Annotated in this window: 38 protein-coding genes and 3 tRNA genes (1 of these 41 running past the window's edge); 14 read left to right on the top strand and 27 right to left on the bottom strand. The window is 56.9% G+C overall.

The genetic code is table 11. From position 1 onward, the window contains the following. The 3 genes in view from nadD to H6650_09155 are tightly spaced (at most 5 nt apart) and all read right to left on the bottom strand, a layout consistent with a single transcriptional unit that may run on beyond the window. A protein-coding gene (nadD, locus tag H6650_09165) for a nicotinate (nicotinamide) nucleotide adenylyltransferase (protein ID MCB8952165.1) crosses the window boundary here: on the bottom strand, window positions 1-314 show its 5' portion. The gene continues 289 nt to the left of window position 1, outside the view; 314 of the gene's 603 nt are visible here — the first part of the coding sequence; its start codon is at window positions 312-314; the stop codon falls past the left edge of the window. Next, entirely contained in the window at window positions 302-1,567 is a 1,266-nt protein-coding gene (gene obgE, locus H6650_09160) for a GTPase ObgE (protein MCB8952164.1), read from the bottom strand. Before obgE ends, nadD begins: the two co-directional genes overlap by 13 nt. Before the next feature lie 5 nt (window positions 1,568-1,572). Then, window positions 1,573-2,100, bottom strand: a complete 528-nt coding sequence (locus tag H6650_09155) for a DUF177 domain-containing protein (GenBank protein ID MCB8952163.1) — start codon at window positions 2,098-2,100, stop codon at window positions 1,573-1,575. A gap of 288 nt (window positions 2,101-2,388) precedes the next feature. Here H6650_09155 and rdgB point away from each other — a divergent pair, with 288 nt between their 5' ends. The 7 genes from rdgB (at window position 2,389) to H6650_09120 (ending at window position 12,310) form a co-directional block, all read left to right on the top strand. Beyond that, window positions 2,389-2,988, top strand: a complete 600-nt coding sequence (gene rdgB / locus H6650_09150; protein ID MCB8952162.1) for an RdgB/HAM1 family non-canonical purine NTP pyrophosphatase — start codon at window positions 2,389-2,391, stop codon at window positions 2,986-2,988. Window positions 2,989-3,099: 111 nt separating this feature from the next. Further along, a complete protein-coding gene (locus H6650_09145) occupies window positions 3,100-6,288 on the top strand; it encodes a helicase (GenBank protein ID MCB8952161.1) in 3,189 nt (1,062 codons plus the stop codon). A gap of 42 nt (window positions 6,289-6,330) precedes the next feature. Then, entirely contained in the window at window positions 6,331-6,555 is a 225-nt protein-coding gene (locus H6650_09140; protein MCB8952160.1) for a DUF2281 domain-containing protein, read from the top strand. After that, window positions 6,552-6,914, top strand: coding sequence for a type II toxin-antitoxin system VapC family toxin (locus H6650_09135; GenBank protein MCB8952159.1), 363 nt, complete (start codon window positions 6,552-6,554; stop codon window positions 6,912-6,914). Before H6650_09140 ends, H6650_09135 begins: the two co-directional genes overlap by 4 nt. Window positions 6,915-6,962: 48 nt before the next feature. Then, window positions 6,963-10,307 carry an Eco57I restriction-modification methylase domain-containing protein gene (locus tag H6650_09130; protein MCB8952158.1) on the top strand — a complete coding sequence of 1,115 codons (3,345 nt, stop codon included), beginning with the start codon at window positions 6,963-6,965 and terminating at the stop codon, window positions 10,305-10,307. Window positions 10,308-10,579: 272 nt separating this feature from the next. Continuing rightward, window positions 10,580-11,215: a YIP1 family protein gene (locus tag H6650_09125; GenBank protein ID MCB8952157.1), complete on the top strand. Its 636-nt coding sequence runs from the start codon at window positions 10,580-10,582 to the stop codon at window positions 11,213-11,215. A 654-nt stretch (window positions 11,216-11,869) separates the two neighbouring features. Next, a complete protein-coding gene (locus H6650_09120) occupies window positions 11,870-12,310 on the top strand; it encodes a hypothetical protein (protein ID MCB8952156.1) in 441 nt (146 codons plus the stop codon). A 70-nt stretch (window positions 12,311-12,380) separates the two neighbouring features. Here H6650_09120 and H6650_09115 read toward each other — a convergent pair whose 3' ends face one another. Then, window positions 12,381-13,160: an alpha/beta hydrolase gene (locus H6650_09115; GenBank protein ID MCB8952155.1), complete on the bottom strand. Its 780-nt coding sequence runs from the start codon at window positions 13,158-13,160 to the stop codon at window positions 12,381-12,383. An 87-nt stretch (window positions 13,161-13,247) separates the two neighbouring features. Beyond that, on the bottom strand, window positions 13,248-13,466 hold the full coding sequence (locus H6650_09110) for a hypothetical protein (protein ID MCB8952154.1): 219 nt from the start codon (window positions 13,464-13,466) through the stop codon (window positions 13,248-13,250). A 30-nt stretch (window positions 13,467-13,496) separates the two neighbouring features. Between H6650_09110 and murA the strand changes: the two genes are divergently transcribed. The 4 genes from murA (at window position 13,497) to H6650_09090 (ending at window position 15,187) form a co-directional block, all read left to right on the top strand. Next, a complete protein-coding gene (murA, locus tag H6650_09105) occupies window positions 13,497-14,795 on the top strand; it encodes a UDP-N-acetylglucosamine 1-carboxyvinyltransferase (protein ID MCB8952153.1) in 1,299 nt (432 codons plus the stop codon). Between the two features lie 118 nt (window positions 14,796-14,913). Then, window positions 14,914-14,986, top strand: a tRNA-Phe gene (locus tag H6650_09100). Between the two features lie 14 nt (window positions 14,987-15,000). After that, window positions 15,001-15,075: transfer RNA gene (locus H6650_09095), tRNA-Gly, on the top strand. A gap of 41 nt (window positions 15,076-15,116) precedes the next feature. After that, window positions 15,117-15,187 (top strand) — tRNA-Cys (locus H6650_09090). A gap of 111 nt (window positions 15,188-15,298) precedes the next feature. Here the strand turns inward: H6650_09090 and H6650_09085 are convergent. After that, window positions 15,299-18,802: a VCBS repeat-containing protein gene (locus H6650_09085; GenBank protein MCB8952152.1), complete on the bottom strand. Its 3,504-nt coding sequence runs from the start codon at window positions 18,800-18,802 to the stop codon at window positions 15,299-15,301. A 461-nt stretch (window positions 18,803-19,263) separates the two neighbouring features. Between H6650_09085 and H6650_09080 the strand changes: the two genes are divergently transcribed. Continuing rightward, entirely contained in the window at window positions 19,264-20,994 is a 1,731-nt protein-coding gene (locus tag H6650_09080; protein MCB8952151.1) for a M3 family oligoendopeptidase, read from the top strand. A gap of 135 nt (window positions 20,995-21,129) precedes the next feature. Next, window positions 21,130-21,798 (top strand): metal-dependent transcriptional regulator, encoded by a 669-nt coding sequence (locus tag H6650_09075; GenBank protein ID MCB8952150.1) that lies wholly within the window; start codon window positions 21,130-21,132, stop codon window positions 21,796-21,798. Between the two features lie 15 nt (window positions 21,799-21,813). On the opposite strand, the gene H6650_09070 is transcribed toward H6650_09075, so the two are convergent. The 15 genes from H6650_09070 to H6650_09000 form a co-directional block, all read right to left on the bottom strand. Then, the gene (locus H6650_09070; GenBank protein ID MCB8952149.1) at window positions 21,814-22,521 is read right to left on the bottom strand and encodes an NUDIX hydrolase; all 708 of its coding nucleotides are present in this window, start codon (window positions 22,519-22,521) and stop codon (window positions 21,814-21,816) included. 110 nt (window positions 22,522-22,631) lie between these two features. After that, window positions 22,632-23,810: a hypothetical protein gene (locus H6650_09065; protein ID MCB8952148.1), complete on the bottom strand. Its 1,179-nt coding sequence runs from the start codon at window positions 23,808-23,810 to the stop codon at window positions 22,632-22,634. A gap of 168 nt (window positions 23,811-23,978) precedes the next feature. Next, window positions 23,979-25,160, bottom strand: coding sequence for a hypothetical protein (locus H6650_09060; protein MCB8952147.1), 1,182 nt, complete (start codon window positions 25,158-25,160; stop codon window positions 23,979-23,981). A gap of 440 nt (window positions 25,161-25,600) precedes the next feature. Further along, a complete protein-coding gene (locus H6650_09055; protein MCB8952146.1) occupies window positions 25,601-26,017 on the bottom strand; it encodes a hypothetical protein in 417 nt (138 codons plus the stop codon). Then, on the bottom strand, window positions 26,014-29,097 hold the full coding sequence (locus tag H6650_09050; GenBank protein MCB8952145.1) for a PKD domain-containing protein: 3,084 nt from the start codon (window positions 29,095-29,097) through the stop codon (window positions 26,014-26,016). The genes H6650_09055 and H6650_09050 overlap by 4 nt, the downstream gene beginning before the upstream one ends. Window positions 29,098-29,099: 2 nt before the next feature. Then, window positions 29,100-33,086 (bottom strand): hypothetical protein, encoded by a 3,987-nt coding sequence (locus tag H6650_09045; GenBank protein MCB8952144.1) that lies wholly within the window; start codon window positions 33,084-33,086, stop codon window positions 29,100-29,102. A 299-nt stretch (window positions 33,087-33,385) separates the two neighbouring features. Next, window positions 33,386-37,237, bottom strand: coding sequence for a PKD domain-containing protein (locus H6650_09040; protein MCB8952143.1), 3,852 nt, complete (start codon window positions 37,235-37,237; stop codon window positions 33,386-33,388). Continuing rightward, on the bottom strand, window positions 37,215-38,693 hold the full coding sequence (locus H6650_09035) for an MFS transporter (protein ID MCB8952142.1): 1,479 nt from the start codon (window positions 38,691-38,693) through the stop codon (window positions 37,215-37,217). The genes H6650_09040 and H6650_09035 overlap by 23 nt, the downstream gene beginning before the upstream one ends. A 371-nt stretch (window positions 38,694-39,064) precedes the next feature. Continuing rightward, window positions 39,065-39,466, bottom strand: coding sequence for a nuclear transport factor 2 family protein (locus H6650_09030; protein ID MCB8952141.1), 402 nt, complete (start codon window positions 39,464-39,466; stop codon window positions 39,065-39,067). 230 nt (window positions 39,467-39,696) lie between these two features. Next, complete coding sequence (locus H6650_09025; GenBank protein ID MCB8952140.1) at window positions 39,697-41,865, bottom strand: hypothetical protein; 2,169 nt, start codon at window positions 41,863-41,865, stop codon at window positions 39,697-39,699. A 682-nt stretch (window positions 41,866-42,547) separates the two neighbouring features. Continuing rightward, window positions 42,548-47,452: a PKD domain-containing protein gene (locus tag H6650_09020; protein MCB8952139.1), complete on the bottom strand. Its 4,905-nt coding sequence runs from the start codon at window positions 47,450-47,452 to the stop codon at window positions 42,548-42,550. Window positions 47,453-48,015: 563 nt separating this feature from the next. Next, complete coding sequence (locus tag H6650_09015; protein ID MCB8952138.1) at window positions 48,016-48,351, bottom strand: hypothetical protein; 336 nt, start codon at window positions 48,349-48,351, stop codon at window positions 48,016-48,018. A 61-nt stretch (window positions 48,352-48,412) separates the two neighbouring features. Continuing rightward, on the bottom strand, window positions 48,413-49,180 hold the full coding sequence (locus H6650_09010; GenBank protein ID MCB8952137.1) for an ATP-binding protein: 768 nt from the start codon (window positions 49,178-49,180) through the stop codon (window positions 48,413-48,415). After that, a complete protein-coding gene (locus H6650_09005) occupies window positions 49,171-50,211 on the bottom strand; it encodes a transposase (protein ID MCB8952136.1) in 1,041 nt (346 codons plus the stop codon). The genes H6650_09010 and H6650_09005 overlap by 10 nt, the downstream gene beginning before the upstream one ends. Further along, window positions 50,096-50,656, bottom strand: coding sequence for a transposase (locus tag H6650_09000; GenBank protein ID MCB8952135.1), 561 nt, complete (start codon window positions 50,654-50,656; stop codon window positions 50,096-50,098). The genes H6650_09005 and H6650_09000 overlap by 116 nt, the downstream gene beginning before the upstream one ends. Before the next feature lie 260 nt (window positions 50,657-50,916). Here H6650_09000 and H6650_08995 point away from each other — a divergent pair, with 260 nt between their 5' ends. Further along, window positions 50,917-51,159, top strand: coding sequence for a hypothetical protein (locus H6650_08995; protein ID MCB8952134.1), 243 nt, complete (start codon window positions 50,917-50,919; stop codon window positions 51,157-51,159). A 149-nt stretch (window positions 51,160-51,308) separates the two neighbouring features. On the opposite strand, the gene H6650_08990 is transcribed toward H6650_08995, so the two are convergent. From H6650_08990 to H6650_08965, 6 genes are all read right to left on the bottom strand, one after another. Beyond that, window positions 51,309-51,644, bottom strand: a complete 336-nt coding sequence (locus H6650_08990; GenBank protein MCB8952133.1) for a hypothetical protein — start codon at window positions 51,642-51,644, stop codon at window positions 51,309-51,311. A gap of 17 nt (window positions 51,645-51,661) precedes the next feature. Next, on the bottom strand, window positions 51,662-52,915 hold the full coding sequence (locus H6650_08985; protein MCB8952132.1) for an RHS repeat-associated core domain-containing protein: 1,254 nt from the start codon (window positions 52,913-52,915) through the stop codon (window positions 51,662-51,664). A 94-nt stretch (window positions 52,916-53,009) separates the two neighbouring features. After that, window positions 53,010-54,386 carry a PD40 domain-containing protein gene (locus H6650_08980; protein ID MCB8952131.1) on the bottom strand — a complete coding sequence of 459 codons (1,377 nt, stop codon included), beginning with the start codon at window positions 54,384-54,386 and terminating at the stop codon, window positions 53,010-53,012. 326 nt (window positions 54,387-54,712) lie between these two features. Beyond that, window positions 54,713-54,973 (bottom strand): helix-turn-helix domain-containing protein, encoded by a 261-nt coding sequence (locus tag H6650_08975; GenBank protein ID MCB8952130.1) that lies wholly within the window; start codon window positions 54,971-54,973, stop codon window positions 54,713-54,715. Between the two features lie 569 nt (window positions 54,974-55,542). Then, on the bottom strand, window positions 55,543-56,574 hold the full coding sequence (locus H6650_08970) for a hypothetical protein (protein ID MCB8952129.1): 1,032 nt from the start codon (window positions 56,572-56,574) through the stop codon (window positions 55,543-55,545). Window positions 56,575-56,882: 308 nt separating this feature from the next. After that, the coding region (locus H6650_08965) for a hypothetical protein (GenBank protein ID MCB8952128.1) at window positions 56,883-57,671 on the bottom strand (789 nt) is incomplete at its 5' end.

Below are 57,671 nucleotides of genomic sequence, written 5' to 3'. Positions count from 1 at the left end.
ATGAGCAGCCAGAAACGGGCGGCGGGCATGGCTTGCGCCAGCAGCGGCAGCAAGGTGGCGGTGCGGTGGGGTGTGGGGCGGGTGATGTCGGTGTCGTCGAGGCAGAAGTTGGCGTTGTCGGCGATGGCCAGGCGCACCATGGCCAGCCGGTGGGAAATGGGGGAGATGGTGCGATCTTGTTTGTGGGGGGGGTGTCCTGCCGGCATAAACAACACCTGATCCAGCCGCAAACTCTCCCGCGCACTTTCCGCCAGCACCAGATGCCCCAGGTGCGGCGGGTCGAATGTGCCGCCAAAGATGCCTATTCGCTCCATTCCAGCGCCTCGTCCCCGATGAAGACCATATCGCCGGATTGAATGCCGGCATCCTCCAACGCCTCCGTAATCCCCATACTCTCCAGAATGCGCTGGAAACGCAGCACCGTGGCGTCAAACTCCCAATACGTCATTGCCGCCACGCGCTCAATGCGCGCCCCGCGCACGCGCCACCCCTCTGCCTCGCGGGAAATGGTGAACGCTTCCTCGTCCTGGCGCGGGCGAATGATGACCATTTCTTCGTCGGCGCGGGGTGGTCGGAATGCCGGCACGGCATCCAGCATATGGCGCACGCGATACAACATCTCGCGCACATTTTGCCCCGTGACGGCGGAGATAGACATGAACGGGAAGCCGGCGGCTTCGATATGCTCCGCCACCAGCGGCTCCCAGGCCACGGCGTCGGGCAAGTCCATCTTGTTCAGCACCACCAACTGTGGCTTTCTGTCCAGATCGGCATCGTATAGGGCCAGTTCCTGGTTGATCATGGCCCAATCTTCCACCGGATTGACGCCCGCGCCGTCCAGCAGGTGGATCAGAACGCGCGTGCGCTCAATGTGGCGCAAGAAGTCGTGCCCCAGTCCCACGCCGTGCGATGCGCCTTCGATGAGGCCGGGGATGTCCGCCAGGACCATGGTGTCGAAGTCGTCGAGCTGGGCCACGCCCAGGTTGGGTTCGAGGGTGGTGAAGGGGTAGCTGGCGATTTTGGGGCGGGCAGCGGAAATGGCGGCGAGGAGGGTGGATTTGCCGGCATTGGGCACGCCCAAAATCCCCACATCCGCAATCAACTTCAACTCCAGCGTCAGCCACATCTCCTGACCCGGCTCCCCGCGTTCGGCGATGCGTGGCGCCTGGTTTGTGCTGGAGGCAAAACGGGCGTTGCCGCGTCCGCCCTTGCCCCCCGCCAGGATCACGGCTTCCTGTCCTGCTTCGGTGAGGTCGGCCAGGAGAGTATTGTTGGTGTCGCGGATCACGGTTCCTGCCGGCACTTCCAGCCGCAGCGTCTCCCCACCGGCCCCACTTTTGTTGCTTGTTCCCCCGTGTCTGCCGTGCCCCGCCTTAAAATGCACCTGGCGATGAAACCGCACCAACGTCGTCAGCTTCTCGTTCACCACGAACACAATATCACCCCCCTTGCCGCCATCCCCACCGCTGGGGCCGCCCAGGGGCACAAACTTCTCGCGGCGGAAGCTGATCATCCCGTCGCCGCCATTGCCGCTGCACACGTATATTTTTGCCTGATCGTAAAACATAAGCGTTAATTCTCATCCGTGGCGCCGGGCAACAACGCGCGCAGCGCCGCCAACCGGGGATCGATGTCGTCCGTCTCGCAGTTGCACGTCCCCTCATTCAAATTTTGGCCACAGGTGACGCACAGACCGCGACAATCGGGGCGGCAGATGGGCTGCATGGGCACTTCCAGCAGGCTCACTTCCCGCACCAGGGGGGCCAGGTCCAAAATCCCGTTCTCCCCGATGCGATACTCGCCCGTGGGCACGGGACCCTGGGAGTAGTACAGATCATCCAGGTGAATGGTGATCGGCAACATCGTCTCCGTCAGGCAGCGCGCGCACTCCACGGCAATATGGCTGTGCAGATTGCCCTGAATGTAGATGCCCCTTGACGTGCGCGTGGCTTGAAACACCCCCTGCAACGGGCTGAGGGTCACGTCCGCGGCGATGCGGATAACGGGATAGTCTAGTTCGATCTCGCGGCTGGTCCCCAGGTCGGCTTCCAGCAAGAACCCGAAATTGAACCGCAAGGGAGAGAGTTTTTTTGCGCCCATAGCTGTCTCCTCCGAAAAAAGGACGCGGATGAACACGGAAATACGCGAATCTGTGTCATCTGCGCAATCTGTGATTGTTTTCATCCTTCGTGGTGTGCCCCGCGCATGGGGAACTCCTCCATAATACAAAAACGCCAGGCATTGGTAGGTGGCCCGGCTGAAATGGAGTATAACATACGCCCCTGGCAGCGCCAACGCGGATGACCTGCGATGGACGGTCAGCGGCATGATGTTCAGGATTGTCTCAGGTGCGGCGGGTAAATGCCGGCACGCAAACAAGGAAAACGCATGAAGCAGCAGTTATTGGTGGCATCCCATAATCAAGGAAAAGTAGCTGAGTTTGCCGATATGTTGGGAGAACTGGACGTGGCGTGGTTGGGGCTGGCGGACGTGGGCGTCTCATTTTCCGTGGAGGAGTCGGGAACGACGCTGGCGGAAAATGCCATCCTCAAGGCGGCGGCCTACGCCCGTGCCAGTGGGCTGCTCACGCTGGCGGACGATACGGGGCTGTTTGTGGATGCGCTCGATGGGGAGCCGGGTATCTATCCTGCGCGTTATGGCGGACCTGATCTGACGCCGAGGCAGCGGTATGAGCGGTTGCTGCGCGCGCTGGCGGACGTGCCCTGGGAGGCGCGCACGGCCCGTTTCCGCTGCGTGATTGCCCTCGCGCGTCCTACAGGCGTAGTCGGCACGGTTGAGGGCGTCTGCGAGGGGTTTATTGCCACGACCCCGGCGGGCACGCACGGGTTCGGCTATGACCCGGTGTTTTATGTTTCTGCTTTGGGGCGGACGTTGGCGGAGATGATGCCGGCACAAAAACACCAGATCAGCCACCGCGGCAAAGCCATCCACGCCCTCATCCCCCTCCTGCGCGGCACCCTGCCATGACCACCCACCGCAACCATTTTTCCGTACCGCCACCATGCGCCGCGCCAGAGTCGTTACGTTTGAGACCATCCCATTTTCCCCGAACTTCAGATTTGCGGGTAAAATCTGGCCATGACCACAGACCTTACGTTTATCACCAACGAAAATAGTCGGACTCTAAGAGATAGATTTAACGTTCTGATCAAAGATGCGCGCTTCTTTGATTGCCTGGTTGGGTACTTTTACACCAGCGGTTTTTATGCTATCCATCATGCGTTAGCCGCAACCGAGAAGATTAGAATCCTTATTGGTATTAGTACCGATCAGCGCACATATGACCTGATCACCAATGCCCAACGGGAGCAGCAGCTAGAATTCCATCTCCCTCCGGCTGAGGCCAAACAAGCATACGCCGAATTAGTGGAAAAAGAGTTGGAGGAATCGCCCGACAACGCTGACACGGAAGATGGTGTGGCCCGTTTTATCGCCTGGATCAGAAGTGGTAAGCTGGAAATCAAGGTTTATCCTTCGCGGAAAATCCACGCCAAATTATATATCGTCACTTTTCCTGAAGGAGGTCGGGATGTTGGTCGGGTCATTACCGGCTCCAGCAATCTCACCCAGTCCGGGTTAGTGGAGAATCTGGAATTTAACGTTGAATTGAAGAACAGCGCCGATTACTACTTTGCCAGACAGAAATTTGAGGAACTTTGGGCCGACGCCGTAGACATCAGCGAAAAATACATCGAAACTATCCAAACCAGAACCTGGCTCAATCAGGACATTACACCCTATCAACTCTTTTTGAAGTTCTTGTATGAGTATTTCAAAGGGGAATTGAGTCGTTCTGATGAACTGTTTACGAACTACCTGCCGGACAAGTTTATGAAACTGGAATATCAGGAACAGGCCGTCCTGAACGCCAGGAAGATTTTGGAAGAGTATGGCGGCGTGTTTGTTTCTGATGTGGTGGGCCTGGGCAAAACGTATATTGCGACCTTGTTGGCCGGGCAATTGGACGGGCGAACGCTGATCATTGCGCCGCCTGCTTTGCTAGATCGAGACAATCCCGGCTCCTGGCCCAACGCTTTCTCCGATTTCAAAATACCGGCCGATTATCAATCGGTGGGCAAACTGGACGATATTCTGGCGAATGGTACACAAAGATATACCAATATCATCATTGATGAAGCCCATCGCTTTCGCACGGAAACCAATGTGACTTATGAGAAACTGGCGGAAATCTGCCGCGGTAAACGGGTCATTCTGGTTACGGCGACCCCCTATAACAATTCACCTAAAGACATTCTGAGCCAGATTAAACTATTCCAGAACGCGCGAAAAAGCAGTATCCCCAATTTGCCCGATCTGGAATCCTTCTTTGGCAAGCTGCAAAGAAAGCTAGATGGGCTAGATCGGCAAAGAGACAACACCGAGTACCTGCGGGTGGTGCGCGAAAATGCCCGTGAGATACGGGAAAAGGTGTTGAAGTATCTCATGGTACGGCGCACGAGAGCCGAAATCGTGCGTTATTTTGGTAAGGACCTGGCCACGCAGAATCTCAAATTCCCGGAAGTGAATAACCCGGAGCCTCTTTTTTATGAACTAGACGAGCAAGAAGACGCCATTTTTAACCGCACCATTGCCCTGATCTCGCAGCAGTTTACCTATGCCCGCTATACCCCTTTGTTGTATTACAAGGGCAAGGTCGATCAATTGGAAGCGCAGTCGCAGCGGAATATGGGGCGGTTTATGAAAATTTTGCTGGTCAAACGATTGGAAAGTAGCTTTTTTGCTTTTCGTAAATCGGTTGACCGGTTTATTCGTTCCTACGAGCTGTTTATTGCCGGGTTTGAAAAGGGACACGTTTATCTGAGCAAAAAACATACCCAGAAAATTTTCGAATTGCTGGAACAGGATGATGATGAAGCCGTACAACAATTGTTAGATGAAGGCAAGGCGGAACGGTTGAACAGCGAGGATTTTCGGGACCATTTCTTGTCAGATTTACGCCATGATTTAGCCATTTTGCAGGAAGTTCAGGCGTTATGGCGACAGGTTAGGCGCGATCCCAAGTTGGTGGCTTTACTGGAGAAACTGAAGCGGAATCAACTACTGCGCGAAAACAAGCTGATCCTTTTTACGGAATCGAAGGAAACGGCTGAATATCTCACTGAATACGTCAACCAAGCTAATTCCAACCAGGCGCTCTGCTTTACTGGCGGCTCCGGCGAAGCGACGCAGCGGATTGTGATCGAAAATTTCGATGCCAAAGCCCGCCATCCTAAGGATGATTACCGCATCCTCATCACCACTGAGGTTCTCTCGGAAGGGGTGAATCTGCATCGCGCCAATGTGGTCATCAATTACGACATTCCCTGGAACCCCACCCGCCTGATGCAACGCGTGGGGCGCATTAACCGTGTCGATACGCCGTTTGATGCCATTTATACCTTTAACTTTTTTCCCACGCGCCAGGCTAACGATGAAATCAAACTCAAAGAGGCAGCCGAAGCCAAGATTAACGCTTTTCTGACTTTATTGGGCGGGGATGCGGCCTTGCTCACGGAGGGAGAGCCGGTTGGCTCGCACGAGTTGTTCAACCGATTGGTCTCGAAAGAGACGGTGACGGGCGAGGATGAGGAAGAGGTGTCGGAGCTAAAATACCTGACACTGATTAAGGAGATTCGGGATAATGATCCAGACACGTTTGCCAAAATTAAACGACTGCCGAAAAAGGCCCGTTCTGGTAAACAGAGCGACCATTACCCGCATTCGCTGGTAACGTATTTCCGTCGTGGCAAGGTGCAAAAGTTCTTTATGGCGACCGGCGAGTTGGAAAGTGTGGAACTGGATTTCGTGACGGCGGCCGGCTTGTTGGCATGCATGGTCACGGACAAGCGAAAGAGACTTCCCCAAACCTATTTTGACTTGCTAGACAGGAACAAAGAGGCGTTTGTTTATGCCACCACCGAAGAGATGGTCGAACCGGCTACGCGACGGAGGCAGGACAGTACACGGCAACTTCTCCGTATTTTGAAGACGGTTTTTAGGCAAACGGAGCAACTAACTGATGAGCAGGAACTGTACGCAAAGATGGTGGTTGCCCGGTTGGAAGCAGGCGGGCTGCCCAAGCAGACGGTGAAAACGGCCCTGAATCAGGTGAAAAAGATAAGCGTGGCGACGATCAGCCCGCTAAAGGTGTTGGCTGTCTTGCAAACGACTGTGCCGGCACGTTTACTCGAGAGCCACTATGCGGAACAGAATCCCCGCGCTGCCGGCAAGCGCGAAGTCATATTATCTATGTATCTGGCGGAGTAGTTGGTTTATAATCGGTAAAAACGAGTAGATTGCGAGGGAATCATGACTCTGATTGAGCAAATTGAAAAACAGTTACAGGGTTTGCCAATGGAAAAACAGACAGAGGTGCTGGATTTCATCCTCTTTTTGCAACAGCGCGTAGCGATGACATCTCCGTCAAAGCGACGTTCCTTAAAAAAACATCCGGCTTTTGGCGCATGGCAAGAGCGGCACATTGACGCGCTGGCATATCAACAGGAGATCCGCGCCGAATGGGGGTCTGAATGATCGCTGTTTTTGACACCAATATCGTGATTGATGCCTTGAATGGTGTGGAAGCAGCCGATGTAGAATATGGCCGATATGAACGTGTTCTCATCAGCCGCATCACCTGGATGGAAGTTCTTGTTGGAGCGCAAGGTAATGATGCCGATTTACGTGATTTTTTAGAGAGCTACTTCGAGGTTATGTCGCTGGATTTGATTGTAGCTGAGGCGGCCATACAAATTCGCCGGACGCAACGCATCCGTTTACCCGATGCCATTATTTGGGCGACAGCCCGTACCAACAACGCCATTCTGGTGACGCGCAATACCAGAGATTTCCCACCTGATCAGCCAGGGATCCACCTGCCTTACACCCTGTAATCGGGAAGGAAGGAACGTGTCGCAATATGCCCTTACAGGAAACCTATTATGAACAAACAACACGCCATTGACCTCGTTCGTGACACGTTTGAATCCCCCTTTCGCCGCGACCATTTTGCTAATTTCATCGGCCGTTTGCTCAACCAGATAGAGCTTGATCCCTTCACTTACACCGGCTCATTCATCCCCGACGCTTTCCACAATTATGTGAGCAAATATGAACGGTTGGGCAAATATACCGATGACCAAGGCCGCCGGGTCGATGTGCTGGTTGTTTACTTAAAGCGGGACACGGCTGTTGAACGCGCTCGCGCTACCCAACGCCGCTTCATTGCCGGGTATCTGCAAGGCAAATATGGCTCCGATGTGGATAAGGATGCGGCTCTGGTGGCTTTTGTGTCCGCCGAGAACATGGATGACTGGCGGTTTTCCCTGGTCAAATTGGAAACGCGCCTGGTAGCCACGGCAAAAGGGGTCACCAAGGCGGTGGACGAGTTTACCCCGGCTCGCCGTTGGTCGTTTCTGGTGGGGGCGAATGAAAAAAGCCACACGGCCCAAACCCGGTTTGTGCCCATCATGCAGGAAACGGAGCGCAACCCGACGCTGGCACAGTTGGAAGAGGCGTTTAATATCGAAAAAGTCACCAGGGAGTTTTTCGAGAAGTACCGTGATCTGTTTATTCGCACCAAAGCGGAGTTGGATAAGGCGGTGGCGGCCAACCCCAAAGCGCGGGCGGATTTAGCCGCCAAAGGGGTGGATACGGTCAATCTGGCGAAGAAGTTGTTGGGGCAGATTGTCTTTTTGTATTACTTGCAAAAGAAGGGGTGGTTTGGCGTGCCACGGGATGGGGCGTGGGGCGAAGGCTCGAAGCAGTTTTTGCGCGAACTGTTCAATGGCGCACATGGCCCTTACGTTAACTTCTTCAACGACATTCTCGAACCCCTCTTTTACGAAGCCCTGCGTATTGACCGCGGTCACGACGATCATTACTACAGCCGCTTTAACTGCCGCATTCCCTTCCTCAACGGCGGACTGTTTGACCCCATGGGCAATTATGATTGGGTACACGCGGATATTTTGCTGCCCAATGACCTCTTTTCTAACCAGAATAAGACGAAGGAAGGGGACACGGGTAACGGCATTTTGGACATCTTCGACCGCTACAACTTTACGGTGCGCGAAGACGAGCCGTTTGAAAAAGAAGTCGCTATTGACCCGGAACTGTTGGGGAAGGCGTATGAAAAGTTTAATGCCATTCGCCCGGACAATTACGCCGAATTTGTGCGCGTGCTGGGCAGCGGCAGGAAGGGGGAAGAGAGTAAATTCAACAAGCAGTATGGGGTTTATTATACGCCGCGGGAGATTGTGCATTATATGTGCCGGCATTCTCTCATCCACTACCTGGCAACATCCCTCGACGGCCAGGCAAGCCAGGCGGACATAACCGCCTTGATTGAGCGCGGTGAAGATTGGCGCGAAAACGATGCGCGCGTAATTAAAGAAGGGCGCGAGACCGACACATACCCCTTCGCCGCCCCGCCCGCCATCCGGGCAAACGCCGCCTTGCTGGATGAGAAACTGGCGGCCATCACCGTTTGCGACCCGGCAGTGGGCAGCGGCGCTTTTCCCGTGGGCATGATGAGCGAGATTGTGCGCGCGCGGGGGACGCTGACCACCTACCTCCCAGACCTGCGATCTGACCGGTCCCCCTACGCCTTTAAGCGAGCGTGCATTGAACACGCCCTGTACGGGGTGGACATTGACCCCGGCGCGGTGGAGATTGCCAAACTGCGCCTCTGGCTTTCCTTGATTGTAGAGGAGGAGGACATCCGGCGGATCAAGCCGCTGCCCAACCTCGATTACAAAATTGTGTGCGGCAATTCGTTGATTGGCTTCCCGGACAGCTACCAGACGGCCATTGGGCAAGAGATCAGCGATCTGATGCGTCAACATTTCAACGAGACGAACGTCACGCGCAAAAATGAACTGAAAGCGGCGATTGACGCTAAAATTGAGAGCCGCTATGCCAACTCCCGGCGCGTCCTGGGCTATATGGTGAACTTCGACTTCAAAACGGTCTTTGCCGACGTATTCCAGCAAAATGGGGGCTTTGATCTGGTCATCGCCAACCCGCCTTACGTGCGCCAAGAAGAGATCAAGACGCTAAAGCCGACGCTGCAAAAGCAGTTTGCGTGCTACACCGGCACTGCGGACCTCTTTGTCTACTTTTTTGAAAAAGGGGTACGCCTGCTGCGCGACAACGGCCTGCTAACTTTTATTTGCTCTAACAAATATTTTCGCTCCGGCTATGGCCAGAAATTGCGCCGATTTTTAGGGAGTCAGACCAGAGTGCGCCAAATTATAGATTTTGGCGACGCGCCCATTTTTGAGGCGATTGCTTACCCCAGTATCTTGCTTACGCAAAAGGCTGAACCCGATGACAACGCTTTCAAAGCGTTGACCTGGGCGAGGGGGGAACCGCTGGAACGATTCGACGAAGTGTTGGCAACCAGATTCTTCACCATGCGTCAACGTGATTTAGGGGCTGATGGCTGGCGGCTGGAGCAAAAAGAGGTGCTGGCATTATTGGCAAAATTGCGCCGGGCGGGAACGCCCTTGGGGGAGTACGTCCGGGGACGATTTTACTACGGCATTAAAACCGGGCTGAATGAAGCGTTCGTGGTAGACCGTGCCACCCGCGACCGGCTGATTGCCGCACATCCCTCCTCGGTGGAAATTTTGAAACCATTCCTGCGCGGCCGGGACGTTAAGCGGTGGCAGGTGTTTTCCCAAGATTTGTGGCTTATTTTCACCCGTCGTGGAATCAAAATTGATGAATATCCAAGTATTAAAAAACACCTGCTGCAATACAAAGAACAACTGATGCCCAAACCCAAAAATTGGCGAGGTCCATGGCCAGGGCGTAAAGTCGGTAGCTACGAATGGTTTGAGATTCAGGACAACATCGCCTACTGGCAAGAGTTTGAACAACCGAAGATCATCATTCCTGCCATCACCCAAAACGCCGAATACGCACTTGATATGAGGAGTTTTTATGGCAATGACAAGACATCCATTTGTGTTTCTGACGATGTTCACTATTTGAGCGGCCTTCTCAATTCAAAACTACTCTGGTGGTACATTCAGCAAGTAGCCGCTTCGCGGCAGGGTGGTTTTTATGAGTTCAAGCCGATGTATGTGACTGCAATCCCTATTGCAGAAACAAACGACAAATGTCCTGTTGAGACCCTCGTCAGGCAAATCCTGTCCGCCAGACAGGCCAACCCACAGGCGGACGTGAGCGCGTGGGAAGCGGAGATTGACCGCCTCGTCTACGCCCTTTACGGCCTCACGGAAGCGGAAATCGCCATTGTCGAAAGGCGGGGCCATTGATGCAGTTGCCGGTTTTGTGGCATCAGCCGCCAACGCCATCGAGTTTGGCGCAATTGGGTGTCTTACGTTTTCGTGTGGGGCGGGGGGTACTGGGGGAAATGCCGGCACTCCCTTTATCGAGACCAGGCAAAGCGAACGCGATGGTGGTCGGATAAGTATTTTATGACAAGTTTATGATGGTCATAAATGAGAACATCTTCCCGGAAGCTGTTACCCAGGACCATCATCCGTGACCTTGCTTCCGGGAAGATCATTTACAGAGGAGACAAAATATGGATATGGAAACCGCGGTTAAATCATTAAATCCCTGGGTGAGCATCTGGACAAAGCCTCGTGAGACCATTCGATGGATTGTCGATACCGATCCAACGAGACACGTTATCTTGCTTGCCGCACTGACCGGTATTGCTCAATCCCTGAACAGGGCCGCAAATAGGAATATGGGAGATTCCTTAACGGTGCTGGCGCTCCTTGGTATTGCCGTTTTCATCGGGCCGATTGGTGGCGTCATTTCTATCCACATTATGGGCGCCCTCCTCCGCTGGAGCGGCAGTCTGTTGGGAGGGCAGGCTACATCAGAGGAAGTTAGGGCCGCGATAGCCTGGTCATCCGTGCCGATTATTTGGGCGCTTCTGCTGTGGATACCAGAATATGCCCTTTTTAGGAAAGAGTTATTCACATCGGCAACACCTCGAATTGATGCAAACCCGTTGCTCGCACTCCTTCTCCTCGGTTTTGCCCTCATAGAAACGATCATTGCTATTTGGGCATTGGTTGTGCTTATGCAGTGTGTCGGTGAAGTTCATGGTTTTTCCGCATGGAAAGCATCAGGGGCAACCCTAATTCTCGCTCTGCTTGTAGGAGGCGTCGTTTTTGCTTGTGCTTTTGGTCTATCGCTTTTCAGTTAAGAGGCAAGCGATAGTCACCATCAATTGATAGGTATTTCTCGAAATGACGTGACGGCTAACCCGGACCTGGCAGGTTTCTGCGAAAGCGCGTCATGTAAACACACATTTTGTCATGTTATGTTGAGTTGCGCACTGTTTGGGCCGCTTGACCTTTTTCGGTAGAGTCAAATAACTTCACTGAAAAAACCGGGTTTTTCGAGTGTCCGGCCGAATTACCAGAGTGGTTCATGTGTAAAAACCCGGTTTTTGGCCTTTTTTCAGTAGAGTCATTCTTGGAGAATGAACCAATCTTGGAGGGATCTAAACTCTGGCCGCTCACAAAGTGGCTTTCCGCGGAAAATTGAGCGGAAACGTGCGGACAGCTTGTCAGTAGCAGCCTGCTAGCGTATGAAGTTGTTTTCGGACGGTTACTACCAAGGGCGCGTCCGTTAATAGATTTGGAAATGACGGATGCGCTGGAAGGGTGCTTACTTGTGGGAAAATCCAAAGTAATTCTCGAACGAACCTAAGGTGATTGATCATGAATTTTGACCAAATAACTGACCGGAACGAATATACACGCCCTTTGCCTGCATTTCAGACGAACTGGCGCAAATGTCAGTTAGTTGCCTGTCCCCGGCCAAAACATTCAACATTGCCGGAATGGTAGACGCGATGGTTGTGATTGCCAATGAAGCGTACCGGGAGCCGTTTCACGATTTCGCGCACCGGTATCAAATCAACAAAACGAATGTATTCGCTTCGGCGGCCATTGAGACGGCATATAGCCAGGGGGAGGGATGGTTAGATGAATTGCTGGCGTATTTGCAGGGAAACATTGGCTTTCTTCGCTCCTATCTTCATGATCATCTGCCACAAGTCAAATTGATCGAACCCGAGGGAACGTATTTGGTCTGGCTCAATTTTGAGGCGTTGGGCCTGGATGCCAAAGCATTAGAAGAATTCCTGGCGCAAGAAGCTCAACTGGCGCTCAATTCCGGTTATTGGTTTGGTAGAGAAGGAGCGGGGTATGCCAGAATGAACATAGCCTGTCCGCGCGGCATTTTGCAGGAGGCTTTGTTACGACTCACCCAGGCTGTTCGTAGTCGCTTGTGAGACGGTGGGGGTCCGGGGAATGCCGGCACTGCCTTATCAGATCGGAGCCAGATACATAGGGTAGCAGGGACTAATCATTCCCCAGTTCCTCCAGAAACGCCCTCACCGCCGTCGCCGCCTCATCCGGGCGCGCCAACAGCAGCATATGTCCCGTGCCCGCCAGCGTCACCAGGCGCGCTTGCGGGATTTCCTGCGCCAGGTATTGGCTGTATTTCAGCGGCGTCAGCGGATCAGTGTCGCCGCCGATGACCAGCGTTGGTTGGCGAATTTGCCCTAACTGCCCGCGCACGTCGAAGCTATCGCAAGCGCGGAAATCCCCCAGCGTGATAGCCGCGTCCGTGGCCAGCAGCCGCTCCTTGCTTTGCTCGCGGATGGCGGCGGGCGTATCCGCCGACCAGAACGCATCCGCCAACAGGTCGGCCACCCCCTCGTAATCGGTCATGATGCGGTCCAGAATGGCGGGAGCCACGCGCAGGCGCGCCCCCGTGCCCGCCAGCACCAACCCCACCACCCCGGGCGCGTTTTGCAGCGCCAGCGTCATGGCGATGGCCCCGCCCATGGAGTGCCCCATGAGGACCACCCGCGATAACGGCTGCCGCGCCATAAAGCGGGCTACTACGGCGGCGTAATCGGCGACGCTCTCGCAGCCGGGTGGCGTGGAGCGACCATGACCGGGCAAGTCCAGCGCGTAGACGACGGCTCCGGGCAGGCGGCGCAGCGCCGCGGGCCAGTCCAGGTGCGTGCCGCCCGCGCCGTGAATGAGAACAAGGTTTGGCGCATCCACCGCACGTTCGGTTGGTCGATGCAGGGCATAAAACAGTTGTTGGTCATCGAGCTTGATAGTGGGCATTTATTTTCTCCCTCGAAAATGTAGGGCGATTTTCCAAATCGCCCGCCCGATTTGGAAAACCGGGCTACGACGGCACACCATTTTCATTTATGGTGGTCGGCGGCAGCCGGTGAAGTCTCCCAGGAAATAATCAGGGATTGTTCTGTTCGTGCAACTGTAGCCGAAATTCACGCCCGCGCCCACATCGTAGGCAAAGCGTTGTTTGCCCGCCCTTGTGCGCGCCAATAAAATCTGGGAGACAACCATCAACGGGTAATGGGAAACGGGAAATGCGCAATGGGTTGCTTTTTCCCGCGTACTTCCCATGCCCCGCCGATCACGATTGGAGAAAACGACATGAGCAAGTTTGTTATTGAAGGCGGTCAGCCGCTACAGGGGACTATTACCGCCAGTGGCAACAAAAACGCGGCTATCAAGCTGCTGCCGGCATGTCTCCTCACAGACGAGCCGGTTACACTCCATAACATTCCCGACATCGCCGACGTACAAGTGGCGCTGGACATCCTCGCCGACCTCGGCGCGGACGTTGCCCGCCTGGGCGCGAATAGCTGGCGCATTCACGCGGCCAACGTGCGTAAAACGGAAATCTCGCGGACATTGGCCAGTCAATCGCGCGCTTCCTTCGTCTTTTCCGGGCCGATGCTGGCGCGGCTGGGCACGGTTTCGCTGCCGCTGCCCGGCGGGGACGTGATTGGCGGGCGACCACTGGACACGCATATGCAGGGCTTGCAGGCGTTGGGCGTCACCCTGGACCTGCGTTCGGGTGGCGTTTTTGTGCTGAATGCCGACGGGTTGCATGGCGCGGGCTACTTGTTGCAAGAGCAGGCCAGCGTAACGGCCACGGAGAACACGCTGATGGCGGCGGTGCTGGCAAAAGGGATGACGGTGATCGACAATGCGGCCTCGGAGCCGCATGTACAGGATTTGTGCCGCTTTCTCGTTGGCCTGGGGGCGCGGATCGAGGGGATCGGGACAAATCAACTGCGCGTGCAAGGCGTGGAGCGGTTGCACGGGGGGGAGTATACGATTGGACCGGACTTCATGGAGGTGGGAAGCTTCATCGGCGCGGCGGCGGTGACGGGGGGGGAGGTGCGCATCCGCCACGCCGGGCCAGGGAATCTGCGCATGGTGCGGCTCGTATTTGCGCGTCTGGGGGTGGAGTGGGAGGAGGATGAAGAGGACATTGTGGTGCGGGCGGGCCAGCGGATGACGGTGGAGTCGGCGCTGGGGGGGCGCGTGCCGGAGATTAAGCCGATGCCCTGGCCGGGCTTCCCGCCGGATCTGATGAGCATTGCCGTGGTGATTGCCACGCAGTCACAAGGATCGGTGCTGCTGCACGATTGGATGTATGAGAGCCGTTTTTTCTTTGTGGATAAACTGGTGTTCATGGGGGCGCGGATTGTGCTGTGTGATCCGCATCGGGTGTTGGTGCAGGGGCGCTCCCATTTGTATGCGAACCCGGCGGGCGTGACCAGCCCGGATATTCGCGCGGGGATGGCGATGGTGCTGGCGGCGCTGTGCGCGGAGGGGACGACGGTGATTCACAATATCCAGCAGATTGATCGCGGGTATGAGCGGATTGAGGATAAATTGCTGGCGTTGGGGGCGCGGATATGCCGGCACAACGGAGACTGATCCAGCCCGCCCAAACTGCCCCTTCAATGGAACTGCAAGCGTTCAAGCGTTATCGGGACTTGACAGTTTGTACTCGTTTAGATAGAATCCCCCTACCTTTGACGATGCTTGATTGAAAGCCGGGATAGCTCAGTTGGTAGAGCACTGCACTGAAAATGCAGGTGTCCCCAGTTCAAGTCTGGGTCCTGGCACTGTGCGAAAGAGCGCGGGTGTAGTTCAGTGGTAGAACGTCTCCTTGCCAAGGAGAAGGTCGTGAGTTCGAATCTCATCGCCCGCTCCATCAGAGCGGCAGGCACCAAAAAGGGCCTGCCGTTTCTTTTTGGCGACGTGGCCAAGCGGTAAGGCAAGGGTCTGCAAAACCCTCATCACCGGTTCGAATCCGGTCGTCGCCTTTGATAAAACATCGTTTGTAACATACGGCAAACAAAAAGCGGCTAAGGACACCCTTAGCCGCTTTTCTGTGTTTCTACACCCTCAGACCACAAGAGGGTTAGCCGTTACGTTTAGGGACAGATACCTGCCGGCATTTCATAATTCGAATCATTGTGCAGCCCATGGTTATACTTCGGCCATTCCATCGCCGAACAAGCCGCGCCGCTACCATGCCACACAAACAGCCACCCCTCGCGTGTGGCAATCGCCAGATCAACCTGACCATCCCCATCCCAATCCCCTGCCGCCGGCGTCCCCGTCACCCAGCCACCCGTCAACTTCGGCCAACCGGGCAGCTCCGCGCCATCCTCGTGGAAAGCGTGCAGATCATACCCCGCTGATCCCGCAATCAACTCCGCCGTTCCATCTCCATTCAAGTCCACCGCCGCCGGCGTCGTAAAGAACTGCATATCATTCATGTGGCGCGGGAAACCGGAAACGAAACTCCGCGTCTGCAAGTTCCACACACCCAGCAGATTGTCACTCGTCAACTGGTCGGCGGCAAACGCATTCTCGAAAATACGGCCCAGACCAATCGCCGGCCCCGCGAACCGCAGCCCATTGCCCAGGTCCGCGAAAATACCGCTGCCCAGACCGGGCATTGCCAGCATTTCCTGCGTGTTGGTGTTCGCGCCGAAATAGTCTCGCTCGCCGCGCACACCTTTATCATTGCCAAAAATGTCTTGCCCCCAATATCCTTGCCCGCTGCCATCAAAGATAATGGCCGGACCGGCCGCCATAAACGCGGCCACCTCCACCGCGCCGTCCCCATCCAGGTCGGCCAGCGCCACCGAGCCGTTTGGCCCTTCCCCGACCGTAGGCAACAGTTCAGGAGCCAAGAAGCCCACTTTCACCGGCCAGCCCGGCAGGAACGCATCCGGGTCCAGCCCATCGTCATCGTTCGGATTGCCATCATGTAGCGTGCCGTCATGCCACAGGGCATAAATGCGCCCGTTCGCCAGCGACTGGTCCAAAAGCTGCGTCAGCAGCGTTAACAGCAGCGGCGCAATCGTGTTGTTCGGCGGCTCCACGTACTCCTCATCGCGCCCAATGACGACCTCCAGCCAGCCATCTCCATTGACATCTCCCAGAGCCGGACTGACCAGGAAGGGCGTCCCGGAGAGGGCGTTGGCATCCGGGTTATAGGTGATCTTGTGCGTCCCTGGCTCCACGGACTGCACCTTGGTGGGGTCGGCCACCAAAACCGGCCAGCCGGGCAGCAGCGAGCCATCGTCATTCCACACGTACACATGCCGGTCGAACGCGCCGGCGACGATTTCCAGCCGTCCATCCTGATCCAGATCACCCAGCGCGGGCGCGCCGCTGATCGCCCAATCCAGACGGTTATCTTTGTTCCGCGCCGACGGGGCCGCAAAAGCACGGTTTGTCTGCACGGGGAAGCCCGCTCGCGCTTCTCCTGCCGCGCTCCAGGCATACACCTTGCCCTCCAGGTCCGCGACCACCACGGAAAGCGACTCGCCCGGAGCCAGCACGCCAATGGCCGGGGAACCCAGCAGCATGGGCGTGTAGATGGGCAGCGTGATTTCGCCACTGTTGTACGCGGGCGCATCCAGATGCAGCGGCTGCGGGTCCGTGTGAACGGGCCAGCCAGGGAGTTCCGACCCATCCGGGCGGAAGGCGTGGATCAAGCCGTTGCTGGTGGGCATGATCAATTCTTGCTGCCCGTCCCCGTTCAGATCAGCGAAAACGGGAGAACCTTCGCCACTGCCATCCAGGAACAGCGGCGCGCCTGCTGCCAGGTCCGCGTCATGGTACAAGAAAAGGCTCTTGCGATCCTCGCCCATGCGCCCCAGGTTATCAAAAACGCGCACACGCACCGTAAAGCTAAAGCGATCAATGGCTCCTCGCCCCGTTGCCGGATTCGCCAGGGGACCATCGACACCATAGGGCATACGTGCGGCCAATTGCGCCAGATCCACCGTCGCCAGCGTCCCTTCCAGCGGCGCAAACAGCAGGGGTGACGCATAAATGGTCTGGAAGCGTGGTCCCACGGGCTGCACGCCCGGTGCAACCTCCACCGTGTAGCGGTAAGCGCCCGCCCGCACGGCGGCCACTCGCCCCGTGATGTCCAGCGTTTGCTGAGCGGGATCGATGATCTGGAACCAACGGGGATCGGTGATGTCCGCTTCCGGCGGAATCTGGCCGTTGGCGACAGTCGTCAACATGCTGTTTGCATTGACGCGCCCATAGCCAAAGTACATGTCCCAGCCGCCATGCGAGAGATACCGCTGCGTGGGTACGAGAATGCCGGTGACGGTGTAGTGGCCCGTCATGTTGATGTCGTCCGCCGTCATCGTCATGATCTGCTTGATCTCGTTGGCGGAGAGGATGAAGCCGGAGCCGCCGGGATAAGGCGCGAGCTGCCCCCGATCGTGCGCGTTTTTCGCCGCGGAGACGACCAGCCCGGCCATGCCAGACCCTAAACCGGTCGCTTCCGAGGAGCAACTGCTGGAGGGCACGGCCACGGCGATGTGCGCCCCATAGTTTGTGCAGCCGTTGAGATAGAGGTAGGAATGGGGCGACATAACGAGCGCGCCCTCTTCGGTATATTTGGTGACGGAGTTGACGACGATGGTGCGTTCCAGGTTGGAGGGGTAGTTGTGGTGTTCCGAGGCTTCGTCGGCGGCGGAGGCGATGATGGGCACGCCCCGTTTGTAGGCGTAGTCAACGGCTTCCTGGGCAAAGCGGGTGTGGTTGAGGGAACCGGCCGCTTCCTGAACCACGCTCACGTTGTTGTCCACGGCGTAGACGACGGCTTCCGCCCAATGGTTGACGTCCACGATGAAACTGTCGCCAATGCGTAGGGGAATGAACATACAACTGGGACAGACGCCCACGCCGCCGCCGTTGTTGGCTTCGGCGGTGGAGTCCTCTGCTTCGCCCGTGCCGTGTCCATAAGTCACTTCATCCAGGGGATCATTGTCTCCCTGGAAAAAGTCCCAGCCGGCGATGTCGTCCACGTAACCGTTGCCGTCCGCGTCGGTTCCATCGGACCAGATGAAGATGAGGTCTTCGGGATCGATTTGTCCATTACCGTTGGCGTCGCTGACGCGGGGGTCGTTGAGATAGTCTCGAATGTCGAAGACGCCATCGTTGGTGCAGTCGTATTCGGTGCAGCCCAGGGGCAGTGGCAGTTCGGCGCGGTTCAGGTGGATTTTGTTGACGAGATCGTTTTGCGGGAACTGCCATTCAATGCCGGAGTCCAGAACGGCGATAACCACGTCCGGCCGGCCCGTGGATATTTGCCAGGCCAGATCAACGCTGGCTCCCATCACGCCATTTAGCTCCCAGGGAACCTGGTAAACGTCGGGGTCCTGGCTTTGGGCGCTGGTGAGTTTCCAACTGTTGAAGTCGGTGGGTAGTGGGTCGTCGGGCTGTAAGAAGAGGTAGTTGGCGTAGTCGTTGGGGTCTTGACCGGCGGGGGCGTGGGGAAAGGGGGATTCGGCGAGTCCGACCAGGGTGGTAAACAGAGCGAGGAAAAGGACGAGGGCCGTGACGGCGGCGAGGCGTCGTCCCCGGCGACTGACGGGATGCGAAAGAGGGCTGGTTTCCATGGGGCACTCCATGTATCTTCCTGGAAGATCGCAGCCTCCAGGAGGATGGCGGGACCTTTCTGGAAGCTCACAGCTTCCAGGAAGGTGGGATGGGAGAGGTCTTGACTGGCAGAGCAGATTCTATCATGGATGGTAAGCAGGACAAGGTGATAGGCGTTGTTCATTTGCTCACGTTTCTTGTTCGCCTTAAAATGGGGACATCTTTGGAGCCGAGTTGCGTGCGCTTGGACGCTGTATGAACTTGTATAACCAGGCAGCCGTTAGAGGTGCAACGTCCTTATCAACCGGGAATAGGCGTCGTGCCTGAACCGCTATGTTACTTCTTCCTCTCATTCCGGTGTCACAAAAGTTGTCCCCCGCGCCTCACGCGGGAGCCGCTGTCGTGTGATGCCTATTAGTGCCACGCAGATGATCGGGATGCGGTGTTGCATTCCGGCTCTGGTTGGCAAAGGAACTAGCTTGTGATTCCCACCGCACTACCCACGTCAGTTGAGGGGCTGGATGTTACCAAATGGGAGACATTTGGCCCGTATTTCGAGGAGCTGCAAAATCGGCCCCTCTCCCCGGAGACAACGCGCAAATGGCTGGAAGACTGGTCGCAGTTGAGCCGCGTGTTGTGGGAAGGGGCGTCGTTGATTTACATTGCGAAGTCGTTGGATACGACGGATAAGGAAAAGGAAGCCGCGTTTTTGACGCTGATTCAGAATGTGATACCGAAGGCGGAGGTGGCGCAGCAGGCGTTGAAGGAGCGTCTGCTGGCCCTGGATGTGCCTGATGAGGACATGCAGTTGGTGCTACGCAGTATGCGAAACGAAGCGGATCTGTTTCGTGATGAGAATGTGCCGCTGTTGACTAAACTGGAAGAGTTGAGTAATGAGTATGACAAGTTGACGGGGGGGATGAAGGTTGATTGGGATGGGGAGGAGAAGAATCTGAATCAATTGCGACCATTCTTGCAAAGTCCGGATCGGGCGGTGCGGGAGCGGGCGTGGAAGGCGAATATGGGGGCGTGGTTGGCCGAGCGCGGGCGGTTGAATGAGATTTACGCGGATATGTTGGCGCTGCGGCGGCAGGTGGCGGAAAATGCCGGCATGTCCGATTTCCGCGCTTATGCCTTCCGATCCCATGGTCGCTTTGACTACACTCCTGAAGACTGCCTCATCTTCCACGACGCCATTGCCGAAGTTGTCGTACCCGCCGCGCAGCGCCTGTTGGCGCGCAAACGTCGCCAGGCAGGCTACGACCGGCTGCTGCCGTGGGATAACGTGCCCGAACAAGGCATCATCATGGACACGGCGGACGCCCCGCCGCTGCACCCCTACGAAACGCAGGAAGAACTGGTAGAGACGGCCATGACCATCTTTGGACAGTTGGATCCCGCGCTCAACCTGTATTTCATGACCATGGCGGATGAGGAACTGCTGGATTTGCAGACGCGCGCGGGCAAAGCGTTGGGGGGGTATTGCAGTTCCCTGCCGCTGCGCCGGCGTCCGTTTATCTTCATGAACGGCGTGGGCATGCACGACGACGTGCAGACGCTGCTGCACGAGGCGGGACATGCGTTTCATGTCTTTGAAACGGCTGACTTGCCGTTGGTCTGGCAGGAGAATCCGCCGATGGAGTTTTGCGAGGTGGCTTCGATGTCCATGGAACTGCTGGCCGCGCCTTATCTGGCCGAGGAAAAGGGCGGGTTTTATTCGGCGACGGAAGCGGCGCGGGCGCGGATCGAGCACCTGGAGAAACTGCTGCTGTTTTGGCCGTATATGGCGGTGGTGGATGCGTTCCAACACTGGGTTTATACGCACGCGGATGAGGCGATGGATGCCGGCAATTGCGACCGCAAATGGGGCGAATTGTGGGACCGCTTCCTGCCCGGCGTTGATTGGACCGGTTACGAAGATGTGCGTGTTACCGGCTGGCATCGCAAGTTGCACATCTTTGGCATCCCCTTCTACTACATCGAATATGGCTTGGCGCAGGTAGGCGCGCTGCAAGTCTGGCGCAACAGCCTCACCGACCCATACGAAGCCATTGCCGCCTACCGGCACGCCCTCGCTTTGGGCGACACGAAAACGCTGCCGGAGCTTTTCGCCGCCGCCGGCGCGGAATTCCGCTTTGACGCCGCCATGCTGGGCGATCTGGTGGACCTGATTGAGACAACCATCGCTTCACTGGAAACAGAACTGGCCTGACGTGCCCCGTGATGTACGACACGCCTGAACAGCCCCCCCGCTCTGGTAACGGAATTGGGGGGCTGTTGCTGTCTGGTCCATCATACGATAAGATCAATAAAACGTGTTGCCGGCATTTTCCTCGGAGAAGCACCCATGCAGCCCAGCGCCGCCATGCGCGAGTATCTCGCTGAAATCTATCGTCTGCAAGAAGATTCCCCCACAGTCAGTACGACCAGCCTGGCCGAACGCCTCAACGTCTCCGCGCCCGCCGTCCCGCGCATGTTGCGACGCCTGGCGAACGCCGGCTACGTCAAACACATTCCTTACCAGGGCGTGGAACTGACCGATCTGGGACTGGAACTGGCGCTGGACGAAATCCGTCGCCATCGCATCCTGGAGGTGTTCCTGGTAAACGTGATGAAGTTTACCTGGGACGAGGTACACGACCATGCGGAAGCGTTCAGCGGCGGCCTGAATGACGCCCTGACGCAGCGGATGGCGGAAATGACGGGTTATCCCAACCGGTGTCCGCATGGCGAGCCGATTCCGGCGGCGGACGGCACGCTGCCGGCAGTTGAGGATATTGGCCTGGTGAATCTGGCAATTGGCTCCAAAGGATTGATCAGTCGCGTACGCACGCACGAGCCGGAGCGGCTGCGTTATCTGGCTTCCCTGGGGCTGGTCCCCGGCGCGCGGTTCGAGATATTAGGGCGCGCCCCCTTCAACGGTCCAATGCGGCTGCGCGTGGGGCGGGACGAGGTGGTGTTGGGGGCGGAATTGACGCAGATGCTATGGGTGACCGTGCAAAAAGATTTGCCCTGAGTTCTAACGCCTTGTTCAAGGGAACAGTCGGCGCGTCTTGACCTCGGCCACGGCGTTGTCTCGATAGCGATACAGGCGGGCGGGGCGGCCTTCTCCTTCCGTTTTCATCTCCCCTGTTTCTTCGATTATGTCCGCGGAGAGAATTTTGCGGCGGAAGTTCCGCTTATCCAGCGCTTCCCCCAGGATGATTTCATAGGCGCGTTGGAGTTCGGAGAGTGTGAAGGTGTCAGGCAGGAGTTCAAACCCGACCATGGTGTATTCCAGTTTGTAACGGAGGCGGGTGAGGGCGTAGTCGAGGACTTTCTGGTGGTCGAAGGCCAGTGGGGGCAGCGCCTGCAAAGAGAACCAGGCTGTTTCGGATGCTTCGTCGCCGGGGCTGGCGAGGGTGATGGCCTTGTAGGGGACGAGGGCGAAATAGGCGACGGTGATGACGCGGGTGCGCGGGTCGCGGTCTGGTTCGCCAAAGGTGTATAGCTGCTCCAGGTAGACGTCGGTGACGCCTGTTTCTTCGGCCAGTTCGCGCAGGGCGGCATCGTCGAGGGATTCAGACATGTGTACAAAGCCGCCGGGGATAGCCCAAGTGCCGGCATATGGCTTATATTTCCGCCGCACCAACAACACCTTCAAGTCATCCCCTTGCAGCGTAAACACCACCACATCCACCGTGACGGATGGCCTATCATATTTAGACGGATCATACCCCTGGGGTACGTCTTTCTCCACGAGTTCCTCCCGGACGCGCCGCGCGCCCACATGCTGGGGCGTAAATGAAAAGACCCTGACCGGAGCCAGGGACTTCTATTTTAGCACAGTTTAGCGCGAAAGACGTTTCTCTAGTTTGGCGGCACGGAGGGGAGGAAGGGCACGGGCGCTTCGTCGTACCGCTGCTCCAAATCGTAGTCGCCGGATTCGGGGATCGTCAGGCCACCCTGTTCCACGCTTTCCGGCAGGTTGACGCTGGTCGTGGAGAAGAAGGTGTTGTCGCCTTGAGAGCGGAGCGCCAGGTCAAGGTTGATGCCTGTTTCTTGCGCCAGTTTGAGGGCCAGAGCGTCTTGTGCCGGCATACTCAAAATCACCACATCAGGGGTCAACTCCATTCGTTGCACCTGGGTATCCCCCGTGCCCGATGGCGCCGCCACCTCCCCCTCCGCGGGCTTTTCCGGCGCGGGCGGAACCGTCAAATCAGGCGTCACGCCCTGATTATTCCACGTACCCACCCATATAACTTCCGCCCGTTGAATCGTCAATTGCGTTACCTGGCGTGGGCGCTGCACGCCATCCTGCCCCCCGCCGGGCGCAATCTCCGCCACCAGATTGATGGTGGGGATCAACTCCAACCGCCCCTGCGTTGTGGGCGAAAAGAGGAAAGAGCGCCCTTCCGCCAGCGCCGCCTGATCAACGCGCTGCGTTACATTGGGCAGCACGCCGCGGAACTCCGGATCGATCTGCACCAGCGACAGGCTCATCATCACATCCACGTTGTCGCCTGGACGCAGCGCGTAGGCCAGACCGGAGAAGCGGTCAATGGGGAAAGCGACCGCAACCTTGCCCTCATCCACAAACAACGACAAATCGGAGCCAATAGCCGTCAGGTCCGTTGCGTTGAGCGCCAGCATGGGGCTGAGAACCTCCTGCCCCTCGCTAATGTCCGCGCGCGTAATCAGCCCTTCAACATCGCTGATGGCCGAGAACGTCACCTGCGCCAGGACGGCAATGTTTGTGTCCGGGCGTTTGGCAACTTCCACCATATCGGCGGTCAGGCGCGTGCCAATGGGAATGTTCGCCCTGGCAACCACCACGTCTATGTAGTTGACCATCGGCGTGGGCGTTGGCGGGGGCAGCCCTGGCTCCCCACTCTCCGCCACGCTGCCCTCCTCCCCTTCGCCCGCCACCGTCGGCGGCACAGGCGTGGGCGAACTGGCCGTATCTCCGCGCATATTGAGCAGGTAGTATGCGCCAATGACAATCAGCACGGCAACAATGAGCAAGATCAACAAGGTTCTGGCGCGCATATCGAATCCTTTCTGTAACTGTTCAGCCTCGGGGGAATATGGTCCAAGAGATCTTCCCGGAAGCTCGATTTCAAGTCCAAAATGCCTCACTATTCAACTCATTTGGCATCAAAACAGCTTCCGGGAAGGTGGTCGTGAATAGTTACTCTTTTCTCCCGTTATCCCTGACTACTGGTTGCTGGAGTCGTCGCCCGGGGTCTGGTTGTTGCCAGGGTTGACGTCGAAATTCCCTACAGGCGTGGGCGCGATGTTCGGACTGATGACGTACTCAATGCCGTCCGGCGGAATCATGCCGAACTGTTGCAACAAGTAGTTCAGGTCAACGTTCTGGACGTTGTATAACTGCCCATCGCCAGGTCCGCGCAGGGCGTAATCAATGTTGGCGCTATTTTCAACGGCGTATTTGAGGAATAACTGCTGCTGTGGCGGCAGGGCCACCACTACCACGTCCGGCGGGCGTGGCGTAGGCGTGGGTTGTACGCCTGCTTCGGGGGTGGGCGTTTCCGCGCCTTCTTCCGCGCTTGCTCCGGGCATGGGCGTGGGGGTCAGCACTGGCGCAGGAGGCGTCCATGCGCCGACCTGAATAACGCGCGCATTTTGCAGGATCATGGCTACCGGCAGGGGGCGCTGCGACTCTGAAGGGGCGACGTGTGCCACGTCTCCGGTGGGCAACTGCTCAAAGCGGCCGTAGGGATCGAGGACGACGACGGTGCGGGAGATGTTGCCTTCTTCATCGGCTGTTTCCAGGACAAATGTGGCACTGTTTTGCAGCAGGGTTTGAAACTCCTGGTCCACCTGGCTGAAGGCGAACGTAAGCATAATGTCGATAGTGTCGCCGGGTTCCAGGCCATAAGCTACGCTGTTCAGGCGGTCCATGGGCACGGACGCGGCCAGCCATCCTGAGGGGATGAGCGAGGAGGGGCCGTAATCTTCGCGCCCGATCTGCCGTGGGTCGCGCACCAGTTTGTCGCGGGTGAGCGTTTCTCCCTGGAAGATGTCCGTGCGGGCGTACAGGCCGATCACCTCCGCCGTGTCCGTGATCACGTTTGGCCCCAACTGGGAGCGGGGGCGGTCATCTAGCGCCAGTTCCGCTTCGGTCATCGGCCAGCCGCGAGGGACGGTCTGCAGCGAAACCACGACACCTACCAGTTCGGATTCCGTGGCGCCGCCCCCCTGCGTGATGGCCTCAATGCCTTCGGAGATGCCGGTGACATCTACCGGCAACTGGGGACCGCCGTTGGCTGTGGATGGAGCCGTGTCCTGGGAGTTGATGATGAGAAATCCGGCGATAGCCAGGAAGACCAGGCCAACAAGCAGCATCAGGATTAAGAGCAAGCGACGACCTGTCATAGCATGTTTCCTTACAGTTGCATCCGGTTGTGGTCTATGTTAGAAGGCGTTTGAGACATCTGGGCACCGTGGCGCCACAAGCCTGACTTTTTCCATCGGTGCGGGTTTGTGGCAGGGCGCAATTCAAGAACAAGGTTTTTGCCGTGTGATGCCAAAGAGGTTGTTTGATGACGTTTGGGCCGGCATGTTACCATGGTTTTGTGTGAAGGTTCGTGGAGGATTGTTGTGTGGCACGGGTGGACTCTTGTCATAACAATATGTTAAGCTGACGATTGGCATATGGTAGCATATGGTAGTACCCTGGCAAATGGTTCTATTGTCATGGGTGGGCAGGACGACTGGCGCGTCTGTTTTTACAAAAAAGGCGAGGGAGTACTCTGTGCTCCCTCGCCAGGGTGGGGTCTTTGGGAAGTGCCGGCATGTATGCCGGCGGCGGCTTTCTAGCGGGTGGGGAAAGGCGCGTCCGTGAGCAGCCGCATCCACGCCTGCCACGGATAGGCGTCGAGCGCGGGATCCGGGGTGGGCGTACCGGGGAGGGGCGGCGCGGGTGTGGCTGTTAGGACGAGCGGCACGATGCGCTTTTCTCCCGGCAAGATGTAGCCTGCTTCATTGCGGGCGTAGTCGGAAACGTAGGCTTCGCTGGTGACGTAGGCAAGGGTGGCCTGCAACTGGACTTGCCGCGTTGTTTCCACCATCACGTCGGCCTGCAACGATTCTTCGTTGACGCCTATGTTGCGACCTTCCTGGGCGCGGCGGTTCAGGTCCAGCACGATGATCAGGCTGGCGACGACGACGAGGAGGACGAGGACTTGCGTCAGGGTAAGGAAAGGTTGCGAGCGAAGCTGTTTGGGCTTCATTGTGATCTATCTGCTTTGCCGGCATTTGGTAACGCGGCGACGGGAGAAAATGCCGGCATATCCCGCACAATTCCCGCGAACGGTTTAACAGCGAACGCTATCTTGCCTACGCTGGACATGAACTGTCCCTGGCGGCTGTCGGCAACATGAGCGATGTGTTCCTGAATGCCGGCATCCGCTTGACTCACAGTGCTGCCGCGCATCATCACCGGCGTGTACAGAATGTTACCCACCAGGATGGTGAAGGACTGGTTGGCCGTCGCCCCAAAAGGATCGACCGCCGATACCGTCACCGTCTTCGGGCCGGGGGAATCCCAGGCGAAACTGGCGCTGTTCGTGAGGTCGCCGACCTGGACGAAGGGCGTTTGCCCGGGAGTGCTCCAGGTATAGGTGATGGGGGACAGCGCAGATGCCGGCAGCACCGTGGCCGCAAACGTCTGGTTCACGCCCACTGCGCCCAATCCTGGGCCGGTTAGCGCCAGTTCCGTCAACTCATCACCAATTTCCACAACCACCGGCTGCGTAAACCAGCCCCACTTATTCTCCGCCGTCACGGCAACCACATGCGTTCCCGCGGGCCAAGAATAACTCTTGGCGTCGCTGCTGCCGCCGACAACGGTCTCCTGCCCCGTCTCCGGGGTATACCAGGTAAACGTGATAGGCTGCGTGGCCGTGATCGGAACCGCGCTGGCTGTGAACTCATACGATGTATTCGGCAGGCCAATCGTGGGGCCAGAAACCGCCACAGACGTGACCGGCGCATTGATCACAATCGTCATCTGGTTCGTGACCGTGCCAAACGCATTGGTTGCCGCCACCATCACGTCATAAGTGCCGCCCTCGTCCCAGGTAATCTCCAATGCATCCTTCGCCCCATTCAACTGCGTGACCGGATCGCGCCCGCTCACTTGCCAGGTATACGTGATGGATTGCGTCGTCGTAATCGGGAGAATGGAGGCTACAAAGCGATAAGGCGTGTCTACAAGCCCCGTTTCCGCGCCGGTTATGCTCACGCTCTCCGGGGGCGTATCCGGGCTATCGGCGAAAATGGTCAACGGGAGTAGATCGAACCGCGTGGGAGCGAAGTTGTCCATATTCTCCACGATAACGGCCACGTACTTGCTGCCGGGATCGTCCCAGCTAAATGTGCCCACATCTTCAGCGCCGCCGATGTGCAGCAACGCATCGGGATCGCCTGTGCTTTCCCACGTATACGTCAGCGGAGCCGTGGTATCGACGGGATGAACCACGGCCGTGAAATCGTAACTAGTGTTGACGACACCAACGACTTCCCCTTCGATGGACACGGCCTCGGGGGAGGTGACGACCTGCACGGAAAGGAAGTCAACGGCTTTGCCCCAGGCGTTCTCAACCATCACGGCCACGGCTTGCGGCGCGGTATACTCCCAGTTATACACCTGGCTATCGCTGGCAATGTTGAGCGTGTGGCTGATTTCTTCGTGGTCCACGGCGCGCCAGGTGTACGTAATCGGTCCCGTAATGTTGGCGGGAGAGATAGTTGCCGTGAAGGTGGTGCCGCTGTTGCTTTCCAGAATGGCGGGGCCTTGCAGCGTTACCTGGCTGGGGGGCACGCCAACTTCAACGACGAAGGCGGCGCTGGTGGCGTCTCCGGCGGCATTGCTGACGCTGACGACGACATTCTTCGTGCCCGGCGTTGTCCAGGTCAATTCGGCAGCATCGGTGCTGCCCCCGACATGTACGACATCGGCGAGGTCGGTCGCCGTCCACGTGTAGCTGATGTCCTGGCCGGCGTTGACGGGCGCAACGCTGGCCGTGAAGGCTTGCGCCGACCCGGCGGCGGCGCGGCCGGGGCCGCTGATGACAACGCTGGTGGGAGCCTGGTCGGCCGCGGCTGCCGATATGTCGATGGTGAAGTGACTGGTGGTCGCGCCCCAGCGATTGCTGGCGGTCACCGAAACCGTTTTGCTGCCGGGTGTGTCCCAACTGAAGGAGATGGAATCCTCAAGACCTTCTTGTCGGATCAGCGTCGGCTGGTCGGTCACATTCCAGGTGTAGGTGACGGGACGGGTGAGCGTGATGGGGCCTGTCTCCGCGAGGAAACTGTAGGGACTGTTGACCGCGCCCTGGCCGGGGCCGGAGATAGCTACGCTCTGGGGAGCGCCCCTGAGAATAGCATTGATGTAGGAGAAGACGTTGTAGCCCTGGTACATTTCCGCGTGTGACCAGTCGCCGATGAACATTATCGGGGCATAGGGGAGGTAGGCGCTGTCTACGGTCACGATGCCGTCGTTGTCATATCCCAGGTTTTGCATGACGAGGCCGGAGATTTCCGTTACGCCGCCTGAGCCTTGCCAGCCGTTTCCCGCTGCCGTGAAGTAGTTGACCTGGTCGTTAATGGGTTGTTCGTCGGCGTAGAGGCGAAAGACGGACATGTTGTTGATACGCAAGGTGCGTGTCCCTTCGTCTCGTTCCACAACGGTCACGATGTCGCCAAGCAGTTCGCCGAGCTCGCTCCAGATCAGGTCGGACAACAGTTCGCCCTGGTGCGGCGAACTAAGGGTGAACACGTTGCGGATTTTGGCGGCGGCCCCATTGAAAATGATGGCTGTTTGTGTGTCAACGCCGCCCTTGGAGTGGGCAATGACGCTCACTTTGTCCACATTGTAGTGCTGCAAGATGTAGTCAAGCTGGTGGCTGATGACGTTGCCCGAGTCATAAGTGGAGATGACGGGTTGGCGCAGGGTCTCGCAGGTGGAGTTGGCGGGATTGACGTTGACGTCCAGGAAGGCGGTGCGGTAGCCGGCCTTGTACGCTCGTTCGTACATGTCGTTGAGACCTGTGGCGAAGTTGAAAAACCACCAGTCGAGGGCTTTGCCGCTGTAGCCGTGAACGAAGACCAATACTTCGCCATCCTCATGACCTGGGGGTACTTCTCCGTAGTAGATGTTTGCTTCATAGCAGTCGGCAGGGTTGGCTAAGGGTCGTGGATCGGGGAGGCGGGCTGCCTCTGCTTTGGGGACTAGCAGCACAAGCGCCGTCAGAACGAACAACACACAGAGCACGCTCTTGTGTTTGAGGTCAAGCTTCAGGTTTATCATTTTCATATTGCTGCCCGACTTGTGTCTGAGAACTTCTGTGGTTGATTCTCAAGGGTTATCTGGCGCTCCGGGGTGACGGTGTGTCCTTTGTTGGCGAACAGATAGATTGATGCCGGCATCAACAGCAGCAGCAACGTCAGCCAGGGAGAAATGCCTGGCTGATTACTCAGCGTCCAATGCCACGTTGGCGGCTCCTCAAGGAATGCACCCCCCTGGACAGGTTGTTGCGTTTGCGCCGTGCCGCTCCCCATGAACACGGGCAAGAATAACTCGTGTTCCGTTATCGGTGGCGGCGTGGCGCTGGGCGTAGGCATAGGCGTGCCCGTGGGCGTCGGAGGAGGCGTGTTCGTCGGTGTAGGCGTGGGCGGCGCTTCTTCAATGACAATCGTGTGTGTGTTCACGGCGGAGGTGAGTACATTTTCCGCCGTAAAAGTGATGATCTTGGTTCCCGGAGTGGTCCAGGTATATTGAATCAGATCGCTCTGGTCGCTGACGTGGACCGCCTCAGACTGTTCGGTCGCTTGCCAGGTATACGTGATGGGGTGGGTGACGTTGAATGGTCCCGATGAGATGAAGAAGTTGTACGCCTTGCCCACGTAGCCGATTGATGGACCGATGACAATGTCCACGGAATCCAGCGGTACGGCTTCATCTCCTTGCAGGGCCGTGACAGGATTGGAGTAGCGTCCGGCGCGGTCCTGGGCGCGGAAGTAGACTTCTCCCGAGGGTTGCAGCGTCCAGGGGATGTCGTCCGTTGGTCCGGCGAAATCAAAGCGTTGGGCATCCGTAAGCGCGGCGTCGTGGCCGACAAGAATAGAGCGGACACCGCTGACGTCGTCCACCGCCGTGATTCGCAGGTGTACAAGCTGGGAGTAGGGGCTATCAGGAATAATCTCCGCCGCGGTTACTTCCGGCGGCGCGGGATCGTACACTTTGTACGTGGTTGCCAATACTCGTTTGACGTTGCCTTCGGCGTCGCGGAACATGGCGTAAACAATGCGTGGCATGCGCAAGTCGTTGCTCAAGTCAAAGAACCAGGGCGCATAGGTGTGCGTGTCGCTGACTTCTATCCAGCCTGTTGTGTGGGCGGATGTCTCGGAGCCAAAGCCGGCGTGATCGCTGAAGCGGACATGGGTGATATTGTCCGCTTCGTCCCAATCGTAGTTGAGCGTGACGGAGGTGTCCTTGAGAAATAGAGGGCCGTTGATGTTGAGTGCGTAGCCGGGCTGGTAGCGTACTGTCGTTTCCAGCGCGGCTTCGTTGCCTGTGTCGACGTCCTGCAGGAAGGTTTCGTTGACGATTGGTGTACCCACGCGTGTAATCTCATCCGTTACCGTGACGGAGAATGAGACGAGAACGGGCGTGCCGCTGCTGATGTCTCCCTTCCAGAGAATGACGTTTTCGTCGCTGATGGTCGCGCCACCTTCATCGCTGCTGCGTACGGAGTCGGGGACGTATTCGGTGAAGGAGGGGATGGGGCTTGCCAGGCGCAGCGTGGCCGTGGTGTCATTTGTGTTCCAGATTTGGATGGTGTAGTCGATGGTGTCTCCGTTATCGACCTGGGAGCGGCTGGCGATCACTCTGGACAGGGACAGGTCGGCGCGTGGGGAGTAGGGTTCGCCGACCAGGACGGAGCGGGAGACGCTTTTTTCGCTACAGGCGTTGCTAATGGTGAGATCAATGGTGTGGATGCCGGCATCGGGGAAGGGTTGGATCAAGCGGCTATCATTGATGCCGGCATGTTCCCCATCCACGCGCCATTCGTAATGGAAGGGCGGTGTGCCGCCAAAAGCGTGCCCCTGGAATGTCGCCACGCTGCCGGGGAACAATTGCGTGTCCGCCATCATCGGCATACGGATGTTGTTCATCGGCACGCAAGAGGAGATGTTGACGAAGAAAGTGCCAATGGCGGGGGAGCCAAATCCATTGTCCACAATGACCAGGATGGCCTTTTCACCTGAAGAATTCCACGTAAAGCTGGCGAAGTCACGCGCCCCATTGGTGTGTATCTGGTTCTCCTGACCGGTGGCCTGCCATGTGTACTGAATAGGTTGGGCCGCGTTCAGTGGGCCGACATCTACCTGGAATTGATAAGTTGTTCCAGGAGTCCCCAGGGAGGGTCCCTTGACAATGGCGCTTTCGGCAATGAAGCCAGGTTCATCGTCCAGGACGTTGACGTTGAAGCTGTTGGTAGCGCTGCCGTATTGGTTGTTGACCGTGACCGTGATGGTTTTGATGCCGGCATTCGTCCAACTAAACGTCGCCGTATTTTGCAGTTCCGCCTCCTGTGACAAAACGGCCTGATCAGACGCTTCCCACACATACGTGAGCGGCTGCGTCAACGTCGTCGTAATCGGCACCGTCGTGGCCGTATAGACAAATGTGGTGTCTACCACCGCGGTCGAATCTCCCGTGATACTCACGTCATTGGGTGGTGTCTCCAGAAAAGCGCGAAAAATGCGCAAACCATAGTAATAGTTTGCCGTCCCCAGAAAGAAACCATACGGGGTGTTTTCCATATTGCGCCCGCCGGAATCAAACGCTCCCAGGTTCAAATCGGGCCGTGGCGGGTTCGGGTCATCGATCAACGCGGAGAATCCATTCGTCGTCACCGGCGTAAAATGTGCGCCATCCGACGTACGCCACAAATCGAAGCCCATGGCATCCAAAACGTCCTGCGGAATCTCTGGTTCGTCCTTGCCCGCGATACTGCCATCGAAGGTGGTCAGATACAGATGCTCATCTTCGACAGCCATACGCCACATGTGCCCGTTGTTGGGGTTATCAAACCCGCCGCCATAGCCGCTTAACGGCAGCTTGTCCGGCGCGCCAAATGGCAACCCTACGCGCGGCTCGCCCGCGATCAAATCCCAACTGCTGTCAGGATTGATGCGGAACACCTCCGCCGCCGCGTTCAGGCTGGGAATGAAGCCCACAATGATCCCATTGCCGCCGACGAACAATCTCCCCTTGAACTCCATCATGCTCAACACCTCTACGTTGGGCTGGTCTGTGGGAGAGTCGCCGCCATTTTTCAAGACGTAGTCAAAATCATAGGGCAGAGGGCCGCCATCGGTGTACATGCGAATGACGCCAAAACCACTGTTCGGATCGCGTACACCCATGTAGAGGGCGCCATTGTAGGACGCCATATGGCTGAACTTCATGTCCGCCGGACTGATCTTGCGCCAGTAATTGTTGCCCGCGCCCGGATTGGCGGACTCAAAAACAGCGCCGCTGCCTTTGCTACTGCCTGCCTGGACGTAAAGCCGCGTGATGCCATCCGTGCCTACGTGAATCGTGGGGTTGCGCAGGCTGGTTTTTTGGATGCCGCCCAAGGGTGTGCCCGGGTCCGCCGGAATTGGCTCAAAATTCACGCCGTCCACCGAGCGCAGGATGCGCGGCGGCACGCGATAACCCAGGTAGCTGGGGCTGACGGCTGTTACGTACAATGCTTCCGTGCCATCCGGGTCGGTGAACAACGTCATGCCGCGGTAGCCAATATCGCGGGCCACGTTGGTCGGGCTGATGTCCACCGTCACCGTGACCGGGTTGGAAATACTGCCACCAAGCTGCGTAAACTCCGTAAAAACCTGATAGGGGGCTTGAAAAACCCGCTCCCACGTATCTGTTTGTGGTTCCCACCGCCAGATTTCGGCGCGCATGTCCAGATCAAGAGGATCATCTGGGCAGTTAACGTCTGGGTCGTCGTCTGGGTACGGGATGATGCCAAACGAGTTGCGCGCCTGCGCCAGAACTTCGCCACAGCGCCAGTCGTGATTTGTGCCCACGTAGAGATAGCCATTCCACCATTGCATGGACCATGCCCAACCGTTAGCGTGGTCACCAAATCCCTGCTCCGATGCGGGTGCGAAATCCTCCGTGTTGAGGGGGCGGCCTGCCAGGGCCAGCCGGGTGAATGTAAACATCAAACCAACCGACAACAAGACCAGGGCGATTGCTCCGGTTTTGCGCGATTTACTTGTCATCTTTTCTGTCATAGTCCCTCCCATAAAGGGCAATTCGGGTCGTGCGTGGCTTGCGGCAGGGCCATTGCGCAAAGTGGCCAATGTCCACCGTCTTTCTGACAGCCTTCTGTTCAGCACTCAAGCGAGTTATTATAGACTCTTTCGCGGAATTTTGTATTGCGCTTAACTGATCTGAACGTCTCATTCACATTCAGCTTAGCTGCGGGTTCATTTGCGACATGCGACGAGGTATGACGCACTATGTTGGGCATAGTGTGTCATACCTGTTAAATGCAGAACTGGTATTTTCCGGGGCCGCTTCAGTCGGGTTTGGCGGCTATGGCTACCTGGACAAGATAGACGGGAATCGGTTTGAGGGCAGCTTGCGCCTTGCCGGCGCCGTGCCCCAGAAGCCCGCCAGATGGCTTCGGCATCTGCGCCGCCGCGTCGCCGGGCGCGGATGAGCCAACTACAAAGGGCAGGTAGATGTTGTAAACCGGTTCGGCAATCTTGATGGTCGTGGACTGCGTGACCGTGCCGGCATTATTATACACCGTAAGCGATACTGTCTTGATGCCTGCGCTGCTCCAACTGAAGCTAACCGAATCGGAAAGCCCCCCCGTATGTACTACGTTTGCCTGATCCGTAGCCGACCATTCGTAGGTGAGGGGGGTGGTTGTGTTTGCCGGCATCACTTCCGCCGAGAAGGTGTAACTCACATCAACATCGCCGTCATTTGCGCCTGCCAGATCGACGCTGGTTGGGGCCACATCCACGGCGCTGATGACGATAGTCGTGCTGGCGCTGACGCTGCCCGCGTCGTTCTCCGCCGTCACCATGATCGTCTTCGTTCCAACGGTGTTCCAGGTAAAGGAGACGCCATCGCTCAATGCGCCGCTGTGGACGACCGGCGATTGCCCCGTGGCCGTCCAGGTGTAGGTGACGGGCAACGTCGTTGTTGGCGGCGTAACGCCGGCCGTAAAGTCATAGGCGATGCCGGTGAAGCCGGTTTGCGGGCCGCTGATTTCCACGTCGGCGGGCGCGGTGACGGGGACGTCAATGACGATGGTAAACGTGTCGCTGACGCTGCCTGCCTCGTTCTCCGCCATGACGGTGATGGTTTTGATGCCGGCATTCGTCCAGGTGAAATCAATGGCGTCACTGAGGCCACCACCACGCACCGTAGGCATCATGTCGGTCGCTTCCCAGGTGTAGGTCAGCGGTGTGGTGGTGGTTAGGGGCGTCACGTCGGCGGTGAAGGTGTAACTCATGCCCACCGCGCCACTGGTAGGACCGTCGAGGGTGACTGCTTCTGGCGGCATGACGGTTTCCGCGATTTCGATGGTCATGCTGTCGCTGTAGCTATTCAACCCGTTGCTGGCCGTGACCGTGATTGTCTTCGTGCCGCCGCTGCTCCAGGCGAAGCTGATTTCGTCGCTAAGATCGCCTGTGTGGACCACGGGGGCCTGGTCGCTGGCTTCCCAGACATAATCGACGGGGGTGGTGGCATTTGCCGGCAAAACCGTTGCCGTAAAAGTATAGTCATTGTTGATGATACCGCTGATGGGGCCATCGACGCCAACGCTCGTGACAGGCCGGATCACCTCAATCGTCGTCGAAGTTTGTACGTCTCCCGCGCCGTTATTCACCGTCACGGCAAACGCTTTTGCTCCCGTGGTGGTGAAGGCGTAGGTGAACGTATCCGTGAGGGCGTCGGTGACGTGGATCACCTCGTTGTACAGGTCGGGCGTCCACCAGGTGTACGTAATCGGCGTGGTGGCCGTCACCGGCTGCACGGCGGCTACAAAATCATAGCTGCCATTGAGCGGCAGCACATCCGGCCAGTTGGCCGTGACGCTCCTGATGGGCGAAACCACCTCAATCGTCAGGCTGTCGCCGACGGAGCCATAGTCGTTGGTGGCCGTGACGCTGATCTCGTAGGAGCCGCCTTCCGGCCAGCTAAACGTGGTCACATCGTTGCCGCCGCTCTGCTGCGTGCGCACCGTTTGCCCGTTGATCTGCCAGACGTAGGTCACGGGCTGCGCCGCCTTCAGCGGCGTCACGGCGGCCACGAACTGGTACGGGGTGTTGATGAGGCCATCGGTGGGGCCGCTCACTTGCAGTGAACTGGGCGCGACGCCAGGGTCCCAGAGCTGAATGTCGATGGTTGCGTTGTCCGCCGTGCCGCCGCCGGCGTTGGCCGCCGTCACGGAGACGGATTGCGTTCCAGGAATGCCCCACACAAAGCCCGCCTGGTCGCTGAGGTCGTTGGTCTGCGTAAGCTGCGCCGGCGTGCCGCTGCTCTGCCAGGTGTAGGTGAGGGGGACGGTCGTTTCCGGCGGTTCGGTATTCGCGTCGAAGAAGTGGGTGGTGTTGATGACGCCGATGGCGTCCCCACTGAGCGTGACGGTGATGGGCGGCGTTTGAATGTCCACGGTGTAGAAGGCGACGGTGCTGCCCCAGGCGTTTTCCGCTTTCACGGCGATGGGTTGCTGGCCGCTCTCCGGCCAGCTAATGCCCAGCGTATTGCTGCTGCCGCCAATTTGCTCCACGTCGTCGTGGTCAACGGTACTCCAGGTGTAGGAGACCGGGCTGGAGACGTTGGCGTTGGCGGTGGCTGTGTAGTTGTAGTTCGTGTTGGTGCTGCCCACGGTGGGGCCGCTAATGTTGAGGGTCGTTGGTGGACGTCCGACGTTGACGTTGAAACTGGACCCCACGGTGCCGACGCCGTTGCTGACGGAGACGGAGACTGTTTTGATGCCGGTGCTGCTCCAGGTAAAGGTGACGCTGTCGTTGAGGCCATTGCTATGGATGACGGTTCCCTGGTTGGTGGCGCTCCAGGTGTATTGCAGCGGTTGGCTGCTGGCGAGGGGGGTGACGTTGGCGGTGAAGGTGGCGGCTGTGCCGGCATTTGCCCGGTCATCGCCATCAATGGTCACGTTGGTGGGGCCGGTGTTTGGCGTGGGCGCGGCGATGTCGATGTTCATGGATTGGGAGGCGCTGCCATACCGGTTGCTGATGGTGACGTTGATGATTTTTGTGCCGGCATTCGTCCAACTAAACGCCGCCGTATTCTCCCGCTCGCCCGCCACCGTAAGCGGCGGCTGCCCCGTCACTTCCCAGGTATAGGTCAGCGGGACCGTCAGCGTAATCGGCTGTGCGGAGGCCGTAAACGAGTAGCTCGTGTTCGTGGCCCCCGTGGTTGCGCCTGCCAGTTCCGCGACCAGCGGCTGCGCCTCCAGCACATCCTGAATGTAGTGGAAAACATTGTGCCCCTGGTAAATCTCGTTGTGGTTGTAATCGGCTACGAAGAAAGGCCGCGCGTAGGGCAGGTAGGTGCTTTCCACCGTCACCACCCCATCGTTGTCATATCCCAGAATTTGCAGAATCAGGCCGCCAATTTCCGTGATGCCCCCGGAACCTTGCCAGCCGGTGCCCGCGGCGGAGTAGTAGCTGATGTTATTGTGAACGGGCAGCTCATCTACGTAGAGGCGGAAGACCTTCATGTTGTTTACGCGCAGCGTACGCAGACCCTCATCCCGGCCAAAGAAAGCCAGCAGGTCGCCCAGGCCGGGGATGTCGCTGGCGCTCCAGACGAGGTCCGCCAGGATTTCCCCCTGGTGCGGGCTGCTAAGGGTGAACACATTGGCGATTTTGTCTCCCGCACCGTAGAAGGCGAGGGCCGCTTGTGTGTCCACGCCGCCTTTGGAGTGAGCCACGATGCTTACCTGGTCAACGTTGTAATGGGCCGTGATTAACGCCAACTGCTGGCTGAGGATGGCGCCCGCGTCGAAAACGGAGATGACGGGACGGCGGGGCACGTCGCAGTCGGGCGCTTCGCTGTTCAGGTTGTCGGTGACGAAGGCGGTGCGATAACCGGCGGCATACGCCAGGTCGTACATGTCGTTGAAGCCGGAGCCGAAGTTGAAGAACCACCAGTCGATGGCCTGGCCGCCGTAGCCGTGGACAAAGACGAGGACAGGCGCATTTTCGCCGCCTGGGGGAACAGCGCCGTAGAAGACGTTGGCTTCAAGACAACTTTGTGGAATGGGGACGGGCGCCGGGGTGGGCGCGGCCAGCGCGGATGGGGGCCGCCAGAAGAATATGCTCGCTGCCAGGAGGGGGGTGAGCAGGAGCAGTAACAGTCGCTTACGCGGTAATCTCGCTTTCATTTGAATCCTCTTGTATTGGGGCAAGCTCTGCCTGAATGTGCTTGACCCGTTGGCGCGTCAGTTTGTAGGGCAGGATGAGAAACGCGGCAGCAGCGTAAAGAACCGCCGGAACCAGGCTGAAGATGAGGCCGATACGGGTGGCTGTGACGGCGCTCTGGATTTCTTGACCGGCGATGAGGCCGGCAAAATGGTCGAGTAAGACGCCGGACACGAAGATAGCAAGCCCGGCGGCCTGTTGTTGGAAGAAGGAGTCAATGCCGAAGTAGGCGCCTTCACGATTTTTGCCGGTGTGCAGGCGGTCTTCGTCTACGATGTCGGCAATCATGGATGCCGGCAAAAACCAGAACGCCCCGGCAAAGAAACCCACCAGCAAATAGAGTACTAGCAGTGGTCGCAGGTTTCCCGTGCCAAAGAGATGCCCCTGGCCCAGCAGGAAATAGGCGGAGCCGGTGAGCAGGCTGGTGATCAGGATCGTGATGAAGTAGAGTCGGTGCTTCTCCAGACGGGGCGATACACGCAGCCAGAAGACGACGCCCAGAACGCCGCCGACGAAGAAGGCTGCCTGGAATAGGCTGATGGCCGCCGGGTCGCTGATTTTCAGGTAGTAGGTGAGGAAGTGGACGACGACGGTGGTGGTGACGGCGCTGGCCAGGAAGTAGAGGGCGGAGGAGAGGGTGAGGGAGAGGAAAGAGCGATTGGTGATAGAAATCTTCAGGTTTTCCAGGAAGCCTAGCTCGCCTTCGGAGGAGGGCGCGCGTTTCGGCAGACGATATCGTTCGCGCAGTGTGCCGAACGTGGAAATCAGTCCGGTGACGGCCATGAGTATGCCAAAGGTGACGGCCATCGTCAGGTAGCCATTCGGGTTAAATTTGGGGTCTACACCGGAGCCATCGTTGGGGAAGAAAAGGGAGAGGGAGGAGAAGGCCAGGCCTGTCCCCAGGAGCGCGAGGAAAGAACGAATGCCGGCAATCGACGTCCGTTCCTGGTAATCCTGTGCCAACTCCGCGCCCAGCGCCTGATACGGCACAACGAACAGCGAGTTGGAGGTGCGCAGGAAGAAATTGCTGCCGATGAGCCAGAAAAACAGCCCGCCATTTCCCAAACCCGCCGGCGGGTTGAAAATCGCAAAAAACGACAATCCCATGCCCACCGCGCCCACCAGCATGAAGCCGTGGCGGCGGCCCATGCTAAAATTCGCCTTGTCGGATAGATGACCAATGGAAGGGTCGATGAGGGCATCCCAAAAGAGGCTGATGGTTGTCGCCAGACCCGCCAGCGTGCCCGGCAGTCCCATCACCGACGTGTAGAAAAATAGGAGAAAAGCGCCAAAGGCGAACGTCTTGATGGAGTTGCTTATCTGCCCAATGCCGTAAATGATTTTGGTGGGCATGGTCAGCGGGGGAAAAGCAGTGGATGCCGAGCGGCTTGCCGTGGGCATGAGTTCAGAGGTGGTCATCACATCTCCTCAGACGTTATGCACTTATCGGACTGGGCAGTCTCCAAGACCGCGCCAGTTTCCCTGGAAATTTGTAACGCCTATCCGGTTACAGCCGTGGATGGGACTACAGGTCAACATCACATACACTGAAAACCACGATTTTGCAACGCACTCGTGCGAATTGGCCCGTGTCGCGCTGTGTAAAACACGTGGTTTGTCGCCGGTTGCCCTGATAAATGACGTACAAATGGTCAATCTTGAGGACGTTTTGGCCCCTGTCATCAGGTGTGATGGCCGCAACCGGGCGTGCAGCCGCGCCGATGACATTTCCTCCCAAGAAAGGCCAGGCCCAAATGACCATCAAACAGGAGCTTTCCTTGCCTATCGGGTCAAGTGCGGGATTGCTCCTTACTGTGTCCGCTTCCCGTGAAACTGGGCGTTATCAGCGAGAAACGAACGTCCTTGATTTTATCTTGCTCGTCAAACAGGAACGTACCCCTGCCTCGGACTTTGTTGATGCGCCATTTGCGCAGTCGCCTGGAAGAGACAATCATCTCTGCGTTCACCTGGTTGCCATTGCCCTGGATGCGTTCAATGGACTCCGCGCGCAGTTCGTTCTCAAAGCGCTCGCGGTGCCAGGCGGTGATTTCATCTTTACCCGTATATTCGCCGGTCATGAAATGGATCACCGCATTATCCGCATAATAACTGATACACGTTTCCAGGTCCAGTTTGCCTAAAGCTTGCAGATAATGCCTGACCATTTGCTCCAGAACAACAACATCCGTCACAACGAAATAATCCCTTATGCCAACTGAACCCGTCTCCCGGATTGCACCAGAAGACGGGTCCATTTTCAATGTAACATTTCAGATGATCAGATTGGTTCATTCTCCAAGAATGAACCAATCCTGGTGAGTCTTAAGTCCGTTGCCTGAGCCTGCCGCAGGCAATAGGGGCTTCGACAAGGGCTTTCATAAGCTCAGCCTACGAGAGGGTGAGCTGTTACGGACACGGTCCCTTACCGCGGTTGCTGCCGCCGCCGCTGGTTGATGACCCAGGCTGCACCCGGCAGGAGCAGGAGTCCCAGCGCCAGCCACGGCGAGACGCTGCCACCGCCGTTGCCACCATCAAAGCTACTCAGACCGACGCCTGTCGCCGGTTCGGTGGGCGTGGGCGTCACCGTGGGGCCAGGCTGGGGTGTATTGGTGGGTGTGGGCGCGGGGGGGGTGTTGGTGGGCGTGGGCGCGGGAGGGGTGTTGGTGGGTGTGGGCGCGGGGGGCGTGTTGGTGGGTGTGGGCGCGGGAGGGGTGTTGGTGGGCGTGGGCGTCGGTTCGGCGGGCAGCACCTCGATCATGATGCAGGCGCATTCGCGCGTGTTGGCGTTTTCCGGGCGGACCGTGATGTATTTGATGCCCGTGGTATCCCAGATGTAGGTGACGGTGTCGGAAATGCCGGCATTCGCATGCACAATTGTCGGCTGATCCGTCGCGTCCCACGTGTAAGTGATGGGAACCGTCACCGTGGGTGGGTTCACATACGCCGTGTAATCCGTCGGCTGCCCCACAATCGCTATTGCCGGGCCATCAATGGTCACTTCCATCGGGTACGCCGGTTCGGGCGCATTCCAGATACGCAAACCATACCAGTAGTTGGCCGTGCCCAGGAACAAACCAGACGAGGTGGAAGCCATCGTGCGCCCACCGGAGTCGAACGCACCCAGGTTCAGGTCGGGGCGCGGCGGGTTCGGATCATTGATCTGGTCGGAGAAACCATCGATGGTCACGGGCGAGAAATTGACGCCGTCACCCGTCTCGAACATGTCAAAACCCATCACCTGCAAAATGGGCGGCGGCGGATTGTTGTCCTTTTCCGTGATGCTTCCATCAAACGTGGTCACATAAAGATGCCCGTTGTGCACCTCCATGCGCCACATATGGCCGTTGTAGTTGTTGCCAAACCCGGCGGGCCAGCCACTCAGGGGATCAATATCGCCAATGGGTGTGCCCACGCGGGGTTCACCCACGACGAGTTCCCAGTTCCCATCCTTCTGAATGCGGAACAACTCCGCCGGGTCGTTAAGACCGGGAATGGTGCCGATGGTGATGCCGTTGCCGCCGACGTAGAGATAGCAGTCGTATATCTGCATACTCAGGATTTCCACGTTGAGTACGTCTGCCGCGGCGTAGCTGGCATAGCCGCCTTCGTCAATGACGATTTCGTAGGGGTAGGGCAAAGCGCCGCCGGTGGCGTCCATCTTGATGACCTTGAAACCCGTCTGGGTGTCGCGGATACCCAGATAGAGATACCCTTCCCAGGAGATGGCGGAACTGACTTTGTAGTAGTCACCCTGTCCATCTTCTGGCTGCACTTTGCGGAAGTTGTCATTACCACCGGCAGGGTCAGCCGCTTCAAATAGAGAGCCGCTGCCCTTGCTGCTGCCTGATTGGATATAGAGTCGTCTGACGCCGTCGCTACCCACATGGACGGTTGGGTTACGGATGCTGGTCTTGCGAATGTTGCCCAGCACCGTGCCCGGGTCTTGGGGCAGGGCGGTGAAATTCAGGCCATCGGTTGAGCGCAGCACGCGCGGCGGGGTTTTGTAGCCCACGTAGCTGGGGCTGACGGCCGTGACGTAAAGCGCTTCCGTCCCATCCGGCTCTTCAAACACAGCCATACCACGATAACCAATGTCAATGGCAATGTCCGTGGGCGGGATGGTGATCGTTTCGGTTATGGGATTGATGATGGTGCCGCCGATGCGCGTGTACTCGGTGAAGACCTGCGTTGGGGCGACATATACCTGTGCCCAGATGTCTGTGTTCGGGTCCCAGCGCCAGATTTCGGCGCGCATGTCGATGGCCAACTCATCCGCGGGGCAATCAATGTCCACGTCGTCAGGCGGATAAGTGATGATGCCGAAGGAGTTGCGAGCCTGAGCCAGCACTTCCGCGCAATGCCAATTGTGGTTTGTGCCAACATAAAGATAGCCATTCCACCATTGCATTGACCAGGCCCAACCGTTTGCGCGCTGCCCAAAACCCTGGTCGGCTGCTTCGGAAAAATCACCTGGTTCAAGCGGCGGGCTGCCGGCCATTGCCAGTCCGGTGGCGGCAAAGAGTAAGCCTGCCGCAAGAAATACGAGTAAGACAAGCCTGACTTTGCGGAATGAACTTCTTTGTTGGTTCATGATCCCTCCAAAACTAATGAATGTTGCCTGTTTGATGGGTTGACTGATTGATTTTCCTGATGTAGATGATAGTTGCCGCCACTTGCCAGCAGTTCATGATAGAACGGTTTGGGCTTGACGCGCTTTTCCGGCGCGTTGTCCGATCAGGAGGTCATTTTTAGTGTTTGTAACTGCTAAGCCAGATTGGACCAATTTTCTAGAGGGCGTTAGTCGTTACTTGTGTTTAACACCTTGCGCCACTGAGCTGTAATGAATACACGATGTCTGGCGCGGGGTAAAACGGTGGCCGTGATTGTGCGCTGGAAAGGTGTGTGGTGCTGACTGGTGGTGGGTCGCCATGAGGCTTGCGGAAGCAAGGTCTGGCCCGTATTGCTTGTCTCCTCAAGAGAAATGATTGTACGCATAAATGCGATACTGTGCAAAAAGCATCATCCTCGTTCAGCTTTTTCGGGTTCCAGAATGATGCTTTGTAACTGCTAAGCCAGATTGGACTAGGTTTCTGGAGAGCGTTAGTAGTTACCATGCTTCTACTTTACCATAAGTTGAGCGTGATTGTGAATAGTTTCTTTGTCTCCTGGATAGCCTTTTAGTTTGGTGTGGACGACGATTTCCGCTGGTTGCCGTCCACGCATGGTCACGAACCCTCACCACCGCCAGGTCTGCGCGCCCTGCTCATTGATACCTATCTTTGGATGACGGGGACAAAGACCTCGTAGTAACCGGACGTGACTGTCAAAGTGATTTGCAGGTCTATGCTGGGTTGATCCGGGTCGTTACTGATGAGCCGGATGGTGGCGGTGTAGGTGTTGGGGGCGAGCGTGCCGGCATTTAGCCCCAACGCCACCTCCACACTTTCATTCGCTCCTACCGTTCCACTGTCCGGAACAATCGTCAGCCAGCTAATCGTTCCCACGGGATTGAGACTCCAGCTCAGTTCCGTGCCGCCCGCATTTTGGATGGTGAGCGTTTGCTCACTCGATTGACCCCGCGCCAGCGTCGCGGAAATCGTCGTACTGCTCACGTTCACGTCGGCGGGCGTTGGTAGCACCGAGAACGTGACGGGAATGGAAACAGAACTCGCCTGTGGGTCGTTACTGGTCAGAACCAGAGTCGTGGCGTAGCTGTTTGCCGCCAATCCACTGCCATCAAACGTCACCTGCACGCTTGTCTCGCCGCCGTCGGTGATGGTCCCGCCGGTGGCGTTCAGCGATAGCCAGGAAACTGTTGGCGACTCTGCCAGGTTCCAGGTCAGCGCCTGATCGCCTGCATTGCCCAACAACAACGTCAGCGCCGTGGCGTCGCCGCTGACCACGGTAGCGACAAGCGTCGCGGGTTCCCATGTCAGCACCGGCCCTACTGGCAGGACGGTGAGCGTCACGGGCACGTCCACGGTGGGCTGATCGCCATCATTGCTGTCAATGTGCAGGGTGGTGCTGTAGCTGCCGGGCGTGAGGGCGGCGGCGTCCACGGTGATGTTTAGCGCCTGGGATTGCGCGGGCAGGATAACGCCGCCGGCTACATCCGCCTCCAGCCAATCCACGTCGGGGTCGGCGGTGACGCTCCACGTGAGGTTTTCGTCGCCGATATTGCTCACGGTCAGCGTTTCATTGGTGCTTTGCCCGGTGGTGACGGACAGGGGCAGGCTGTCCGGGGAGATGGCAATGATGGGGCCTTTTGGCAGAACGGTGAGGACGACGGGGATGTCCAGGATGGTCTGGCCGGGATCGTTGCTCTGGATGCGGAAGGTGCTGTTGTAGGTGCCGGCGGAAAGAATGCCGGCATCGAACGTCACCGTCACAATCTGGCTTCCCACACCACTAATGCTGCCGCTCGTGGGCGTACCGCTGAGCCAAGCCGTCGGCGGGATTTCTCCCAGTGACCAGTTCAACGTGCCGCCGCCGACGTTGTCTATCGTCAGCGATTGCGTGTCGTTCTCGCCGGAGGTGAGCGTTTGCGCCAGGGAGGTGGGCGCAACCACGATGTCTGGGGCCTGGATGGTGATCGTATAGGAATCCGTCACCGTCGCCAGCAGATTTTGCGCCGTGACCATAATCGTCTTCACGCCGGGCGTAATCCAGTTATAGCTGACCGTGCTGCTCAGTTCGCCCACCTGAGTGACGAGGGGCTGCCCGGTTGTTTGCCAGGTGTAGGTCACGGGCAGTGTCGTGGTCAGGGGCTGGACGTTTGCGGTGAAGCTGTAGAGCGTGTTCACCGTGCCTGCGGCCGGGCCGCTGATCGCCACCTGGCCGACGGCGACCGCGCTGCCCATGCCGACCTCGCTCAAATTGCCGGCACCGTCGCGGGCGCGCACATAGATGTTCACCCCATCTGCCAGGTCCCAGGCAACCACGGTTCTGTCGCCTGTTGCCGGAACGGTGAAAAACACGCCAAAATCCGGGTCGCCGCTGACGTCCAGCGAAGCAACGCCGCTGGTGTCATCATGTGCCGTAATGCGCAGTAGCACCAGCGCGGACGCCGGCGCGGAGAGTTCGCTGACGCTGATGTTTGTTATTTCGGGGGGCGCGGCGTCGTAAATGATGTGGGCCGTGACCAGGGGGGCGTATTCCAGCCCTGAATCGTTGCCAAACTTCGCATAGACAGTGCGGGGAATAAAAGCGGGAGGCGTCAAAGGCAGGGACCAGTCGCTCACGGTGGGGTCGCCGGGGTCCACAGGCAGCCAGGGCGTGGTGTTGGCTTCCGCGCCGTTGCCGAAGCCGGCATCGTTGCTGAACTTCACATAAGCGATGTCGCTGCCTTCGTCCCAGGCGTAGCGTAGGGTGACTGTGGGCACGTTGGTGAAGTGGGTGTCGTTGTTGATGCGCAGTCGGGAATCGGGATCGTACACCGCCGCTGTGGTGATGATCTGATCGTAGCGGCTGATGTCGCTGCCGATGAAGGTTTGGTTGATGATGGGGGTTCCTGCCGGCATGGGCGCGGCGTCCACGACCACTTGAAAGCGCAAAATCACCGTCGAACCGGGACGCAACTTGCCGGACCAGATGAGGCCCTGGTCTGTCAGCAGCACTTCGCCATGCGAGATCGTGGCGCTGTCGGGCACGTACGCTGTATGCGCGGGGATGGGGTTGAGCAGGGCGGCTATCAGGGGCGTGTCGGTGTTGCGCAGGAGAACGGTGAAGGTGAGCAACGCGCCCGGTGCGACGTTGGCGGGCGTGGCCAGGGCGCTGGAGGTGGATAGCTCCAGTTGGTTGCTCAGACCGGTGTAGACGAGGAAGGTTTGCGCCGCTTCTTGCTGGCCGCAGGCGTTGGAAACGGTGAGGGAGAGGGTTTGAATGCCGGCAGGTGCATCTACCAGCAGCAGTTGACTGCTATCTTCACCCACCGCTGTGCCGTTTAGCGCCCAGGCGTAATGGTAGGGGACGGTTCCGCCGCCGGTCTGTGCCTGGAAAAGCGTGGTCGCATCCGTGTACACGTCACCCGTCGGCTGCCGTGTGATCGTCGCCGTCGTGATGGGCTGGCAGTCCAGGATGTCTACCGTCCGGCTGGCGCTGACTAACCCCACGCCGTTGTCCGCCGTCACGGTGATGGTTTTTGTGCCGGGCGTGTTCCAGGTAAACGTGGCCTGGCTGTTGACGCCGCCGCTGCTGCTTTGTGGGGACTGGTCCGTAGCCGTCCAGGTGTACTGCACCGGCTGCGTTACGTTCAGGGGCAAGATGTCGGCACTGAAGGTGTATGGTTGATGGAAGTAGCCGAGGGAAATGCCGGCAATTTCAATGTTCGTGGGCGCGGTATTGGCGGCGGCGGCAACCACGTTAACGTCAAACGAGGCACCGCGGACGACGCCCAGGCGATTGGTGATGGATACGGCCACCGTTTTGACCCCGGCGCTATTCCAACTCAGGCCAACCGTGTCGCTGAGCGTATTCTGGTGGACAATGGTTTCGGGCAGGTCCGTGGCGGACCACGTGTAAGTGAAGGGAACGGTGGCCGTCAGCGGGGCTGCCTGCGCGGTGAAGGTGTAGACGGTGTTGCCGGCAAGGTTGCCCGGTCCGCTAAGCGAGACGCTGTCCGGGGGAAGCTGCGTTTGCCATATACGCAGGCCGCGGAAGGGATTGACCGTGCCCAGGAAGAGGCCGTTGGGCGTGACATACTGGGTGCGCCCGCCAATGTCAAACGCGCCCACGTGCAGGTCCGGGCGAGGGAAACCGGGATCGATGATGTTTGCCCTGAATCCATCGGTAGTGACTGGCGTGAACGTGATGCCGTCTTCGCTGCGCCAGAGGTCGAAGCCCATCTTGGCGATGATGTCTGGCGGTGGGTTGTCGTCTTTGAAGATGTAGTCGGTGTCCAGCGTGCTGACGTAGAGATCCCCTTTGTAGACGCTCATGCGCCACATGTGGCCGTTGTAGTCGTTGCCAAAGCCGGGGCCGAGGCCGCTCAAGGGGACTTTGGGGCCGTCGGGGGTGTCGGCCCTCTCCAGGCCGACGACGACGTCCCAGGAATCGTTCGGGTAAAGGCGGAACAGTTCCGCCGGCACGTTATCCGCACCAAATTGATTAAACCTGACTCCATTGCCGCCGATGTAAAGCGCCCCATCGTAGGGCGTCATGCTGAGAAGCTCGTTGTTGGGTTTGAGTTCCGCCGGTAAATAACCCCCATCTTCCATGATCGTCGTGTAACTGTATGGCAGCGGTCCGCCGTCCACGTCCATCTTGAAGAGGGAGAACCCATTCGTGCGATCATGTGTTCCCAGGTACAAATACCCGTTGAACGACCCCATCGCACTCACATTCATGTCTTCCGGGCTAATCTGGCGGAAATTGTCATTGCCGCCCACCGGGTCCGTGGCCTCAAATACCTCACCTGCGCCGCGGCTGGAGCCGCCCTGCACGTACAGGCGTGGCACGCCGTCGCTGCCCGTGTGGACGATGGGATTGCGCATACTGGTTTTGTCATAGCTGCCCAACACCGTTCCCGGGTCGCGCGGCAAAGGCGCGAAGTTGACGCCATCCGTGGAGCGCAATATCCGCGGCGCGCCCACGTCGTACCCCACGAATCCCGTGCTGATGGCGGTTACATAGAGGGCCTCCGTCCCGTCCGGTTCCGTGAAAACAACCATACCCCGATACCCCAGGTCTACGGCGACGTTGGTAGGGCTGATGGGAATTGTGACGATGACGGGATCGGTGATGGAACCGCCAAGCGCGGTGTATTTGTTGACCGTGGCCACGGGAGATTGGTAGATGCGCTCCCAATAATCGGTCGTGGGTGTGTAGCGCCAGATTTCCGCGCGCATATCTATTGCCAGCGGGTCTTCGGGACAGTTCAGGTCTGGGTCTGATGGAGGATAGATGACGATGCCAAAGGAGTTGCGCGCCTGCGCCAGGGTGTCCGCGCAGTTGAAGTTGCGGCTTGTGCCTACGTATAAATGCTCGCGCCACCAAACCATGCCCCACGCCCACATATTTTCCGGATTGCCAAAACCTTGCGGGACTGTCTGGATGAAATCGCCCGGACTGGGAGGAGCGGTGGAGACGTGAGTTGGGGAGAAGCGATCCGCTGCCAGGGTGGTCAGGTAGGTTCCCACAGTCAGGCAGAGTCCAATTGCCGCGGCAAGGAGCAGTCGCACACTGTTTTTTCGTATTTGGAGAAACATGTCGTACCCTGTATGTCTACATCTTCCGCCCAAATACGCTAGAAACGGCTTGCCAGTGTATCTTGACTGAGTGGCGCCAGGAAAAGATCATCACGCATAAACATAATTACTCTGGGGAGCGTGTGTCCATTATGCCGCAAGACCGTTAAGAACTGTATTAGGGCATGGGGCTGTATTGTTTGTGAGAGGGCCAAGAAATGAGCACCGAGTCAGGCGTTAGGGTGTGGGTTTGCTAATGGCTTCAGGGGAAGATGCCGGCATATTCTCTATTCCTTCAGGCTCCTCGACGGTGAAGTGATTGGCGACGCGCCGTGGGCAGGCACGAACGATGCACCTTTGAGGATAGCTTGTAACTGTATTTTACCCCTTCGCAAGCAAATTTGCATGTATTATGGATGTGTTACGTAGGGTTTTTCAGTAGTCGTATCAAAGGCGGATTTTCTCGAAGTTGCGGTGATTTGCCACACGAGTGACAAGAAAGCGCGATTCACTCAAATTCGCTCTCGTAAATCGTGACAAACCCGCTTTCCACAAAATCAATCAACCTCATTGAGCGTCCGGGCAATTTCCTCTAACCGGTCACGGGTCAACGCTTCCGTCTTGCCCACGTACCGCTTGTACAAAACACGATAGGACCGGCGATACGCATACCAGAGGCAACCGCGACGACGCTTTTCCTTGCGCAGAGAAATCGGGGCGAAGACAGGACCGTAACCGCGGATGACATTGTGCCGCTGTTGGCTGTAATAGCGGAAGCAGCGGGCCTCGTGCAGCCAGTCGAACCAGGCTGGGGACTCAACCGGGCAAACCGGCTCGGTACAGTCCGGCAAGTACAATCGGTTATTCATCACTTTGGGCGTTGTATGGGCCATGGTTTACGCTTCCTGAAAAGTTACCCTACGTTTCTCGGCTCAAACTGACGAGCAGATGGCTTCAGGTCACGGCAATTTGCACCTCCTCTTCCAGGCGCTGGCGACCTCTGGCGCGGTAACTGCCGCCTTCTATCACCAACACTTCAGCCGCATGCGCCAGACGGTCCAGGCCAGCGCTGGCCAAGAGCGGGTCACCAAACAGGTCGGGCCATTCACTGGGCGAACGATTGCTAGTCAACATGATGCTGCCGACTTCGTATCGTTCATTGATAACATCGTACAAGTCTTCTGTCGCCGGCGACCGCAAAGGCTTCAGACCGAAATCGTCCAACACCAGCAGGTCCGGCCGCAGATAGGTCTGCAAGCGCCGCTCCCAGGTGCCATCGGCGCGACCGCCGTGGAGATGCTGCAACATCTTGTGGGTGTTGATGAACAGGGCGCTGAATCCCAGCCGGGCTGCCGCATGGGTAAGGGCCTGACTCAAATGGGTTTTCCCGACGCCGGTTGGGCCGCAGATGAGCAGATTGCGTTTCTGGCGGATGAAATCGCAGCCGGCCAGTTGCAGGATGCGCTGTCGGTTCAGGTTAGGGTTGAAACTGAAATCGAAGTTTTCCAGCGTCTTGGTGGTGTTGACGGCCGCGCGCCGCAGCCGCGGCGCCAACTGTTTCTGCGCCCGCCGCTCCACCTCATCCTCCAGCAGTCGGGACAGGAACTCGATGTAGGTCCACTGCCCATCTATGGCCTGCTGGTTGCGGGCTGTGAGTGTCTCCAGAATCCCAGAAAGGCGGAGTTGCTTCAGATAGGGTTGCATCTGGTGCATCAGTTCCATGACAACCCTCCCAACTTCTCACCAAACACCTCCACCGCATTGCGCACAAACGCTTTGGCTGCCGGCGCTTCCGTCACCGGTTCCGGGTCTGGCGCGGACTCCAATCCCTGTTGCAAGATGCCCTTGACCGTTTTGTAACTGGGGTCGCCAAAGCGCAGAGCACGGCGACAAGCCGCTTCCAGCCGGTCATCCCCGACTCGTTCCCGCCAGGCCAACAAACGACGTACCATGGGTAGCCGTTCCAGCGTGGCGTCGGCCAGCAAGGTGTGCACCACCTCGTCCGTGGCCGGACCGATGTCGGCAGCAGCGGCCTGGCAGGTCTCCCGTGTCAGGAACACCCCGGCCACCTTCTCCGGCGGCAGGTGATGCGGATGGGTTTGCCGTTGCCCCGGCTCTTGCGCCCGTTCGTGGGTAGCCACCAACTGATAATCGCTGGTGTAGAGCCGTACTTCCCGGCTGCCACCGCGCACTAACAGATGCTCGCCTGCCAGCCGGAAAGGGCCTGAGTAGTAGGCGTTGTCAAAAACCACATAGCAGTCGTCGTGCAGTTTGGCCTTTTTCCAAACAGCCAGGTCGTAGGGTGCGTTGGGCAGCGGCTGCAAGGCGACCTTTTCCAGGTTCTCAAACTGAGCCAGGGGGCACTTTTTTGTCGTACCGTGCGTCCGCTGCCCGGCTGTCGTCAGACACCAGGTACGCACATCCTGGTTGGCCTGGAGCAGGCTCGTGGGTTCCCGCCCGCCCAGGAAGTTGCGTTTGACGTAGTGAACGCCACCCTGTTCTACCTTGCCTTTGTGCTGTGGGGTCTTCGGTCTGCAGGGCGATATGAGAAAGCTGTAGTGTTCCGCGCATTCCCGGTAAGCCAGTTGTGGCTGTGGGTCTTCCCAACACGCTTGGGCAATGCCGGCTTTGAGATTATCAATGACGATGCGCCGCGGAACGCCGCCGAAAAAGGAGAGGGCGTTGCGGTGCAGGCGCAGCCAGAGCCTGCCCTGAGCAACGCCGAAGGGTAGCCAGTTTCTGGTCGAAGACAAATTCCACGTATTGGTGGCGACTGAAGGAGAGGGTCATTACAAACGCCCAGCTTCTGCGTTGCTTGCCTTTTTCCACATCTATCATGTACCCGGCATAGCCAAAGTCTACCTGCGCTTCTTCGCCTGGTTGACATTCCACCCGGACCGTTACTTCTGGTCGTTTCGCCCGTTCCCGGCGAACAAAACGATACACTGCTGAGTAACTGCCCGTAAATCCTTGCTCGCCCAGCCGTTGATAGATGGCCGCCATCTCCACTCCCTGGTCGTACAAGTCCAAAACAAATCCCCGGTACGGTTCCACCGTTGACACGTTCTGTGGCGGCAGCGCCTGTCCAAACGATGCGGCACGCAGCCGTTCCAGTTCGGCAATCGGCGGCAGCGCTCCTTCCAGCAACCCATGCTCAGTGGCCCATTGCCGATAGGCGCGGGCCGTGTGCCGGCTCACTTTCAATTCCTGTTTGATCTGATTGTTACTGGCTCCAGCTCGTAGGTGCTGAAGCATGGCCATGATTTCCACGATGTTTTTCCTTCTCATCTTTCCTCCTGGAACGTTTGATATCGTTCCAGAAGGCTACTGGATGAGCCGGTTTGGCACAATCGGGGTGGGCTGTTTGGCCGCAAATATCTGCCTGGGCTGTTTGGGCGAAAACCACCTGGGCTGATGGGTGAAAATTACCTGGGCATTATCGCCCGAAAAATGAGACCATGCAGGCGGTTTATCCAGAACGCTGGCCGATAGAAGGAGTTCCGCAAACGGGCAAGTACATTTTGTCTGGTGGCGGCGGTCGGCATTATGTCCACCACCCGACCGCGCTCACGCGCTTGCCGGCACTGACCATGATTTTCGGGTCGCTATTGAAATATCTGGCGGCGACCCTACCGCCAATCCGGACTGGCTTCTGGGACAGAACTGTCAAACCGACGTATGGACGCCTGATGAAGCATTAAAAAAAGTTGGTCTGCCACTTTCCAACCAACTTTTTAAGAAGGCTTCGGTTACGGCACATTTGCCGCCTGGATACGAAGCTATCCGGCTCGCAAAGGCCTGATTTCGGGTTTGAAGCACCAAAATTCAAACCCCATTTACGGAAAAGAGATTAAAACTCTTGGATAAATTTGCTGATTTTCTGAGCCAGGTTGATTTCATCCTTTTCCAATAGCATATTATTCAATTCTAACTTCATTACATCGTAGGCAGATATTGCCCGCACCTCATCTGAAAAAAAGGATGTGTGAATCATCCAGCCACAAATGCTGGACGTTATTCGATAAGGTGCACCTGTGTCAATCTTCTCAAGGGTAATTCTTGCTCCCAGATCGTGTTCCTCGTCCCTTATTATTATTCCTCGTTCAGAACCTTTCATTCCAATAGTTGAGCCATTTTGAAACGGGTTCCAATGGTCGTTCCCTTTTTCTAATGAATTCTTGAGCATTGGGTCAGTTCTCCATATCACTTGAATGGTTCAGCCCATCCGGTTATGAACCGCAAAGCTGTTGCTCCCTTGTCAATTTGCCAAACTGTATTGATTCGGCCAATCACCCCGTTTGGCCCATAAATTTCTGCTGATTGTGTGAATTTAACCCCATATTCAGTTATTTGTCCGCCGATGGACGTATCTATTTGTTGTCCTATGGTATACAGTGTCTTCTGGAGAGCCTCGGCATTTCCATTTGTAAATCCCAACCTTTCGAACCCACCCATTTTGCCTTGTGAATTAAGAAGATAATTCAACTTTTCAGTAGCGATCTCTAATTCATTTAGACAATCTCCATCTAGACATAGCCATGAAGCAATCGAGGTTCCAGTTGTAGTGATTGCTGGCCAAATAAACTCTCCTGCAAAGTATCCTATTACTGTTGGCAAAGCGGCCACACCAAGCAATGTCACAGTTGCAGGAATTACTGCCTCCGTAATTGGATTGTAATCTTGGTCGCTGGCTACCACCGGATCCCATGGGGTTTGAGTACCATCTGGTGCTTGCCACGTGCTGTCAGAGTCGAAACCATTGAGAAGTGAGCAGCCTTCATAATCACAGCCATCCGATGGTCTATGTCCCGAAGGGTCAATCAATGTAAACGGTGAATTGAGAACGTAGGTGTAGCGGTTGAAGGCTTGGGGGTTTGTGGCATCCGGCACAATCGTATCCGCGCTGGCAAAGCGGGCGACACCGGGCAGGTAATACCGCGCATTGTAGTAGATGAGGCCGAGGTCGTCGTTGTGCTTCTGGCTGGTGTAGCCCAGGTCGGTATAGGTTTGGGTGGGGGCGGTGCGGTAGGCGCCGAAGGGGAGGTAGCGGGTGCGGCTGCCGCCGACCATGCCCCCGCTATTGTTATAGCTCATGACGCTGTTGCTGCCCAAATGGTCGGTGTGCAGGTGCAGCAGGTTGTTGGTCTCGCTGGGGATGACTTGCCGTATGGCGACGGCTTGCCCGGCGAGGAAGTAGGTGCCGCGGCGGGTGATGGTGTAGCCGCTGTTGATGCCGCCGGGTGCTTGTGGGCTTTGTGGCGTCGGGGGGGCGGCGTCTTCGTAGGTGAAGGGCAAACCTTCGGGTTGCAAGGCTTCGGGCCAGAGGCCGGCCTGGACGCAATCTTCGTCCGCGCAGGAGCGGGCGCGCCAGGTGTAGCTGTCGGGGAGCAGCAGCCAGCCAGTGGCGGGCTGCTCGGCGACGATGAGGATGATGGGTGGTTCGTTCCCATCTATCATCCCCGCTTCATGACACTACCCCGCAGTTTGTTTTTCGCCAAGCGGATTGCGCCCAACGACAAGCAGAACTATTATCGGTTGTCAAGAATACCATTTATTGATGAGGAATTACCCACATACTTATTTGAGAATCACTTGGGAGGTCGTAATCAGCAGCATCCCATATCTTAAGAGGCATGTTTGGATGGTCAACATTGACAAAAAAGAATCTATTGTCTTCTTGACAAATAAAGCCGCTGCTATCAGGCAACCATGACTTTACGACGCCATCAGAAATAGTACTCACATTGATGACATCGGTCACTTGTGTCATGGCCCCCCACAGTTTTGGGCCATGAAAAGCGACCCAACGTCCATCAGGAGACCAAGCAGCAAGGGCAGACGAAAGGTGTTCTTGTACAATAGGCAAGGGATCCCAATCTGTTTGTTCAATATCAAGCCGTAAAATAGCAGGTTTGAATTTTAACAAATTGCCTACCGAAATATCTTCATCTGCTTGATAGAGAATATATCGGCCATCAGGCGACCAGATCATATGTACGACAATGGTTGCCTGAAAAGCGTCCAAACTTTCAAAACTGATGATTGGCGTGTCAATACTTGCTTCTCTTACATAGACTTTTTCTTTACCAATGTTCGGATAGAGTGGTCGATAAACGTAAACAAACTGATGTGGATGTGTAGGGGACCAAGCGCCAAAATTAATCTGCGGCGCTAGTTCTTTAGCCTCATTTGTCAATACATTAACCAAAACACTTCGTTCAAGTTGTCCCCCAGAATCGTCAGTAGCATACCATACAGTCAGCGTTAACCAAGTATCGTCTATTGACCAACTGCTAGGGAACAAAACTGTATAATGTTCCAAAACGTCTGGTGAATAAGGGCGGGACGTATATTCTAATTGACGGAGTGTACCACTATGTACATCCAGTATACTAACAGTCAATTCCCTGTCGCGAGTATAGTGCGAAAAAGCTAGGTAATTGCCATTATTCGACCATACAAGTTGCTCATTAAAGGGTACTATATCGTTAGCAAGTGTCGTTACAAGATGAGGTTCATCATATATGCTGTTTGTTACCCAAATCTGCCAGGTCTTTGCTTGTTCATGCTCAATTACTTGCATAAAGGCCAGCCTGATTTCATCTTGAAGAACAGCGCCAATAGAAGAGGGTGTAGAAGAAGCATTGGCAATTGACCTTGGAGAGGGCGTTGCAGTAAAGGCATCACGAGTCGGACTTGGGAGAAGCAAAATAGTTGGAGAAACGGGAAGATCGGCAGTTTCTGGCAATAAGGGTGTTTTATCTGTAGGCAGAATAGGAACCGAAGTTGTGGTGACTTTTCTCGTATCCTGAGTTGGCCTTTGGGTTGTAAGCCTATTCATTGAACTGCATGATACTAAAAGCATGAGTATGGTAAATACTGCACAGGAAAAGAACAAAACGCGATAATTAAAAGGTTGAAATGTCATAATTAGCCTCATTAACGAGTTAGGTAGGGAAACAATCCAGGAGTGAGGTAATGATTCTTGCTTGTTGCCCCATTGTGTCAATATAGAGTGGGACACTTCAGACTCAGAATTTAGTGTAGAATTCATGGGCGAAGAGGAACATCATGACACAAAAACAGGCAAACAAACTCAGCAAAAATGGCATTGGACCCGACGACCGACCCGACCCGGAAGTATTGCCGCGTACCAAGAACACGAACCGGCGCACCTTTACCGCCGCTTACAAGCGGTGGGTATTGGAAGAAGCCGAGAAATGCCGGGAATGGTCAGGCGGCATCGGCGCGCTGCTACGGCGGGAAGGATTGTATTCCTCCCATCTGACAACCTGGCGACGGCAGCGCCTGTCCAAACGATGCGGCACGCAGCCGTTCCAGTTCGGCAATCGGCGGCAGCGCTCCTTCCAGCAACCCATGCTCAGTGGCCCATTGCCGATAGGCGCGGGCCGTGTGCCGGCTCACTTTCAATTCCTGTTTGATCTGATTGTTACTGGCTCCAGCTCGTAGGTGCTGAAGCATGGCCATGATTTCCACGATGTTTTTCCTTCTCATCTTTCCTCCTGGAACGTTTGATATCGTTCCAGAAGGCTACTGGATGAGCCGGTTTGGCACAATCGGGGTGGGCTGTTTGGCCGCAAATATCTGCCTGGGCTGTTTGGGCGAAAACCACCTGGGCTGATGGGTGAAAATTACCTGGGCATTATCGCCCGAAAAATGAGAAGAGCTTTAGGCAAAAGGAGTTTTTCATAAGACTGGATATTTGATGTGGCCGAGGAATTGACGGCCCAACGCCAGGCTGTGCTGGCCGCCACGAATGCGCAACATCCAGAATGATTTTTGCGGGGACAGCCGTTGGCGCCGAAGCTGGCAACGGCCGTTTGGATTAACCCGCCTCAGCAGGTGGGTGACGAGCAACCGTCGTAGGGGCTCTGTGGGCAAGTGGGAAACGCGGAGCCTGTGGAGCGTTTTCCACTTGTCCATCAGCCCAATGAGCGAGACATTGCTCTCTAATTTATCGGTTTTCGTGTCTCAAAACTATTGACACATTCCGAAAGACGAAATAGCCAACCGATGTCATCGCTCTCCGCGGCGGCAATGTTCTTACCAGCTATCTCTCGTCTTTATTCCTTAAATCTTACATCGAAACCGTAATAATCGGCTAATCCGATGGAGTTTAGGTCAAGAATCATCCTTCTATTTTCTGGAAACTGAGGATCAATTAACCACAGTCTATTCTGGCCCCATAACGCTAACAATTCCGGCTTTGCTGCCCAACCAACCACGATGACGATTTCGCCCGAAAAAGCCTGGCGGAGTTCAGGCTCATCGGCGGTCGTGTCGAGCAAGTACACTTTTTCTTGTTGATACCCCCCATCCGCAAAAACCAACCACTCTCCGCTTGGGGAAAGCCCAAAATCTGAGCAACAGGTGCCGGTTTGGCGAAAGTTGTCCAGATACCTCCACTGTCTCTCCATGAAATCATACTGGTACAAGTGACCACTTTCCTCACGTACCGCTGCGTAAAGTCTTTGCGGAGATGCTTGCCATGCCAAACCGCCAATGTTGGAGCTAAAACCAGATCGAATGTTTGACATGGAAAAATCTGAGAAATCAATCTTGATGGTCTTGATCAGTCGCTTTGCGTTTGCATCCCTAATTTGTAGCTGAGTCCAGTCTTTCCAATAGTGAATAAACTGCCCTGGCACGAGAGGGTCCCAGGCAAATGCGCGATAAGCATAATCAATTGTCGAAGCCCTCTGGGTTTCAATGTTTACCAGCCAATAGAAAGCATCCTCAGGCGCATTGGGAAACTCTTGGCTCAGCAAGGTCAGCCAATCCCCATTCGGAGACCAGTCTTGCATGAACCCGAAACCGGCAGGGAATGGATTGGTCATCTGTTTGGCCTCGGCACTGATGCGTTGATAACACCACAAAGCCCAGGTACGGTCTGGCTCAATCTGGGTAAAGCATAGTTCATCAAGATGGTTGGGACGCCAGTCCACGTCATCAGTCAGAATAACTGAGCCAGGTTGGGTTCTGTAAAGGACGTTATCCTGACCTGTCTCTGAATCGTATAGCCGTAATTGCGAATACCGCAAACCATTCTCTGCAAGTGTGACTACATACGCCAGTTCAAAAGCAACGGGAGGCAAGGGGGTTGTTTGGGATAGAGGTAAGGTAGATGCTAGTGACGTGGCGCTCCTCTCTGGCCACGTAGGCGTTGCAGTCAGGACATTATGCGTAGCTGAGACAGTTGGTGTCAGTGTTCCAAGAGGGGCAATAATCGGAATCGGGGAAGGTTCCGTTAGCACAATAGTCAGAGCTGGCCCCTGTGTTGGTTGGGAAGAAACACATGCTGACTGAAGTATCAGCCAGATACTCAAGATACTAATCAGCACAACGATTCTAATTCTCATTATTACTGTCTCCCTCTGATCATGGGTTCCCTTCAATGTTGTGGCTACTGGGCGTGTGACCATCGCCATAACAATCGCTGCACAACATATGGGTCTAACACCAGGTCCTTTCTCCCAGAATGGTAGCCAAAAGCGGCTCTGTCCAGACAACAGTCGGGAAGTTGCTGTCGGGGATAGACCTCCAGGCTATTGCGTACATCAGAATTGGTGTCTCGATGGTTGAAAAACTGGCGACCATTGAGCAAATCGGGGAGCAGACCCCGGTCAATCGCGTAAGCTATCGCCAGCCAATCGTGGTATATAGAAGAATTCCTATTGATACCCCCTATGTTATCGGGGTAACCATACTGCGTATCATCATTGCGCAATATCACTTCACGAAAGTAGTTGTAGTTGTGACTCCGGTCTCGATGGAACATTGTCTGCACGATTCCTATGGCATCCAATCGCCCATACTTTCTGAAGAAGTTCTGCCACGTTGTGTACTGCCTATACAAAGGGACCTCCGGGTGGAAATCCTTGTGTTCTTGCCAAAGGGAATAAGCCGCAATTTCATAGTCAAACAACTCAGGATCATTGGGATCAACATGAACCAGAATCTCCCAAAAACCATTATAGCCAAACATTTCCAGAAAGTTCACATCAACTCTCATAATGGTTGTGCCGGCAGATGAAGATGCTGACGAGGAAGACTCACAGGCTTGCTGATCATTTTGAGGCAGATTCGGATTATCACAGGCAATATGACCAGTAGGATCAATCAGCATAACAGGATTGTTGAGAACATAGGCAAAGCGGTTATGGGCTTGGGGATTGCCGGCATCCGGCACAAC

This window comes from Ardenticatenales bacterium (genome assembly GCA_020634515.1).
Taxonomy (GTDB): domain Bacteria; phylum Chloroflexota; class Anaerolineae; order Promineifilales; family Promineifilaceae; genus JAGVTM01.
This window is presented reverse-complemented; position numbering and strand designations above follow the sequence as displayed.

Excerpts from the sequence above, each read along its gene's own strand:
- H6650_09130 (MCB8952158.1), top strand. The coding sequence starts at position 6,963 with ATGAACAAACAACACGCCATTGACCTCGTTCGTGACACGTTTGAATCC.
- H6650_09155 (MCB8952163.1), bottom strand. The coding sequence starts at position 2,100 with ATGGGCGCAAAAAAACTCTCTCCCTTGCGGTTCAATTTCGGGTTCTTG.
- H6650_09075 (MCB8952150.1), top strand. The coding sequence starts at position 21,130 with ATGCAGCCCAGCGCCGCCATGCGCGAGTATCTCGCTGAAATCTATCGT.
- H6650_09010 (MCB8952137.1), bottom strand. The coding sequence starts at position 49,180 with ATGGAACTGATGCACCAGATGCAACCCTATCTGAAGCAACTCCGCCTT.
- H6650_08990 (MCB8952133.1), bottom strand. The coding sequence starts at position 51,644 with ATGCTCAAGAATTCATTAGAAAAAGGGAACGACCATTGGAACCCGTTT.
- H6650_09040 (MCB8952143.1), bottom strand. The coding sequence starts at position 37,237 with ATGAAAGCGAGATTACCGCGTAAGCGACTGTTACTGCTCCTGCTCACC.
- murA (MCB8952153.1), top strand. The coding sequence starts at position 13,497 with ATGAGCAAGTTTGTTATTGAAGGCGGTCAGCCGCTACAGGGGACTATT.
- H6650_09140 (MCB8952160.1), top strand. The coding sequence starts at position 6,331 with ATGACTCTGATTGAGCAAATTGAAAAACAGTTACAGGGTTTGCCAATG.
- H6650_08985 (MCB8952132.1), bottom strand. The coding sequence starts at position 52,915 with ATGATAGATGGGAACGAACCACCCATCATCCTCATCGTCGCCGAGCAG.
- H6650_09050 (MCB8952145.1), bottom strand. The coding sequence starts at position 29,097 with ATGATAAACCTGAAGCTTGACCTCAAACACAAGAGCGTGCTCTGTGTG.
- rdgB (MCB8952162.1), top strand. The coding sequence starts at position 2,389 with ATGAAGCAGCAGTTATTGGTGGCATCCCATAATCAAGGAAAAGTAGCT.
- H6650_09110 (MCB8952154.1), bottom strand. The coding sequence starts at position 13,466 with ATGGGAAGTACGCGGGAAAAAGCAACCCATTGCGCATTTCCCGTTTCC.
- H6650_09085 (MCB8952152.1), bottom strand. The coding sequence starts at position 18,802 with ATGGAAACCAGCCCTCTTTCGCATCCCGTCAGTCGCCGGGGACGACGC.
- H6650_09045 (MCB8952144.1), bottom strand. The coding sequence starts at position 33,086 with ATGACAAGTAAATCGCGCAAAACCGGAGCAATCGCCCTGGTCTTGTTG.
- H6650_09120 (MCB8952156.1), top strand. The coding sequence starts at position 11,870 with ATGGTTGTGATTGCCAATGAAGCGTACCGGGAGCCGTTTCACGATTTC.
- H6650_09060 (MCB8952147.1), bottom strand. The coding sequence starts at position 25,160 with ATGACAGGTCGTCGCTTGCTCTTAATCCTGATGCTGCTTGTTGGCCTG.
- H6650_09115 (MCB8952155.1), bottom strand. The coding sequence starts at position 13,160 with ATGCCCACTATCAAGCTCGATGACCAACAACTGTTTTATGCCCTGCAT.
- H6650_09065 (MCB8952148.1), bottom strand. The coding sequence starts at position 23,810 with ATGCGCGCCAGAACCTTGTTGATCTTGCTCATTGTTGCCGTGCTGATT.
- H6650_08980 (MCB8952131.1), bottom strand. The coding sequence starts at position 54,386 with ATGACATTTCAACCTTTTAATTATCGCGTTTTGTTCTTTTCCTGTGCA.
- H6650_08975 (MCB8952130.1), bottom strand. The coding sequence starts at position 54,973 with ATGAGAAGGAAAAACATCGTGGAAATCATGGCCATGCTTCAGCACCTA.
- H6650_09125 (MCB8952157.1), top strand. The coding sequence starts at position 10,580 with ATGGATATGGAAACCGCGGTTAAATCATTAAATCCCTGGGTGAGCATC.
- H6650_09015 (MCB8952138.1), bottom strand. The coding sequence starts at position 48,351 with ATGGCCCATACAACGCCCAAAGTGATGAATAACCGATTGTACTTGCCG.
- H6650_08995 (MCB8952134.1), top strand. The coding sequence starts at position 50,917 with ATGCAGGCGGTTTATCCAGAACGCTGGCCGATAGAAGGAGTTCCGCAA.
- H6650_09145 (MCB8952161.1), top strand. The coding sequence starts at position 3,100 with ATGACCACAGACCTTACGTTTATCACCAACGAAAATAGTCGGACTCTA.
- obgE (MCB8952164.1), bottom strand. The coding sequence starts at position 1,567 with ATGTTTTACGATCAGGCAAAAATATACGTGTGCAGCGGCAATGGCGGC.
- H6650_09035 (MCB8952142.1), bottom strand. The coding sequence starts at position 38,693 with ATGACCACCTCTGAACTCATGCCCACGGCAAGCCGCTCGGCATCCACT.
- H6650_09135 (MCB8952159.1), top strand. The coding sequence starts at position 6,552 with ATGATCGCTGTTTTTGACACCAATATCGTGATTGATGCCTTGAATGGT.
- H6650_09025 (MCB8952140.1), bottom strand. The coding sequence starts at position 41,865 with ATGAACCAACAAAGAAGTTCATTCCGCAAAGTCAGGCTTGTCTTACTC.
- H6650_09055 (MCB8952146.1), bottom strand. The coding sequence starts at position 26,017 with ATGAAGCCCAAACAGCTTCGCTCGCAACCTTTCCTTACCCTGACGCAA.